The sequence below is a fragment of the Amycolatopsis roodepoortensis genome, from assembly GCF_014873915.1.
GTDB lineage: Bacteria > Actinomycetota > Actinomycetes > Mycobacteriales > Pseudonocardiaceae > Amycolatopsis > Amycolatopsis roodepoortensis.
The window spans coordinates 339,552-396,149 of the sequence record NZ_JADBEJ010000001.1 but is presented as its reverse complement, the minus strand read 5'-3'; the positions used below and the strand labels follow the sequence as shown (position 1 = coordinate 396,149).

General features: G+C 69.6%; 52 protein-coding genes and 1 pseudogene (2 of these 53 running past the window's edge). 17 read left to right on the top strand and 36 right to left on the bottom strand.

Annotated elements, in window-relative coordinates:
* Both H4W30_RS01940 and ileS read right to left on the bottom strand, forming a co-directional pair.
* Positions 1-596: the 5' end (the start) of a penicillin-binding transpeptidase domain-containing protein gene (locus tag H4W30_RS01940; protein WP_192741190.1), read on the bottom strand. 1,006 nt of this gene lie to the left of the window's left edge; the window shows 596 of its 1,602 coding nt (coding positions 1-596); the start codon lies at positions 594-596; its stop codon lies beyond the left edge, outside the window.
* Between the two features lie 199 nt (positions 597-795).
* Positions 796-3,957, bottom strand: coding sequence for an isoleucine--tRNA ligase (gene ileS, locus H4W30_RS01935; protein ID WP_192741189.1), 3,162 nt, complete (start codon positions 3,955-3,957; stop codon positions 796-798).
* 345 nt (positions 3,958-4,302) lie between these two features.
* Here ileS and H4W30_RS01930 point away from each other — a divergent pair, with 345 nt between their 5' ends.
* A complete protein-coding gene (locus H4W30_RS01930) occupies positions 4,303-5,940 on the top strand; it encodes a hypothetical protein (RefSeq protein WP_192741188.1) in 1,638 nt (545 codons plus the stop codon).
* 326 nt (positions 5,941-6,266) lie between these two features.
* Here the strand turns inward: H4W30_RS01930 and H4W30_RS01925 are convergent, their stop codons facing one another.
* Positions 6,267-7,523: an HNH endonuclease signature motif containing protein gene (locus tag H4W30_RS01925; RefSeq protein ID WP_192741187.1), complete on the bottom strand. Its 1,257-nt coding sequence runs from the start codon at positions 7,521-7,523 to the stop codon at positions 6,267-6,269.
* Between the two features lie 283 nt (positions 7,524-7,806).
* On the opposite strand from H4W30_RS01925, the gene H4W30_RS01920 reads away from it, so the two are divergent.
* Positions 7,807-9,615, top strand: coding sequence for an FUSC family protein (locus tag H4W30_RS01920; RefSeq protein WP_192741186.1), 1,809 nt, complete (start codon positions 7,807-7,809; stop codon positions 9,613-9,615).
* Here H4W30_RS01920 and H4W30_RS01915 read toward each other — a convergent pair.
* The 11 genes and pseudogenes from H4W30_RS01915 to H4W30_RS01865 all read right to left on the bottom strand — a co-directional run bounded on the left by H4W30_RS01915 (position 9,612) and on the right by H4W30_RS01865 (position 18,723).
* On the bottom strand, positions 9,612-10,169 hold the full coding sequence (locus H4W30_RS01915; RefSeq protein WP_192741185.1) for a hypothetical protein: 558 nt from the start codon (positions 10,167-10,169) through the stop codon (positions 9,612-9,614). The two genes, H4W30_RS01920 and H4W30_RS01915, sit on opposite strands and share 4 nt — an antisense overlap.
* 88 nt (positions 10,170-10,257) lie before the next feature.
* The gene (gene wag31, locus H4W30_RS01910) at positions 10,258-11,118 is read right to left on the bottom strand and encodes a DivIVA-like cell division protein Wag31 (RefSeq protein ID WP_192741184.1); all 861 of its coding nucleotides are present in this window, start codon (positions 11,116-11,118) and stop codon (positions 10,258-10,260) included.
* A gap of 54 nt (positions 11,119-11,172) precedes the next feature.
* Entirely contained in the window at positions 11,173-11,448 is a 276-nt protein-coding gene (locus H4W30_RS01905) for a YggT family protein (RefSeq protein WP_005155180.1), read from the bottom strand.
* 114 nt (positions 11,449-11,562) lie between these two features.
* Entirely contained in the window at positions 11,563-12,177 is a 615-nt protein-coding gene (locus H4W30_RS01900) for a cell division protein SepF (protein ID WP_192741183.1), read from the bottom strand.
* An 82-nt stretch (positions 12,178-12,259) separates the two neighbouring features.
* On the bottom strand, positions 12,260-12,991 hold the full coding sequence (locus H4W30_RS01895) for a YggS family pyridoxal phosphate-dependent enzyme (protein ID WP_192741182.1): 732 nt from the start codon (positions 12,989-12,991) through the stop codon (positions 12,260-12,262).
* Positions 12,988-13,695: a peptidoglycan editing factor PgeF gene (pgeF, locus tag H4W30_RS01890; protein ID WP_192741181.1), complete on the bottom strand. Its 708-nt coding sequence runs from the start codon at positions 13,693-13,695 to the stop codon at positions 12,988-12,990. The genes H4W30_RS01895 and pgeF overlap by 4 nt, the downstream gene beginning before the upstream one ends.
* A gap of 76 nt (positions 13,696-13,771) precedes the next feature.
* The gene (ftsZ, locus tag H4W30_RS01885) at positions 13,772-15,094 is read right to left on the bottom strand and encodes a cell division protein FtsZ (RefSeq protein ID WP_126733686.1); all 1,323 of its coding nucleotides are present in this window, start codon (positions 15,092-15,094) and stop codon (positions 13,772-13,774) included.
* A gap of 250 nt (positions 15,095-15,344) precedes the next feature.
* The gene (locus H4W30_RS01880) at positions 15,345-16,115 is read right to left on the bottom strand and encodes an anti-sigma factor (RefSeq protein WP_192741180.1); all 771 of its coding nucleotides are present in this window, start codon (positions 16,113-16,115) and stop codon (positions 15,345-15,347) included.
* Positions 16,112-16,720: an ECF RNA polymerase sigma factor SigK gene (sigK, locus tag H4W30_RS01875; RefSeq protein ID WP_125689216.1), complete on the bottom strand. Its 609-nt coding sequence runs from the start codon at positions 16,718-16,720 to the stop codon at positions 16,112-16,114. Before sigK ends, H4W30_RS01880 begins: the two co-directional genes overlap by 4 nt.
* Complete coding sequence (locus H4W30_RS01870) at positions 16,713-17,441, bottom strand: DUF1365 domain-containing protein (RefSeq protein WP_192742383.1); 729 nt, start codon at positions 17,439-17,441, stop codon at positions 16,713-16,715. The genes sigK and H4W30_RS01870 overlap by 8 nt, the downstream gene beginning before the upstream one ends.
* 5 nt (positions 17,442-17,446) lie before the next feature.
* Positions 17,447-18,723, bottom strand: a pseudogene (locus H4W30_RS01865) (NAD(P)/FAD-dependent oxidoreductase).
* Between the two features lie 87 nt (positions 18,724-18,810).
* Here H4W30_RS01865 and H4W30_RS01860 point away from each other — a divergent pair.
* Positions 18,811-20,082, top strand: coding sequence for an SAM-dependent methyltransferase (locus tag H4W30_RS01860; RefSeq protein WP_192741179.1), 1,272 nt, complete (start codon positions 18,811-18,813; stop codon positions 20,080-20,082).
* Complete coding sequence (locus H4W30_RS01855) at positions 20,082-20,867, top strand: DUF1295 domain-containing protein (RefSeq protein ID WP_192741178.1); 786 nt, start codon at positions 20,082-20,084, stop codon at positions 20,865-20,867. The genes H4W30_RS01860 and H4W30_RS01855 overlap by 1 nt, the downstream gene beginning before the upstream one ends.
* Here H4W30_RS01855 and H4W30_RS01850 read toward each other — a convergent pair.
* Positions 20,854-21,363, bottom strand: a complete 510-nt coding sequence (locus tag H4W30_RS01850; RefSeq protein WP_126733692.1) for a DinB family protein — start codon at positions 21,361-21,363, stop codon at positions 20,854-20,856. The genes H4W30_RS01855 and H4W30_RS01850 overlap by 14 nt on opposite strands.
* A 226-nt stretch (positions 21,364-21,589) precedes the next feature.
* On the opposite strand from H4W30_RS01850, the gene H4W30_RS01845 reads away from it, so the two are divergent.
* Entirely contained in the window at positions 21,590-22,897 is a 1,308-nt protein-coding gene (locus tag H4W30_RS01845; RefSeq protein ID WP_192741177.1) for a wax ester/triacylglycerol synthase family O-acyltransferase, read from the top strand.
* Positions 22,898-22,968: 71 nt separating this feature from the next.
* On the opposite strand, the gene H4W30_RS01840 is transcribed toward H4W30_RS01845, so the two are convergent.
* From H4W30_RS01840 to gltB, 5 genes are all read right to left on the bottom strand, one after another.
* Positions 22,969-24,360 (bottom strand): class II 3-deoxy-7-phosphoheptulonate synthase, encoded by a 1,392-nt coding sequence (locus H4W30_RS01840; protein WP_034319228.1) that lies wholly within the window; start codon positions 24,358-24,360, stop codon positions 22,969-22,971.
* Between the two features lie 78 nt (positions 24,361-24,438).
* The gene (locus H4W30_RS01835; protein ID WP_192741176.1) at positions 24,439-25,371 is read right to left on the bottom strand and encodes a trypsin-like serine peptidase; all 933 of its coding nucleotides are present in this window, start codon (positions 25,369-25,371) and stop codon (positions 24,439-24,441) included.
* A gap of 128 nt (positions 25,372-25,499) precedes the next feature.
* A complete protein-coding gene (locus H4W30_RS01830) occupies positions 25,500-26,891 on the bottom strand; it encodes an alpha/beta hydrolase (RefSeq protein WP_192741175.1) in 1,392 nt (463 codons plus the stop codon).
* 398 nt (positions 26,892-27,289) lie between these two features.
* Positions 27,290-28,798 carry a glutamate synthase subunit beta gene (locus H4W30_RS01825; RefSeq protein WP_192741174.1) on the bottom strand — a complete coding sequence of 503 codons (1,509 nt, stop codon included), beginning with the start codon at positions 28,796-28,798 and terminating at the stop codon, positions 27,290-27,292.
* Complete coding sequence (gene gltB, locus H4W30_RS01820) at positions 28,791-33,359, bottom strand: glutamate synthase large subunit (protein WP_192741173.1); 4,569 nt, start codon at positions 33,357-33,359, stop codon at positions 28,791-28,793. The genes H4W30_RS01825 and gltB overlap by 8 nt, the downstream gene beginning before the upstream one ends.
* 327 nt (positions 33,360-33,686) lie before the next feature.
* Between gltB and H4W30_RS01815 the strand changes: the two genes are divergently transcribed.
* A complete protein-coding gene (locus H4W30_RS01815) occupies positions 33,687-34,472 on the top strand; it encodes an SDR family oxidoreductase (protein ID WP_192741172.1) in 786 nt (261 codons plus the stop codon).
* A gap of 10 nt (positions 34,473-34,482) precedes the next feature.
* Entirely contained in the window at positions 34,483-35,547 is a 1,065-nt protein-coding gene (locus H4W30_RS01810) for an NAD(P)H-dependent amine dehydrogenase family protein (protein ID WP_192741171.1), read from the top strand.
* A 65-nt stretch (positions 35,548-35,612) separates the two neighbouring features.
* Here the strand turns inward: H4W30_RS01810 and lgt are convergent, their stop codons facing one another.
* The 3 genes from lgt to H4W30_RS01795 are packed head-to-tail and all read right to left on the bottom strand — an operon-like array spanning position 35,613 to position 38,985.
* Complete coding sequence (gene lgt, locus H4W30_RS01805) at positions 35,613-36,647, bottom strand: prolipoprotein diacylglyceryl transferase (RefSeq protein WP_192741170.1); 1,035 nt, start codon at positions 36,645-36,647, stop codon at positions 35,613-35,615.
* Positions 36,648-36,676: 29 nt separating this feature from the next.
* The gene (locus H4W30_RS01800) at positions 36,677-37,846 is read right to left on the bottom strand and encodes a M20 metallopeptidase family protein (RefSeq protein WP_192741169.1); all 1,170 of its coding nucleotides are present in this window, start codon (positions 37,844-37,846) and stop codon (positions 36,677-36,679) included.
* Complete coding sequence (locus H4W30_RS01795) at positions 37,843-38,985, bottom strand: amidohydrolase family protein (protein ID WP_192741168.1); 1,143 nt, start codon at positions 38,983-38,985, stop codon at positions 37,843-37,845. Before H4W30_RS01795 ends, H4W30_RS01800 begins: the two co-directional genes overlap by 4 nt.
* Positions 38,986-39,081: 96 nt before the next feature.
* On the opposite strand from H4W30_RS01795, the gene H4W30_RS01790 reads away from it, so the two are divergent.
* Positions 39,082-40,455, top strand: a complete 1,374-nt coding sequence (locus H4W30_RS01790; protein WP_192741167.1) for a type I glutamate--ammonia ligase — start codon at positions 39,082-39,084, stop codon at positions 40,453-40,455.
* Between the two features lie 69 nt (positions 40,456-40,524).
* On the opposite strand, the gene trpA is transcribed toward H4W30_RS01790, so the two are convergent.
* The 5 genes from trpA to H4W30_RS01765 all read right to left on the bottom strand — a co-directional run bounded on the left by trpA (position 40,525) and on the right by H4W30_RS01765 (position 45,653).
* Entirely contained in the window at positions 40,525-41,316 is a 792-nt protein-coding gene (gene trpA / locus H4W30_RS01785; RefSeq protein ID WP_192741166.1) for a tryptophan synthase subunit alpha, read from the bottom strand.
* Positions 41,313-42,542 carry a tryptophan synthase subunit beta gene (trpB, locus tag H4W30_RS01780; protein ID WP_192741165.1) on the bottom strand — a complete coding sequence of 410 codons (1,230 nt, stop codon included), beginning with the start codon at positions 42,540-42,542 and terminating at the stop codon, positions 41,313-41,315. The genes trpA and trpB overlap by 4 nt, the downstream gene beginning before the upstream one ends.
* Positions 42,539-43,348 carry an indole-3-glycerol phosphate synthase TrpC gene (trpC, locus tag H4W30_RS01775; protein ID WP_192741164.1) on the bottom strand — a complete coding sequence of 270 codons (810 nt, stop codon included), beginning with the start codon at positions 43,346-43,348 and terminating at the stop codon, positions 42,539-42,541. The genes trpB and trpC overlap by 4 nt, the downstream gene beginning before the upstream one ends.
* A 192-nt stretch (positions 43,349-43,540) precedes the next feature.
* Entirely contained in the window at positions 43,541-44,098 is a 558-nt protein-coding gene (locus H4W30_RS01770) for a Trp biosynthesis-associated membrane protein (protein WP_318780506.1), read from the bottom strand.
* Positions 44,091-45,653, bottom strand: a complete 1,563-nt coding sequence (locus H4W30_RS01765) for an anthranilate synthase component I (protein ID WP_192741163.1) — start codon at positions 45,651-45,653, stop codon at positions 44,091-44,093. Before H4W30_RS01765 ends, H4W30_RS01770 begins: the two co-directional genes overlap by 8 nt.
* A gap of 95 nt (positions 45,654-45,748) precedes the next feature.
* On the opposite strand from H4W30_RS01765, the gene H4W30_RS01760 reads away from it, so the two are divergent.
* Positions 45,749-46,354 (top strand): TetR/AcrR family transcriptional regulator, encoded by a 606-nt coding sequence (locus H4W30_RS01760; protein WP_192741162.1) that lies wholly within the window; start codon positions 45,749-45,751, stop codon positions 46,352-46,354.
* Between the two features lie 323 nt (positions 46,355-46,677).
* Here the strand turns inward: H4W30_RS01760 and H4W30_RS01755 are convergent, their stop codons facing one another.
* From H4W30_RS01755 to hisF, 5 genes are all read right to left on the bottom strand, one after another.
* A complete protein-coding gene (locus H4W30_RS01755; RefSeq protein WP_192741161.1) occupies positions 46,678-47,193 on the bottom strand; it encodes a hypothetical protein in 516 nt (171 codons plus the stop codon).
* 201 nt (positions 47,194-47,394) lie between these two features.
* Positions 47,395-47,757 carry a DUF1304 domain-containing protein gene (locus H4W30_RS01750; protein WP_192741160.1) on the bottom strand — a complete coding sequence of 121 codons (363 nt, stop codon included), beginning with the start codon at positions 47,755-47,757 and terminating at the stop codon, positions 47,395-47,397.
* On the bottom strand, positions 47,754-48,116 hold the full coding sequence (gene hisI / locus H4W30_RS01745; RefSeq protein WP_192741159.1) for a phosphoribosyl-AMP cyclohydrolase: 363 nt from the start codon (positions 48,114-48,116) through the stop codon (positions 47,754-47,756). The genes H4W30_RS01750 and hisI overlap by 4 nt, the downstream gene beginning before the upstream one ends.
* Positions 48,106-48,495 (bottom strand): hypothetical protein, encoded by a 390-nt coding sequence (locus tag H4W30_RS01740; RefSeq protein ID WP_192741158.1) that lies wholly within the window; start codon positions 48,493-48,495, stop codon positions 48,106-48,108. The genes hisI and H4W30_RS01740 overlap by 11 nt, the downstream gene beginning before the upstream one ends.
* Complete coding sequence (gene hisF, locus H4W30_RS01735) at positions 48,492-49,265, bottom strand: imidazole glycerol phosphate synthase subunit HisF (RefSeq protein WP_192741157.1); 774 nt, start codon at positions 49,263-49,265, stop codon at positions 48,492-48,494. The genes H4W30_RS01740 and hisF overlap by 4 nt, the downstream gene beginning before the upstream one ends.
* 39 nt (positions 49,266-49,304) lie before the next feature.
* Between hisF and H4W30_RS01730 the strand changes: the two genes are divergently transcribed.
* Genes H4W30_RS01730 through H4W30_RS01695 form a run of 8 tightly spaced genes read left to right on the top strand, consistent with a single transcriptional unit; the run spans position 49,305 to position 54,871 of the window.
* Positions 49,305-49,949, top strand: a complete 645-nt coding sequence (locus H4W30_RS01730) for a TetR/AcrR family transcriptional regulator (protein WP_225948719.1) — start codon at positions 49,305-49,307, stop codon at positions 49,947-49,949.
* A 9-nt stretch (positions 49,950-49,958) separates the two neighbouring features.
* Entirely contained in the window at positions 49,959-50,468 is a 510-nt protein-coding gene (locus H4W30_RS01725; protein ID WP_192741156.1) for an RNA polymerase sigma factor, read from the top strand.
* Positions 50,465-51,463, top strand: coding sequence for a hypothetical protein (locus H4W30_RS01720; RefSeq protein WP_192741155.1), 999 nt, complete (start codon positions 50,465-50,467; stop codon positions 51,461-51,463). The genes H4W30_RS01725 and H4W30_RS01720 overlap by 4 nt, the downstream gene beginning before the upstream one ends.
* 28 nt (positions 51,464-51,491) lie before the next feature.
* Entirely contained in the window at positions 51,492-52,415 is a 924-nt protein-coding gene (locus tag H4W30_RS01715; RefSeq protein WP_192741154.1) for an NADP-dependent oxidoreductase, read from the top strand.
* A complete protein-coding gene (locus H4W30_RS01710) occupies positions 52,412-52,972 on the top strand; it encodes a putative glycolipid-binding domain-containing protein (RefSeq protein WP_192741153.1) in 561 nt (186 codons plus the stop codon). The genes H4W30_RS01715 and H4W30_RS01710 overlap by 4 nt, the downstream gene beginning before the upstream one ends.
* Before the next feature lie 49 nt (positions 52,973-53,021).
* Positions 53,022-53,744, top strand: coding sequence for an ABC transporter ATP-binding protein (locus tag H4W30_RS01705; protein ID WP_192741152.1), 723 nt, complete (start codon positions 53,022-53,024; stop codon positions 53,742-53,744).
* Positions 53,741-54,475: an ABC transporter permease gene (locus tag H4W30_RS01700; RefSeq protein ID WP_126733718.1), complete on the top strand. Its 735-nt coding sequence runs from the start codon at positions 53,741-53,743 to the stop codon at positions 54,473-54,475. The genes H4W30_RS01705 and H4W30_RS01700 overlap by 4 nt, the downstream gene beginning before the upstream one ends.
* Positions 54,476-54,484: 9 nt before the next feature.
* Positions 54,485-54,871, top strand: a complete 387-nt coding sequence (locus tag H4W30_RS01695; protein WP_126733719.1) for a PPOX class F420-dependent oxidoreductase — start codon at positions 54,485-54,487, stop codon at positions 54,869-54,871.
* Between the two features lie 185 nt (positions 54,872-55,056).
* Here the strand turns inward: H4W30_RS01695 and H4W30_RS01690 are convergent, their stop codons facing one another.
* The 3 genes from H4W30_RS01690 to hisH all read right to left on the bottom strand — a co-directional run.
* Positions 55,057-55,404 (bottom strand): DUF1330 domain-containing protein, encoded by a 348-nt coding sequence (locus H4W30_RS01690; RefSeq protein WP_192741151.1) that lies wholly within the window; start codon positions 55,402-55,404, stop codon positions 55,057-55,059.
* Positions 55,405-55,484: 80 nt separating this feature from the next.
* Positions 55,485-56,222, bottom strand: coding sequence for a bifunctional 1-(5-phosphoribosyl)-5-((5-phosphoribosylamino)methylideneamino)imidazole-4-carboxamide isomerase/phosphoribosylanthranilate isomerase PriA (priA, locus tag H4W30_RS01685; RefSeq protein WP_192741150.1), 738 nt, complete (start codon positions 56,220-56,222; stop codon positions 55,485-55,487).
* A 9-nt stretch (positions 56,223-56,231) separates the two neighbouring features.
* Positions 56,232-56,598 carry the 3' portion of an imidazole glycerol phosphate synthase subunit HisH gene (hisH, locus tag H4W30_RS01680; RefSeq protein WP_192742381.1) on the bottom strand. It continues 257 nt past the right edge of the window, so the window shows 367 of its 624 coding nt (coding positions 258-624); its start codon lies off the right edge, out of view — the gene reads right to left on this strand; the stop codon is at positions 56,232-56,234.

The following is a 56,598-nucleotide window of genomic DNA, read 5'->3' as shown; positions in this document are numbered from 1 at the left end:
GACAACGCCCCCTGCAGGATCGGCGCGGCACCTGCCGCATCACCGCCGACGAGAGCCTTGCCGTCGCGATCGGTCACGATCGGTTTGGCCGAAACCGGAGCGACAGCGAGCCGCTGCCCGGCTTCGAGTTTCGGGTGGATCGCCGACATCGCCCAGCGGACGACCCACTTCCCGGCGTTGCGCACCAGGTCCAGCTTGCCTTCGTACTTCCAGACGCTACCGCCGCCGAAAGTCCACGCGGCGTGGAAGGTGGCCGACGTCGAGGGCGCGTCACCCGGCGTCGTCGGGACCTCGCCGAGGGACGTCTTGACCGAGGCCCCGTTGAGGGCGTTTCGCGTCCCGGTGAGTGCGCTCGTGGCCGCCGCCGGATCGTCGACCGGGGCGGTGGTCAGGTCTCCCGTGTCGAACAGCCGCAGGAACCGGGTGGCGACCTGGGCGGGACTGTCCTGCGCGTTCGCGGTGGACTCCCCCGGCCCGCCTCCGGAGGCCGCGGGCGCCCGGTCCTCCTTGACCAGCAGCACCACCGCTGCCACCACGATGGCGACGACGGCCAGTGCGGCACCGATCAGGATGCCTCTTTTCCGGGCAGGACTCATGGATTCGCTCTCCCCCATACGGCGCGCCCCTCGCGCGCCCCCGGGCGTCAGCCTGCCGATTTCCCCCGCGCAAGGCGCGCTTCGGACGGGAAAGCGGCTGATCCGAATCCGTTTCGTGATCCCGATGATCGGGAACACCAGGAAAGGCCCCTTCATCGCGAAATTGCGATGAAGGGGCCTTTCCTGGCACTTGCGAGGGTCAGGCCTTGGCGACCGCCACGGTCACCTTGGTGCCCTCCCCGACCGTCCCGGCCGAGCCGTCGGCGACCTCGCCGTAGGCCACCGAAGTCGCCAACGTCTCCGAAGCGACGAACTCCTCGTGCGTCTTCGCGGCCGTGACCACGTCTTCCGGCGCGTCGACCGTCAGCGCGATCCGGTCGGCGACGTCGAGCCCGGCGTCACGGCGGGCCTGCTGCACGACCCGGACCAGGTCGCGGGCCAGGCCCTCGGCCGCCAGCTCGTCGGTCACCTCGGTGTCGAGCAGCACCAGCCCGGCGCCGCCGGGCAGCTCCGCGGCCGCGCCGCCGCCCTTCGCGACGAGACGCCGGTCGTACTCGCCCTCGACGAGTTCGATCCCGGCCGCCACGACGGCGCCGCTCTCGGACGTCGTCCACTCACCGGCCTTGACGGCCTTGATCACCGTCTGGACGTCCTTCCCGAGCCGCGGACCGGCGGCGCGGGCGTTCACCGCGACCTCGAAACCGCCGTGCGCGGCGACGTCCGTGGTCAGCTCGACGGATTTGACGTTGACCTCGTCGCGCAGGATGTCGGTGAACTCGCGCAGCGACTCCGCCTCGTGCGCGGCGACGACCAGCTTGGCCAGCGGCAACCGCACCCGCAGCTTGTTCGACTTCCGCAGCGAGAGCGCCGAAGACGCCACCTGGCGCACCCGGTCCATCGCCGTCACCAGCGCCGCGTCGGCGGGCAGGTCGAGCGCGTTCGGCCAGTCGGTCAGGTGCACCGAACGGCCGCCGGTCAGCCCGCGCCACACGACCTCGGTGGTCAGCGGCAGCAGCGGCGCCACCACCCGCGACGTCACCTCCAGCACGGTGTGCAGGGTGTCGATCGCGTCCTGCTCGCCCGCCCAGAACCGGTCGCGCGACCGGCGCACGTACCAGTTCGTCAGCACCTCGAGGAAGTCACGGACGGTCGAACAAGCGCCGGCGACGTCGTAGGTGTCGAGCGCGTGCTCGACGTCGGTCACCAGTTCGTGCGTCTTCGCCAGCACGTACCGGTCGAGGACGTGCTTCGAATCCGTGCGCCACTGGCCTTCCACGCCCTCGGCGTTCGCGTAGAGCGCGAGGAAGTAGTACGAGTTCCACAACGGCAGCACGGCCTGGCGGACGGCGTCGCGGATGCCCTTGTCGGTGACGACCAGGTTCCCGCCGCGCAGGATCGGGCTCGCCATCAGGTACCAGCGCATCGCGTCGGAGCCGTCGCGGTCGAAGACCTCGTTGACGTCCGGGTAGTTGCGCAGCGACTTGGACATCTTCTGGCCGTCCGAGCCGAGCACGATCCCATGCGAGATGCAGGTGCGGAACGCCGGCCGGTCGAACAGCGCCGTCGCCAGGACGTGCAGCACGTAGAACCAGCCGCGGGTCTGCCCGATGTACTCGACGATGAAGTCACCCGGGTAGTGGTGCTCGAACCACTCGGTGTTCTCGAACGGGTAGTGCACCTGCGCGTACGGCATCGAACCCGAGTCGAACCAGACGTCCAGGACGTCCTCGATCCGGCGCATGGTGGACTTCCCGGTCGGGTCGTCCGGGTTGGGCCGGGTCAGCTCGTCGATGAACGGCCGGTGCAGGTTCTCCAGCCGCACGCCGAAGTCGCGCTCGATCTCGTCGAGCGAGCCGTACACGTCCGTGCGCGGGTACGCCGGGTCGTCCGACTGCCACACCGGGATCGGCGTGCCGAAGTACCGGTTGCGGGAGACCGACCAATCGCGGGCGTTCTCCAGCCACTTGCCGAACTGACCGTCCTTGACGTTCTCCGGGTACCAGGTGATCTGCTGGTTCAGCTCGACCATCCGGTCCTTGAACTCGGTCACCGCGACGAACCACGACGAGACGGCGCGGTAGATCAGCGGGTTGCGGCAGCGCCAGCAGTGCGGGTACGGGTGCTCGTAGGTCTCGTGGCGCAGCAGGACCGCGCCCTGACGGCCGGCGGAACCGGTGCCGTTCTTGAGATCCTTGATGATGTTCGGGTTGGCGTCGAAGACCTGCTGGCCCTCGTAATCCGAGACCGTCGCGTCGAACTTGCCCTGCGCGTCCACCGGCGTGACCGGGACGATGCCCGCCGCGTCGGTGACGACCTTGTCCTCTTCACCGTAGGCGGGCGCGATGTGGACGACACCGGTGCCGTCCTCGGTCGTGACGTAGTCCGCGGACAGCACGCGGTGCGCGTTCTCGTGCCCGGCGAAGTACGGGAACGGTGGGGCGTAACGGGTTCCGAGCAGCTCGGTGCCGGTGTAGTGCCCGACGACGGTCGGCTCCTCACCGAGCTCGCGGGCGTACGCGGCGACGCGCGCTTCGGCGAGCAGGAACCGCTTGCCGTCACTTTCCACCACGACGTACCGCACGTCCGGGTGCACCGCGGTCGCGAGGTTGGACGGCAGCGTCCACGGGGTCGTGGTCCAGATCAGCAGGTAGGTGCCGTCGAGCTCGTTGTCGTTGCCCTCCAAGCGGAAACCGACCGTGACGGCCGGGTCCTGACGGCTGGCGTAGACGTCGTCGTCCATGCGCAGCTCGTGGTTGGACAGCGGGGTCTCGTCGCGCCAGCAGTAGGGCAGGACGCGGTAGCCCTCGTAGACCAGGCCCTTGTCCCACAGCTGCTTGAACGCCCAGATGACCGACTCCATGTAGGACAGGTCGAGCGTCTTGTAGTCGTTGTCGAAGTCGACCCAGCGGGCCTGGCGGGTGACGTAGTCCTGCCATTCGCCGGTGTAGCGCAGCACGGACTCGCGGCACGCCTCGTTGAAGACGTCGATGCCCATCGCGTCGATCTCGGACTTCTCGGTGATCCCGAGCTGGCGCATGGCCTCGAGCTCGGCGGGAAGGCCGTGGGTGTCCCAGCCGAAGCGGCGCTCGACGCGTTTGCCCTTCATGGTCTGGTAACGCGGCACCAGGTCCTTCACGTACCCGGTGAGCAGGTGACCGTAGTGCGGGAGACCGTTGGCGAACGGCGGGCCGTCGTAGAAGACGTACTCGTTCGAACCGTTGACGCCGGGGTCGCGGGCGTCGATCGAAGCCTGGAAGGTCCGATCGGATTCCCAGTACGCGAGGACGCGCTTCTCCGACTCGGGGAACGAAGGCTGGGACGGGACGCCGGTCTCGCCGTCCACCTGTGCCTTGGGATACATCTTCGGTGCTCCTCGCGTTTCGTCTCTCTCGTACGGGCTTTCACCCACACGGGGACGAGACGGCCGTTTCCGGCGCGTTCCGCGGTACCACCCCGCTTGCCCGGCCGGTGGTGTTCCGGCTGGGCCGCTCATTCGACGGCTGTGACGGGCCGTACCCGTCCGGTTCTACTGGGGGCTCATCTGCGAGGACAGAGGCCCTGTTCTTCCGGAGGCTCCCCGGTGATGGCCGGATCGGTGCCAGTTCATTCAAGGGTAGCGCGCGGGGGCAACCGGGTTGTCCGGGGTGGGTGGAAACTCGGAGGCGGCGGGCGGCGGCCGTGATTAGGCTCCCGCCCGAGGAGGGTGATGGACACCGAAGAACAGCTGTGGCGCCAGATCCGCGTCACCGACCGGATGTGGGAGGGCCCGGGACAGATCGCCGCGCTCGAGAAGGTGACTCGTCGCGTGGACGCGCTCGGCTTGATCGCACATCGGCACGAGGCGCGCGTCCGGCTCGCCACCGCGTACCTGCTCGGCGGCGAGCCCGCGAAGGCGCTCGAGCCCCTCTCCCGGTGTCTGGACTCCGGCGATCCCGAGCTCAGGCCGGTGTTCGACTACCTGGCCGAGGCGTTCGTCGAAGACCCGCGCGTTCCGCTCGCGGACACCCTCGCCGTGCTCGACGAAGGTGAACGGCTCTTCTGGCCGATGCCCGACAACCGCCTGATCATCGCGTCGCATCTCGGCGCCGAGGCGGACGTCCGGTACGAGGCCCCCGCGGAAAGCTCGCGGTGCGACCGGTGCGACATCGGCTTGAGGATCGACCACCTGCTCCGGGTCGGCCGCGTCGACGACGCCGTCGAGCTCTTCGTCTCCGACGACGACCGCTGCTCCCGGCAGCCGCACGCGATGCTCGCGGCACTGATGCTCCCGTTCGCCCGAGCCGGCCGGCTCGACGACGCGGTGGAAGCCTTCCGGGCGTCTTATTCGGCTTTCTGGACCAAGCCGGCCGAGCTCGGCTCGCTGGCCCGGCACATCGAGTTCTGCGCGCGGACAGGAAATCACGCCGCGGCCCGGAAACTGGTCGACCGGCATGGCGGGTGGCGATCGACGCCCTTCGGGACGATGGAGTTCCACGCCGCGGCGGCCTTGGTGACGGAATCCCACGCGTCCCTGGCGCTGGAGATCGCCGCCCGGTTCGACGCCCGCAACGGCAACTCCGTGCAGAGCGAGCGGATCCGGGCATTGCTCGCGGCGGATCCGGCACCGATCGCAGTGGACCTGGGATCCGCGTTGCTCCCCGGCACCAAGCAGATCGGGTCGCGGCTCGTGATCTATCCGAAGACCGTCGAGGAACTGGCTTCCCTAGCCGAACGCAGCGAAGACGATCCGGAGTTCGCGGCCATCATGTGGGAACGGTTCGACGAGCTCCTGCCGAACCCCGAAGGTGAACTGCTCGCGCGCCGTCTCGCCGGCTCCGGCGAACCTGCCGGAGCCACCGACCGCGATCCCGGGGCACGCGCGTTCCGACTCGCCGCGCTGTCTCTGGAAGAGGACCCCTTGCGAGCCTTGACGTTCGCGCGCGAGGCCATCGACCTCTTCCTGGCGAGGTTCGACTACACGAACGCCGCCCGCGCACGGCTGATGGCGGTGTGGATCCTGGCGTTCACAGGCGATCCGAAGGCCGCCCTCGACTTGATCGACAAGCCCGACCCCGTCGGCGGAATCCCCGAGGTGCAGGCCGAGGTGCTGTACACCCACGGAAAGCTCTCGCAGGCGCTCGGCGATCTCGACGAGGCGGCATTCCGGCTCCTCATGGCTGCCGAAAGCTTCGAGTCCGCCGAGAACACCGACGCGCTCGGCTGGGCCCGCGCCGATCTCGCGGAGCTCTTCCTGACGATGGACCGTTTCGAAGACGCCGCCGACGCCGCCGAAGAGGCCGTCCGGCTGGCGCCCACGGCGCGGGCCCTGGCATTGCGGGATCGGGCTTACCTTTTGCGCGCCTGATGGTGTGGGCGATGATCGCGCCGTTGCTTCCGGCGGAAACGGGGCAGCGGGACGGCATTGGCTACGCGATTTGTGCATGCGCGCATGGGTGCGCCGTGGCGTGAACTGCCTGAGCGGCTGCGCCGCGTATGAGCGGTCGCGGAAGTGGACCGCGGACGGGCGTGGGACCGGGTCCTGGAACACGTGATCGTCAGGACGACTCGCCAGGGCTTGGAGGACCACTTCGAGTTCGCGATCCGCGTCGATTCGACGAGTGTCCGAGGCATCGGCACGCTGCGGGCGCACCGGAGCGCAGCCGTGTAGGTCGTTATACAGTCACCAACGGCCTATGTCCTGAGGTGCATGGTGTTCCGCCTCGGCGTGCCGGTGGGGTCGAGGTAGGCGGGCGGTGTGAAGTCGGGGAGCCCGTCTTGGGCGATCTGGACTTTCCATTCGCTGCGGTGGATCAACCGGTGGTGCTTGGTGCAGAGCAGCACGAGGTTGTCGATCTTCGTTTCGCCGTGGTGGCGCCAGAAAACGATGTGATGGGCCGTACAGCGCGGCACCGGCATGTCACAGCCCGGGAACGCGCAACCGCCGTCGCGGAGGGTCAACGCGTACTTCTGCGCCAGGGACACGGTGCGTTTCGACCGGCCGATGTCCAGCGGTTCGCCCGCGGTGCCGAGGACGCCGGGGCGGACGCGGGCGTCACAGGCGAGGATGCGGGCGTCGGTGGCGCTGATCGGCCCGACCAGATCCAAATGTGCTTCACCGAGATCGTTGATCAGATCCTCGTAGGACATGGTGACCAGAATGTGGGTGGCTTCGCCTGCCTGGCCCGGAAGGTTGCGGCTGGTGGTCTTCAACCGCACATAGTCGGTAAAAGCGTCTCCGTAGCGTTCGTCCTGGCTGCGGGAGTCGCGGACCCCGTCGATGGCTTTGTGGGGCTTGGCCATCGGATCCAGATCGGACTTCAACCGCGCATAGGTTTCCAGATCGAGGGTGCCTTTCAACCCGAGGGTGCCGTCCCGGTGCTTGACGAACCGCAACTCCGGCCGGGTGTCCTTCGGGTCCTCGTTACGGGGTTCTTTCCCGTCCGGATCCAGCTTGTCCAGCAGGCGGCGTCCGGCGCGGGCGATCTGCCGCGGCCCCGCCCGACGCGCCAACGTCACCAGGATCGCCTCCCCAGCCCGCACATCCTCCTCTGGAACAGTGGACGGGATCCGCGCCAGGGTCCGGATGATCGCATCGATCTGCGAACCCCCGATCGCGCCTTCCGCCGCGGCCTGGGCGGTCAAGGGTGCCAGCGGGGGTTCGGGGTCTCCGCCGATCGCGGGGCCGGGATGCAGCGCCAGGACACGGTCGGCGCGGGCGTCGGCTTCCTTGTCGGCCACCAGGAAGTCCTCGAAAATCAACGCCGACAACGTCGAATGACCACTACACCCACGCACCCCGCGAGAATTGATTTCCGCGAGAATCGCGTTCTGCTCCGCATCCATCTGGCGCTTCAGGACTTCCAGTTCCTGTTTGCGGGCATGCAGCGTCGCGGTGTCGACGCGCCACCACTCGGTGGACGTCTCCTGGGGTGCATCGTTGCTGGCCACGACACCGACACTACTCCGAATCGAACACCTGCGCTAGCCCAAACAGACCAACGCAGAAAAGTGTTCCGAAAGGACCGGTGACGACAGCTGCGAAGGAGTCTTAAAGCCGCGAAGCAGCTTTAAGGATGCGAAGCACAATGAGCACTTAATGGCTCTGATCGAATTGACTCAGCACAGATCCTCCCGCCGTGAGTAACGTGAACAGTCGCCCACCACCCAGGGCCCGAGTTGCCGTCCCAACCACCGCCTCTAGGTTGACGGGTATGCCGATCTGCGAGGCCCGATGAAAGGGCCCGGCCTCCTCATAGCCCTCCTGGTCGTCCTCGGCGGCGTCAGCGGGCTCGGATTCCTCCTGGGACTGGGCAGCGCGGCCGTCCTGGCGGCCCTCACCGCGCTCTTCTGCCTCATGGCGGCGGCGGGTGGACCGCTTTGGGCGGATCTGCGGTTGCTGGCGTGGTTCGCGCCCGCGCTGATCCTCGCGGTCGGGGTGCCGCGGTTGCTGGGCGCGGTGTCGCAGTGGGCGGCGATCGCGCTGCTGGTGGCGATCGTGGTCGTCGCCGGGTTGTTGCCCGTGCTCGGGACCCGGTTCGTCACGGTCGGGCTGGGGCTCGGGATGGCGTCGCTGTTCGGGTATGGCTTCCAACTGACGGGGACGGCGTCGGCGGGGCAGATCCTGGGCGCGCCCGCGCTCGCGGTCGGCGTCGTGATCCTGTTGCGGGCGTTGATGGGCGCGAAGGATCCGGCCAAGCCGACCCGTGACGCGCTGGCCGACGCGCTGGCGACCGGTGCGCCCGAAACGCAGGAGCGCGCGGCGAGGCTTTGGCTCGCGGACCGGCCTCGTCGCTGGACCGGCCGGGTCCTCGGCGGCATGTTCCGCTACCGCGCGGCCACCGGGCTGCTGGAGATCCGCGGGAAACGGCTCGACAGCGAGGAAATCGGCGAAACGCTAGACGCTGCCAGGGAGGAAGCCGTCAGGCTCGCCGACGCTGTCCGGAGTCTGGCGGCACCGGGAGACATCGAACCGGTGCGCCGCAAGGAACTCACCGCGCTTCCCGGTGCCACGGCGAGGCTCGTCACCGCGCTCTGGGAGGCTCTCGAAACCATCCGGGCCGCGGCGATCGAACGCGATGAGTCGCGTGTGGACGTTCCGAAAGGACTCCGCGGAGAACTGCGCCGGATCGAGCTGAGCGGCGCGTTTTCCTGGCGGTCGGCACAGTTCCGGCACGCGCTCCGCTGCGGGCTCGGCGTCGGGCTGGCGCTGGTGGTCGCGAGTTTCCGGCCGGGCGACCCGCTCACCGTCTCGTTCCTGCTCGCCACTTTCGCCATCATGCAACCGGAATGGCGGGACAGCCTCGGCAAGGCCTGGCAGCGGATCGCCGGTTCACTCGGCGGCGCCGTCGTGCTCACTCTCGTTCTTTGGCTTCTGCCGCAAGGGGTTCTGCTGCCGATCGGGCTCGTCGCACTGCTCGGCGGGTTCTCGGTCATGCGGACGCGTCCGGCGATCTTCAACGGCTGCATGGTCCTGATGTCGGTCGGCATGAACGCGACCACCAGGCATCTCGACCCGCGTTACGTACTCGTCGAGTACCTGCTCCTGATGGTCCTCGCCGGCGCCATCGCCCTGCTGTTCGGTTTCGCCGCGATCCCCGGCGTGCCGAAACCCGGCCCGGCGGAACGGTTCGAGAGCGCCGTCGCCGCCACCCGCGCGCTGCTCGGCTCGGTGGCCCGGAAACTGCGCGGCGAGGACGTCGATCCGCGGACGCTCGGCCGTGAGTTCCGTGAAGCCGCCGTCGCGCACCACGGCCTGCTCGCCGCAGAGCCGGGCACGAAGGAACCGGCGCCAGGCCAGCGGGACGCGCTGGAGAACGCGGCCGAAGCCTTGCGCGGTCTGTCCGTCACGGCGTCGTCGCTCCTGCTGCGCCCCGGCTCGGCCGGAGTGGCGGACGCCGTCGACGAGGCGGCCCGCACGCTCGGGACCGACGAGGCAGCGGAGATCCCGGTGCCCCGCGACGCGGACGAGGAGCAGCGCCTGGTGCTCGACACGATCGCCGCCGACGTCGTGGCGGTCGGCGAGGCGGCCCAGAAGCTCTAGGCGTTCTCGCGGTGCTGTCCGGCGATCTCGGCGTCGGGCTTGCACAGCGCGCACGGCGTGAACCCGAGCTGCCGTGCCTCACCGATGCCGAGCGGGATCGTGTCCCGCGTTTCGAGCCACGCGCAAGAGGTCACGTGATAGCGCGGGTACTCGTCGACGACGACGACTTCGACCTCGAGTTCGGAGACGACCGCCACATCCTCGGGATCGCTCTTCTCCTCGCCGGGGTCGCCGCTCTGCTGAGGCTCAGGGGTGTCCTCCGCGTCGCCCAGTTCACCGGCGGCGGGCATCAGGACGGTCTGCTCGGCGTCCTCGGGTTTCTGTTCCTCATCCTCGGCGGGTTCGTCCTCGTCGGACTCGTCGGACGAGGACGTGTCCTCTTCAGCAGGAGCCGCGCGCTTCTTGCGGCGGCGCAGCAGGTCGAAGAGGAGCAGCAACCCCGCGACGACGGAGACACCGATGGAGATCCAAGCCCACAGGGAGTTCGCGGTGATGAGCGCCGCGACGAGCAGCCCCAGAGCCGCCAGTACCAGTACCAGGACGATGTAGAGCACGGTGAATTACAACACGAGGGCCAAGCGAAACGGCCCCGACCCTCCGGAGAGTGCCGAGGCCGTTCCACTGTGTAGAAACGAAACCTGATCAGCCCGCTTCGGCCCGCGGGCCGAACGAGTAACCCTGTCCGCTACCGGAGGACGAAGACTGCCCCGAGCTCGACGAGGACGCCGACGCGGGAGCGGCCGAACCACGGTCGTCGAGCTCACGCAGCTGGGACTCGAGGAACCCGCGCAGCCTCGTGCGGTACTCCCGCTCGATCGTGCGCAGCTCCTCGATCTTCTTGCCCAGCGAGCCCTTCTCCGCGTTCATGTTGTTCATGGTCTCGGTGTACTTGCGCTGAGCCTCGCGCTCCATGGTCGTCGCCTTGTCGCGCGCCTGGCGCTCCAAGGTTTCGGCACGGGTTCGCGCGTCGTTCAGCATGGTCTCGGCACGCGTGCGTGCCTCGTTCACCATCGAGTCCGACTTGGACCGCGCGTCCGACAGCAGCTGCTCGGACTTGGTCCGGGCTTCGGCGAGCATGCCGTCCGACTCGGTCTTGGCCTCGGCGGTGAGCCGGTCGGCCATTTCCTGCGCCAGCCCGAGCACCTTCGCGGCCTGGACGTTGGGCTCCCCGTTGTCCGGCACCATCGAGTGGGCCTGGGTCTGCTCCATCGCCGACTGCGGCGGCGGCACCGGCGCCAGGCGGCGCGACGGCTCGTCGCGTACCTGCGGCGGCGGGCCGACGGCGCCGGCCTTGGCGTTCTCGAGCTCACCACGGGTGGTCTCGAGCTCGTTGTCGAGCTGTTCGACCTGCTGCCGCAGCTCGTTGTTGTCCTCGATCAACCGGGCAAGCTCGGTCTCCACCAGGTCGAGGAACGCGTCCACCTCGTCCTCGTTGTAGCCCCTTTTGCCAATGGGCGGCTTGCTGAACGCGACGTTATGCACGTCAGCGGGGGTCAACGACATCAGATCACCTCACGCACTCCATGGCCTGCAGGTCCACCGGGGCTTCCCCGAAAATCACCCTGGCGTTGCCAGCTGCATCGCGAAGAACACAACCAACAGCAGCACCATAATCGATAAGTCCAGTCCGACGCCGCCGATTCGTACGGTCGGGATGATTCGTCTGAACAGACGAACCGGTGGGTCGGTCACTGTGTAGATGGTCTCGAGCGTTACCGCAACCCCTCCGGCAGGACGCCACTCGCGAGCGAAAGCACGCACGAGCTCGACGACGATCCGTGCCGTCAGCAGGAGCCAGAAGGCGAACAGCACGTACCAGACGACCAGCAACACAGCATTCACGTAACCACTCTGCCATGCCTCGCGTCAAAAGACGCAGTCGACGGGCCGCGGATGGCGATGAGTCGACAAAATCACATCCGGCTGCGCTCAGCGGTCACCGGGTGATCAGCCGCGCAGGAACAATCCGCCTTCGGCAATCCGTCGGCGGTCTTCCGCGGTGACATCCACATCGGGCGGTGAGAGAAGGAACACCTTGTTGGTGACCTTGTCCATCGATCCGCGCAACGCGAAAGCGAGCCCCGCGGCGAAGTCCACGAGACGCTTCGCGTCCGCGTTCTCCATCTCCGTGAGGTTCATGATCACCGGGATGCCCTCCCGGTAGTGCTCCCCGATCGCGCGCGCTTCCGCGTAGCTCGTCGGGTGCAGCGTCGTGATCCGGCTCAACGGGTCACGCACCGCCGGACGCACCGGCTCGGTGACCGGCCGCAGCCGCGCGACCGGCTCCGGCTGGCGGTCGATCGCCAGCGCTCCGTGGACGGCAGGCTCCGGGCTGGCCACGGAGCGTGACCGAGGCCGCGGCGCAGGCTCGTCATACGTGTCATCGACGTCCCGGTAACGTCCACCCCGTGACCGGGCCGGCGGCTCGTCGTCGTAGTCGTACTCGTCGTCGGCGTATTCCTTCGAGGCGTAACCTCGCCGGTAGTCGTCCTCGACGTCGTAGCCGTCTTCGTCCGCGGGCACCATCCCGAAGTAGGCCTTCAGCTTCTGCAGCGCGCTCATGCCTCTCCCTAGCCTTAGCCGCGTCCCGCACCGTACTCCCCCGCCCTCGCCGCCACTCCCCGTAACGACGAGACGGTATTCCCTAGGGCGAGGCTAAACCGCGCCCACCGAGCAACGCGGTTCCGACACGCACACAGGTCGAGCCGTGCGTGATCGCCTGCTCGAGATCATTGCTCATTCCGGCGGAGATCTCACGGGCTTTTGGGTGTTCTTCCCGTAGACGCTCCGACGCACGAGCGAGTTTCCCGAACGCCTCCGCGGGATCAGTACCCAGCGGCGCCACCGCCATAAGCCCTCGGAGGCGAATATCACCCACATGGGCTATCCGCTCCGCCAAATGGCTCACTTCGCTCAACCGAATGCCCCCGCGCTTCGGATCGTCATCGAGACTTACTTGAATGAGGACGTCCAGCGGGTGCTCGCGTTGCCCGGAATCCAGCGCCGACTTGGTCGCCTTCGCGAGCGCGTCGGCGAGGCGTTCGGAGTCGACGGACTGGACCTCGTCCGCCCAGCGCACGACCGATTTGGCCTTGTTCCGCTGCAGGCTGCCGACCATATGCCAGCGGATCGGGGCGTCCGGCCGGAGACCGGCGACCTCTTCGGCCTTCGCGCCCGCCTCCTGATCGCGGTTCTCGGCCAGGTCCAGCGCACCGAGGTCGGCTAGCAGCGCGGCGTCGAGCGCCGGGAAGGTCTTGGTGACCGCGAGCAGCTTGACCTCGTCGCGGGCCCGGCCGGCGGCCTCGCACGCGGCGGCGATCCGCTTTTCCACTTCGGCGAGGGACGCGGCGAGTTCCGCCTTCCGTGCGTCACTCACGACGCGTCCAGCCACGTGATACCCGCGATCCGGCCCGTGGTGCCGTCGCGGCGGAAGCTGAAGAGGGTCTTGTCTTCGTTGGTACAGCGCGGATCGACGCCGATCTTGCCGACGCCGAGGTCGGCCAGCTGCCGCCAGAGCCCGGCGCGCAGGTCGAGGCCCGGCGTCCCCTTGCGGGTTTTGCAGGCGCTGCCCGGCACGTGCTTCTCGACGTCGGCGGCCATGTCGGCGGGGACTTCGTAGCAGTCGCCGCAGATCGCGGGGCCGAGCAGCGCTTCGGTGCGGGCCGGTTCGGCGCCGACCGAACGCATCGCCTCGACGGCGGCGGGGACGACGCCGACCCTGGCACCGACGCGGCCCGCGTGGACGGCGGCGACGACACCGGCTTCGGCGTCGGCCAGCAGAAGCGGCACGCAGTCGGCGACGAGCACTACGAGCGCGAGCCCGGGCTCGGCGGTCACGAGCGCGTCGGTCGCTTCGGCGGCGGAGGTCTCCGAACCGTCGACGATGGTGGCCGTCCGGCCGTGGACCTGCTCCATCCACGCCAGCCTGTCCTCGGCGAGGCCGAGTTCGGTGGCGAGACGTTTGCGGTTGGCGTAGACGTCGCCCGCGTCGTCGCCGACGTGATCACCGAGGTTGAAGGTGTCGTAAGGCGGCCGGGAAGCCCCGCCCGCCCTTGTCGTGACAACCCGCCGTACCCGCACGCGTTTCCTCCTAGACCTGAGTGAAGGCCCCCTCGACTGTAGTCAAGGAGGCCTTCACGGAACGTACTGGCGAGTGCTACCGCCGCATGAACGGGGGAACGTCGACCTCGTCGTCCGAGGGGTCGTCGTGCACCGGGGTGGCGCGGCCGGGCAGGCTGCCGTGGTTCGAGTTCGACCCGATCGGCGAGTAGCCGCGCGAGCCGCCGCCGGGCTGCGGGAGCCCGCCGGTCATGGAGCCGTTGCCCTCGTTGCGGGCGGACGGCATCGGCGTGTGCGTGCGCGGCGGCGCGACCGGGTAGCCGTTCGAACCGGTCGACGGCACGGGCGTGGCACCCGAAGGCGGGCTCTGCACCGGGGTCGCCCCGCCACCGTTGACCTGACCGGCCTGCGCGGACGCGGTCGAGTTCGACCGGGAGCCGAACGCCGGCGGGTCGAGCTTCTTGTGGGTCGGGGTGCCGGCGTCGAAACCGGCCGCGATCACGGTGACCCGGACCTCGTCGCCGAGCGAGTCGTCGATGATCGTCCCGAAGATGATGTTGGCGTCGGGGTGCGCGGACTCCTGGACCAGCGACGCGGCCTCGTTGATCTCGAACAGGCCGAGGTCCGAGCCGCCCGCGATCGACAGCAGCGCGCCGTGCGCCCCGTCCATCGACGCTTCCAGCAGCGGCGAGTTGATCGCCTTCTCCGCGGCCTGGATCGCCCGTCCCTCGCCGCGCGCCGAGCCGATGCCCATCAACGCGGAGCCCGCGCCGGACATGACGCTCTTGACGTCGGCGAAGTCCAGGTTGATCAGACCCGGCGTGGTGATCAGGTCGGTGATGCCCTGGACACCCGAAAGCAGGACCTCGTCCGCCGAGCGGAAGGCGTCCATCAGCGAGACACCGATGTCGCCCAGCTGCAGCAGCCGGTCGTTCGGGATGACGATGAGGGTGTCGCATTCGTTGCGCAGCTGCTGGATGCCCTCTTCGGCCTGCTTGCTGCGGCGCTTGCCCTCGAAGGTGAAGGGGCGGGTGACGACGCCGATGGTCAGCGCGCCGAGCTTGCGGGCGATCTGGGCGACGACCGGCGCGCCACCGGTGCCGGTGCCACCGCCCTCGCCCGCGGTCACGAACACCATGTCGGCGCCCTTGATGACCTCTTCGATCTCTTCGCGGTGGTCCTCGGCGGCCTTCTGCCCCACCTCGGGGGCGGCGCCGGCACCGAGGCCGCGGGTCAGTTCCCGGCCGATGTCGAGCTTGACGTCGGCGTCGGACATGAGCAGTGCCTGAGCGTCGGTGTTCACCGCGATGAACTCGACACCCTTGAGGCCGACCTCGATCATGCGGTTCACGGCGTTCACTCCGCCGCCGCCGATACCGACGACCTTGATCACCGCAAGGTAGTTGTGCGGGGGCGTCATCGGAGCCGCCTTCCTGATCGTGTGTGCTCGTGCTGCCCGCCGGTCGCTGAGCCTGTGCCGAACCCTCGAGCTGAAGTTCAGATTGAGAGTTATGTCAACTGCCGACGTTGAAGCAGGACGGTATGCACCAGGCTGGCTCGAATCCAGTAGCCACGCCGTGTGTCGCAAAGGTGTTTTGCCACAACATGTTCGCGGGCGCAAGAGCGAGACCCGGTCGCGGCGGCGAACGGCGGCCTGGTAAGAGCGAAGATCAGGTGGGCATCGACATGACCATGACGACGTCCTTCGACGGCGTCCCGGTCGGTGATCCGCCCTCCTGTTCGACGCTGAGCGCGAACTTCTCGGCGCCGCCGATTCCTTCGGCGACCAGCAGCGCACCGTCCTGACCACCGGGAATGAGCCCGGCGGGTTTGGGCGCGGTGCCCGGGTACATGAGCCAGGCCTGGTAGATCCGGCCTGGTTCGTTCTTCGGCAGCCGCGCCGCCATGAACACCAGCCGGTCCTTCGCGCGCGACATCATCACGGTCCCTCCGCCGCCCGCCGAGGTCTCGGCGTGCCCGGTGCGGAGGTCGGCGGCCGACAGGACGTCGGCGACCGGGGCGTACCGCTCCGCGTACTGCGACGCCTGCTCCCGGACGGCGGTCAGCCGCGAGTGGCTGTCGTAGGCGATCCCGCCGAACACGGCGGTGCCCGCCAGCCCGACGACCGCCGCCGCGACCGCGGCGATCGCCCAGCGCGGGGCGCGGCGCCGGTCCTTGACGCGCTCCCCGGCGCCGAACCGCGTCATCGGCGGCTGCTGCCTGGTCGCCATCGCCTCGGCGAGCACGCGGCGTTTGAGTTCCGGCGGCGGGTCCTCGGCCAGCGCGGCGCCGAGCCGGGTCGCGGTCATCTGCAGTTCGAGGACCTCTTGCGCGCACGACGCGCATTCGGCGAGGTGCCGCTGGAACTGGGCACGTTCCACATCGGACAGCGCGTCGACGGCGTAGGCGCCGGTGAGCGTGTGCATCTCGGGCATGGTCATGCCGTCACCCCCAAACAGTCCCGGAGCCTGATCAGGCCGTCCCGGAGCCGCGTCTTGATGGTCCCGTGCGGGGTCTGCAGCACTTCCGAGACCTCGCGATAGGTGTAGCCCTGGTAGTAGGCGAGCAGCACGGATTCCCGTTGCAGCTCGGTCAAGGTCGTAAGACAGCGGCGCACCTGCGAACGTTCCCAGCGGGCCGCGACGGCCTCGGCCACCTCGTCGAACGGCCGGGCGCGGGCGGCCTCGAAGGTCGCCTTGACCTCGCGATCCGAACTGGCGCGCGCCGAGCGGACGCGGTCGACGGCGCGGCGGTGCGCGAGCGTCATGGCCCAGTTCAGCGCGCTCCCCCGCTCCGGGGAGTAGCGCGTGGCCGTGCGCCACAGCTCCACCATGACCTCCTGGGTGACCTCTTCGGACTGCGCGGCGTCACGGAGGATCCGCCGCACGAGGCCGAGGACCGGGCCGGCGAGCCGGTCGTACAAGGCGTCGAAGGCGCGCTCGTCGCCCTTCGCGACCCGGACGAGCAGATCCTCGGCCGTCGGTCCGGCCGGTTCACCGTCGCCGGGAACGGGCGCCATCCGGCGCGGGCGTGCCGATTCATCCATCAAGCGTGCCTCCGGCCGTCCGCGGCGTCCGCTGGGTGATCGGCGCCTTCTTCAACCACAGTTTGACGCCATGCCGCCGGATCAGCGCGGAGACCCGATACGGCATGAGCGGGCGGGTGATCAGCATGTGCGCCAGCCACCCGGCGGTGGCGGGCCGCCGCACCCCGCGCAGTGACGCGGTCAGCGGCGTCCGCCCGTCGTGACGGAGGGCGATCTTGACCGAGAGCAGCGACCCGGGCCTCGGCACCTCCATGCGGTACTCGCCGTCCATCGACTGGAACGGCGAGACGTAGAACTCCTTGTCCGCGAAGGCGTTCCCGTCGGCGTCGGGCCGAAGGAGGTACGCGTGCCTGCCGCCGTAGGTGTTGTGGACCTCGGCGACGACGCATTCGAGCTCCCCGCCGGGCCGGTGGCACCAGTACAGGGTGATCGGGTTGAAGTTGTGGCCGAGCATCCGCGCCCCGGCCAGCATCAGCACCCGGCCGCCGCGGAGGTCGACGTCGCGCGCCGCGAGCCAGCGGTCCAATTTGGACCTGATACTGGAGGTGTCCCCGGGCGCGAAGTGGTCTCGCGGATCGAAGCGGGCGAAGGGGCGCAACCACCACGGCAGCTTCGGCGGCACATCGAGGTCGACGAACCACAGGTAGATCCGGTGGGCGAACGAGATCGGCGGATCGGCGCGCCGGACGTGCGCCACCGTGGAGTCGTAGAGCACGGCCATGACGGTCACCAGCGCACCCCGAAGTTCTCGGCGGCGCGCACGCCGGACGCGCAGCCGTCCTCGTGGAACCCCCAGCCGTGGTACGCGCCGGCGAAGGCGACCGTGTCGTCGTTCAGCTCGCCCAGCCGACGCTGGGCAGCCACGGATGCCGGGGTGTAGACGGGGTGCTCGTAGGTCATCCTGGCCAGCACCGAACCGGCGTCGGGCACGGCGCCCGGTTGAGCGTGACGACGTAGCCGGTCGGTTCGTCGAGCCGCATCAGGCGGTTCATGTCGTAGGACACCTGGACCGCGCCGTGGCCGGCACCGCAGAACGGGGTGGCGTAGTTCCAGCCCGCCCGCGCCGATTCCGCCGTCGGGAGCACGCCGGTGTCGGTGTGCAGCCACGCCTCGTTGCTGGAGTACCGGAACGAGCCGAGGAGCTCGCGCTCGGCCTCGGTCGGCGAAGCGAGCAGCTTCAGCGCCTGGTCCGCGTGCGTGGCCAGGACGACCTTGTCGAGCCGATGCCGCGTGTCGGCGTCGTCGCGGACCTCGACCCCCCTGGCGGTGCGCTTCACCGAGCGGACCGGCGTCGACAGGTGCACGGCCGTCAGCTGCTTGGCGGCGAGTTGGACGTACTCGCGCGAGCCTCCCACGACGGTGCGCCACCTCGGTGACCCGCCGACCGACAGCATCCCGTGGTTGCGCAGGAACTCGAACAGGTACCGCGCGGGATACTTCAGCGTGTCGGTGCGGTCGGCGGACCAGACGGTCGAGACGACCGGGAGCATGAAATGGTCGACGAAGTACTTCGTGTACCCGCCGATCGCGAGGAACGCGCCGAGGGTGACGTCTCCGGCCTCGGGCGCGTCGAGGACGCGCTTCGCGTGCCGGTGGAAGCGTTTGACGTCGGCGAGCATCCGCAGATACCTGCCGCGTGCGACGTTGCGCGGCTGGGCGAACAGGCCGGTCAGTCCCTTGGCACCGGCGTATTGGAGCCCGCAGCCGTCGCAGCGGATGCTCATCGACATCTCGGTGTCGCGGGTGGCGACGCCCAGTTCGGCGAACAGGCGGAGCAGGTTCGGGTAGGTACGCTCGTTGTGCACGATGAACCCGGAGTCGACGCCGACGGTGCCGCCGTGCGCGCTCGGGACGTCGTGGGTGTGCGCGTGCCCGCCCAGCCTGTCGTCGGCTTCGAACAGCAGTACCTCGTAACGCCGTTGCAGCAGGTACGCGGCCGTGAGACCGGCCACGCCGCTACCGATGACGCCGATGCGTCGACCTTTGGTGTGCACATGAGGCATTCGGAGCCGGATCGGGCGAGGATTGGATCTCGTGAACCGGCGCGGCATCCGACCCATCCCTTTCCGGTCCGGGAGCGAATGACGACTATGCCGAACAGTCCCGCGTCCCGCCTAGCCCCGTTCGCCGAGCGGCTCCTCGGCGGCTCCCTTCCGGTCGGCCTGCGTACCTGGGATGGCGTACGCGCCGGTCCGCCGGATGCCCCGACCGTGGTCCTCCGCAACCGGCGCGCGCTGCGCCGCCTCCTCTACTCCCCCGGCGAATTGGGTCTGGCCAGGGCGTACGTGTCAGGTGATCTCGACGTCGAAGGTGACCTCGCCGACGGATTCCGCCGGATCTGGGCGCTGACCCGTTCGGGTGCCGCGCGTGGCGCGAAGCTCGGCCCGCGCGAATGGGCCGGGGCGCTGCGGCTCGCGGTGGGCCTCGGCGTCGTCGGGCCGCCGCCCAAACCACCGGCCGAGGAGGCCCGGCTGTCCGGGAAGCTGCACACCCTGCGCCGGGACAAGTCGGCCATCGCGCACCACTACGACCTCGGCAACGCCTTCTACCAGCTGTTGCTCGACGAATCGATGGCCTACTCGACCGGGTACTGGACCTCCGACGAGGACGGGTACGGCGTCGAACAGGCCCAGTGGGACAAACTCGAGCTTATTTGCCGGAAGCTCGGCCTGCGGCCCGGGATGCGGCTGCTCGACGTCGGCTGCGGCTGGGGCTCGCTGCTGGTGCACGCGGCGAAGCACCACGGCGTCCAGGCCGTCGGGATCACGCTGTCGGCGGAGCAACGGCAACACGTCCGCGCCCGCCTCGCCCAGCACGACCTGGAGGAACGGGTCGAGGTCCGGCGGCAGGACTATCGCGAGCTCGCCGACGAGCCCTTCGACGCCGTCGCGTCCATCGAGATGGGTGAGCACGTCGGCGAGAAGAACTACCCCGAGTACACGCGGACGCTGTACCGGATGCTCAAGCCCACCGGACGGCTGGTCCTGCAGCAGATGTCCCGCGGCGCGGTGGCCCCCGGCGGCGGCGCGTTCATCGAGCGCTACATCGCCCCCGACATGACGATGCGGCCGCTGAGCCGCACGCTCGGGCACCTGGAGACCGCCGGGTTCGAGATCCGCGACGTCCACGCGCTGCGCGAGCACTACGTGCGGACGGTCCGGGCCTGGGAGAAGACGCTCGCAAGCAACTGGGACGACGTCGTCGCGCTGATTGGTGAATCCGGCGCACGGGTCTGGCGGCTGTACCTGGTCGGCGGGGCGCTCGCGTTCGAGGAGAACCGGATGGGCGTGGACCAGATCCTCGCGGTCCGTACCTCCGGCGAGGGGCTGAGCGCGCTGCCCGCCACCCGGGAGTGGACCTGATGCCCCTCGGCGGGACCCTCGCGATCACGGCGGGCGCGACGCTGCTGGCCTTCGTCGTCACCTTCGGTATCGCGCGGCGGCGGAAGCGGTACGACACCGTCGACACGCTGTGGGGTCCGGGCTTCGCGCTCGTCGCGCTGGTCGCGGCGCCGCTCGGGGACGGTTCGGTCGCGCTGCGCGTGGTCACCGCGCTGCTCACCGCGGTGTGGGGCGTGCGTCTCGGCGTCCACCTCCACCTGCGCAACCACAAGCTGCCCGAAGATCCGCGCTACGTGCGGATGGCGGAGAACGCCGGGGAGAACCCGGCGCTCAGGCTCTTCGTCCGCGTGTACCTGGTCCAGGCCGTAGTGCTCTGGTTCGTCTCGCTACCGGTCCAGTTCGCGATGTACGGCGGCACCTTCGGGGTGATGGCGTGGCTCGGCGTCGCGGTGTGGCTGGTGGGCTTCGGGTTCGAGACGATCGGCGACGAGCAGCTGCGGCGTTTCAAAGCCGACCCGGTCAACAAGGGGAAGGTGCTCGACAGCGGGCTGTGGCGCTACACCCGGCATCCGAACTACTTCGGTGACGCGTGCGTGTGGTGGGGCCTGTATCTGCTGGCGTGTTCGAGCTGGGTGGGGGCGGCGACGATCCTGTCGCCGATCGCGATGACGTACACACTGGCCAAGGGGACCGGAAAACCTTTGCTGGAGAAGGGTTTGCGGCGTTCCCGGCCGGGATACGCGGCGTACGTCGAGCGGACCAGCGGGTTCTTCCCGCTGCCCCCGCGCCGCGTCACTCCCCGGTGAGACCGTCGGTCAGCTCGCGCAGCAGGTCGAGGTGGCCGGCGTGCCTGCCGGTCTCCTCGATCATGTGCGCGACCACGAACCGGACGTTGACCTTGCGATCGCCGCGGAAGGGGACCTCGTCGTCGAGCCCCATCGCGGCGACGATCTTGCGGCTCCGCTCGCACTCGGCCTCGTAGGCGGCGATCAGCTGCTCGATCGGGGTCTGCATGGCGACCCGGAACTCGGCGTCCGGGTCGGCCTCCAGCGCCTCCTTCCAGACGTCCTCCTGACCGTTGAGCACCACGTTGAACCAGTACTGCTCGACGAGGGTCAGATGCCCGAGCAGACCGGCGACGGTGGTCAGTTCGCTGGGGACGAGGGGCCGCCGGGCCTGCTCGTCGGTGAGGCCGGAACACTTCCACACGACCGTGGCGCGGAGGAAGTCGAGGAAGCCGTTCAGCTGCGTGCGCTCGTCGCCGGTGAGGGGCGGTTCGGGACGCTTCGGTTCGTCGGTCATGGTGGTGCAGTCTGCCGGTTTCCCCGGATGATCCGCCAACGAGTTCCCCCCGGGACGCACTTGTCCACCATCTGTCGCAGAGCCGTGGTCCATGTCCGAACGCGATCCCATCGTTCGAGTGAAACCGGCGGTAGTTAGCGCCGAGGAAACATGACGACCACCCGCCCGTCATGTCAGGCTGGTGCAGTTGTGCCCATCGCCGCCGGAGTACCGAGAAAGGTCACTGATGTCAGGCCTGCAGCTGAGCGCACTCGATGTCGCTTTCCTTTGCCTGGAAAGCGAAACGACGCCCATGCACATGGGGGCGGTGGTCACCTTCCGCCCGCACGGGCAGGTGCACGCGCGCGAGCTGACCACGCTGCTCGCCGAACGGGCGGCCAGGCTCCCCAAGCTTCGTCAGCGCGCCCGCACCGCGCTGTTCCCGCCCGGCGCCGCCACCTGGGCCGAGGACCCGGATTTCGTTGCCAGTGAACATATTTCACATCACCACCTGAGCTCCCTGTATGAACCGGACCCGCTCTCCGCCTACGCCTCGCGCTGGATGGGACGGCCGCTCGACACCGGAAAACCCTTGTGGGACTTGCATCTCGTCACCGGCCTGCCGGACGGCGAGTTCGCGCTGCTGCTGAAACTGCACCACGCCCTCACCGATGGGGCGGGCGCGTACGCGGTCGCCGTCGGCCTGCTCGACGAACTCCCCCGCGCGCCGAGGCGTCGGCACAGCGGGACGGGTCCGCCCGCGCCTCGCTCCCCTGTGGACGCTGTCAAGGAGGCCGTCGGCTCGACGCTGGCCCAGGCAGGCATCGCGTCTTCGGTCGTCCGCGCGACCCGTTCGCCGCTGTCGCCGATCAGCGCGCCGCCGTCGACCGAGCGACGGCTCGGCCTCGTCCGGCTGGACACCACCGAGATCCGGCGGATCCGCCGGGCCCACGGCGGGACCGCGAACGACGTCGTACTGGCGATCCTCAGCGGCGCGCTGCGCGACTGGATGATCAACCGCGGTCAGCGGGCCGACGACCGGACGCTGCGGGCGCTCATCCCGGTCAGCGTGCGCGGGCGGTCCGCCGAGCAGCTCGGCGGGAACAAGCTGTCCGGTTATCTCTGCGAGCTGCCGGTCGGTCTCGACGATCCGGTGGAGCGGCTGCTGGCTGTCCAGCGCGAAATGAGCCGGAACAAGGCGGCGGGCCCGGCCCGGGGCGCTGGCGCGTTCCCGCTGCTCGCCGACCGGATGCCGCCGATGCTGCACCGGCTCGGCTCGAAGGCCGCCGGGCTGGCCGCGCCGCTGCTGTTCGACCTCGTGATCACCACGGTGCCGGTGCCGCCCAACCGGCTCACCCTCGACGGGGCGAAGGTCTCCGGCGTGTACCCGTTCGTGCCGCTGGCGCCGCGGCAGGCGGTCGGGATCGCGGTGGCGACCTATCGCGACTCGGTCCACATCGGACTTCAGGCGAACGGAGCGGCGGTCTCGGACGTGGGTTCGCTGCGGGACGGCGTGCTCAAGTCGGCTTCGCGCCTGCTGGACACTGCTCACTGAAGCGCGTGAAGGCCCCCTTCCCTCGGCTGAGCCGAGGGAAGGGGGCCTTCACGCGCTTGTCGTGGGACTGGTCAGCCGCGCAGCATCTCCGCGACCAGGAACGCCAGCTCCAGCGACTGCTGCGTGTTCAGGCGCGGGTCGCATGCGGTCTCGTACCGGCCCGAAAGGTCCAGGTCCGAGATCTCCTGCGCGCCACCGAGGCATTCGGTGACGTCCTCGCCGGTCAGCTCGACGTGGATGCCGCCCGGGTACGTGCCGAGCTTGCGGTGCACCTCGAAGAAGCCCTGCACCTCGTCGACGATCCGGTCGAAGTGCCGCGTCTTGTAGCCCGTCGAAGACTCGTGCGTGTTGCCGTGCATCGGGTCGCACTGCCAGATGACCTTGTGCCCGGACGCCTCGACCTTCTCGACGATCGCGGGCAGCACCTCGCGGACCTTGCCGTTGCCCATCCGGGCTATCAGCGTCAGACGGCCGGGCTCGTTGCGCGGATCGAGGCGGCGGACGTACTCGACGGCCTGCTCGGGCGTGGTCGTCGGGCCGATCTTGAGTCCGATCGGGTTGGCCAGCAGTTCGGCGAAGGCGATGTGCGCGCCGTCGAGCTGCCTGGTCCGCTCGCCCACCCACAGGAAGTGCGAGGACAGGTTGTACAGCTTGGGGTTCGCCGCGTCCGCGCGGTCCATCCGCAGCATGGAGCGCTCGTAATCCAGCAGCAGCGCTTCGTGGCTGGCGAAGATCTCGGTGGACTGGAGCGAGGTGTCGGTGACACCGCAGGCCGACATGAACCGCAGGCCGCGGTCGATCTCCGAGGCCAGCGCCTCGTACCGCTCACTGGCCGGCGAGGACTTCACGAAGTCCTTGTTCCAGTCGTGCACCTGGTGCAGGTCCGCCATGCCGGCACCGGTGAGCGCGCGGACGAGGTTCATCGCGGCGCCCGCGTTCGCGTAGGCGCGGATCATCCGGCCGGGGTCGGGCACGCGGAGTTCGGGCTTGGCGACGAGCGAGTTGATGATGTCGCCGCGGTACACCGGCAGGCCGAGCGCGTCGGTGGACGCCGAACGCGGCTTCGCGTACTGGCCGGCGATCCGGCCGACCTTCACCACCGGCAGGCTCGCGCCGTAGGTGAGGACGACGGCCATCTGCAGCAGGGTGCGCAGGTTGGCGCGGATGTGCGGCTCGGTGTTCGACTCGAACGTCTCCGCGCAGTCACCGCCCTGGAGCAGGAACGCCTCGCCGCGGGCGACCATGGCGAGCCGGTCGGAGAGGCGGTCGATCTCGGCGGGGACGGTGATCGGCGGCACACTCTCCAGCACGCCGCGGACACGCTTCGTCAGCTCGGCGTCCGGCCACTCGGGCTGCTGCGCGGCGGGCCGGGAAAGCGCGTCGTCGAGCCGGTCACGCAGCTCGGGAGGCAGAGGAGGCAGTTCGGGGAGCGTGTCGACGGGAACGTCCACTGTCCAGTTCACCGGACCAGGATATGCCGCGCCGAAAGCCGCCCGCCCACCGGGACGAAAGTCCCAGAAAGTGGACGGGCGGCGGGCTGATCAGGCGGCCTGCGCCTTGTTGTAGAGGTTCTGCGCGTCCGTGCCGAAGTACGGACCGAACATGTACCCGGGCAGGAAGGTGTAGCCGAAGCTGTTCACCGAAGCCTGGACGCCCGCGCCGGTCGCCTCGCTGAAGTTGAGGAACCACGGGCCGCCGCTCGAACCACCGGTCATGTTGCAGCTCATCCCGTGGTCCTTGGTGAGCAGGAAGTCGGTGAACGTGCTCCCGCTGCAGTAGATCAGCTTCGAGCCGTCGTACGGCGCCGCCGCCGGATACCCGAACGTGTACATCGACTGGTTGCGCGCCTGGTTGAACGCGATCCCCTGCGCGCCGACGACGTCGGTCAGCTTCTGCCCGTTGAGCGGGCTGACCACGGCCGCGCCGATGTCGTAGTTCATGTCCTCGCTCGCTTCCCACTGCGGAGTGGTCAGCGTGCTCTTCGCGGCCCAGGTGCCGTAGGGCGTGTTGCCGTTGTTGTAGCCGGGCGCGAAGGTCCAGTTGGTGTGCCAGGCGCCCTGGTACTTCACGCAGTGCCCGGCGGTGATCACGACACTGCCGTTCGTGCTGGTGACCGCGTCACCGGAGCACGACGCGTTCCGCCCGCCCATGGTGAAGAACACCCGGCCCGCGGTCTGGACGACCTTGCCCGCCCCGGTCCACGCGCCGCCACCGTTGGGGATGCTCTGGATGATCGTGCTCTTGCCCTTCGCGACGTCCTTCGGGGTGAAGGCGGGCGCCTGGACCAGCCGTTCGATCGGCACCGCCGACCGCATCCGCTCCGGGGTCCAGTAGGCCGCGACCGCTTGCGCGTCGGTCGCTGCCTGATGCTGAACCGGTCCGGCGTGCGCGGGACCCGCGACGGCGGTCAGCCCCGTCACCGCCAGCCCGACGAGCGCCGCCAGGATCCCCGTCCGGGAAGCCGTCCTCTTCATGGCGTACCACCTTTCGCCACCGGTGAATTGCCGTATGACTTGCACGACATTTCGAAAGTATTTGTCCTGCTACCGGGCGTACAAGCGGCCGTTCGGCCGCATCCGGGGTGGCGTATGGGCCGTTCGGTCTAGCGGCAGTGCGCGTCGGCCGCCGGGAGGGCGCCGTCCCGCAGGTACCGGAGCACGAAGTCGTTCCCGCAGGCGTTCCCCATGGTGAAGACGCCGTGCCCGCCCGCGTCCACGGTGACGAACTTCGCCCGCGCGCCCAGCGCCGACCGCATCTCGCGGGCGCCGACGAGCGGCGTCGCCGGATCGCGCAGGTTCTGCACCAGCAGGATGTTCGACGGGCCGCGGTCGTGGATCCGCACCGGAGGCTCGCGGCGTTCGACCGGCCAGAACGCGCAAGGCGTGATGTTGGCGGCCGCGGGGCCGAACAGCGGATGCGTCACGCGAGCCCGTTCGACCGCCTTTTGGTAGTAGCGCACGCTTTCCGGCCAGTCGGAGTCGTTGCAGAGCACCTGGAGCTGAAGCGCGGCGTGGTTGTCGCCGTCGATCGGCCCGCGCTGTGCCTTCGCGGACGGAGCGGCCCATTCCTCGGCCAGGCCGGGGAAGTTCGCGTCGTCGTACAGCGCTCCCCAGGTGGCCGTCCGGATTTCCGGACGCTGTTCGGCCAGCGCCACGAACTTCGCCGTCACCTCGGCCTGCGTCCGCCCCAGGTGGTAGACGTCGTCCCGCGCCGCCGCCCAGGCCGTGAAGTCGCCGAAACGGTCATCGAAACCGTCCGCGAAACGCTGATGCGCCCGGACGTCCAGCCCGTCGGGACCGACAAGGCTGTCCAGCACGATCCGGTCCGTGCGTGCGGGGAACATCGACGAATACGCCGCTCCCAGATAGCTCCCATACGAGACGCCGTAATACGAGATCTTCCGCTCCCCCAGCGCATCGCGGATCCGATCCATATCGCGCGCGGTATTGGCGGTGGTCATATGCGGCAGGAGATCCGCCGTCTTCGAGTCGGCGCACTGCTTCGCCACCACCCGGGACTTCGCCGCCTTCTCGGCGACGTCGCGCGGGCCCTCCGCATACGGGCCGACGAGAATGAACTTCTGCTCCTCGGTGAGGTCACAGGTCACCGGCGTGCTGTAGGTGGTCCCGCGCGGGTCGAAACCGATGACGTCGTAACTGTCGAGCAGGCCGGACTGTCCCTGTCGCTGCGCGAGCTGGGCGGGCATCGCCAGACCGGGGCTCCCCGGGCCACCGGGATTCATCAGCAGCACGCCGCGACGCTTCGGCGAGGTGCTCGCTTTACGGGAGACGGTGAGTTCGATAGTCCGCCCGCCGGGGTCGGCATAGTCCAGCGGCACCCAGAGTTTCGCGCATTCGAGGCCCTCGGTAGGCGAGGGCGTCACGCCGTAGTCCGGGCACGGCGACGTCCAGCGCAGCGCCGGAGCCGCTTCGGCGGTCGCCGGGATGGCCATGGTCAGTGGCAGGAAAGCCAGTAACGCCAACGTTTTTCTCATGCGGAGAGCGTGGCGTGACCGGCCGCCCTACCGCGTCGGACCGGAGCCTGACCCGGGACCTCCACCTTCGGGGGGAGCAGGACCTGACGTTGGTCTTAGGCCTCGTGAGCGGTTCGTTCGCGTGACCAGACGGACGACACACGTGCTTGGACGGACGACACGTGTGTTCAGATGGACGACTCGCGGCAGGCCCCGGCCGCCAGTCGTGTCGTCCATTCAGTCACGCGTGTCGTCCATCCGATCACGCGTGTCGTCCCTCTGATCACGCGAACCCGCACTACCGGAAGTCCGTGCGGGCTTCCACCGGCCCGCCCATGTCGCGAAAGCCACTTTCGGGACATCAGGTGTCCCGAAAGTGGCTTTCGCGACGCTCTGCCGGTCGCGTCGCCCCCGGAGTGTCAGACCACCGCGAGCGGCAGCGCCGTCGGGTGCACCGGAGCGGGCAGGTCCGAAGCACCGGTCAGGTAGGCGTCCACCGCGCTCGCCACCGAGCGTCCCTCGGCGATCGCCCACACGACCAGCGAGGCACCGCGGTGCGCGTCGCCGCAGACGAACACGCCCGGCGACTCGGTCTGCCAGTCCGCGCCGCACGAGAGCGTGCCGCGTTTGGTCAGCGAAAGCCCGAGACCGTCCAGCAGCGGCATGTGCTCGACACCCTCGAACCCGATCGCGAGCAGCACGAGGTCGGCGGGCAGTTCCTCGACCTCGTCGTTGATCGGGGTCACCATGCGCTTGCCCGTCTCGGGATCCTTGACCACGCGGACCTGCCGGAGTTCGACGGCACGCACGTTGCCTTCGTCGTCACCGATGAACCGGGTGACCGCGACGGCGAACTTGCGCTCGCCCGCCTCTTCGTGCGCGGGGTAGGTGCGCAGGATGTACGGCCAGGTCGGCCACGGCGACCGCTCGTCGTCCCTTGTGGACGGTGGCGTCGGGTACTGGTCCAGCTGGGTCACCGAAAGCGCGCCCTGGCGGGTCGCGGTGCCGTAGGAGTCGGCCCCGGTGTCACCGCCGCCGATGATGACGACGTGCTTGCCCGCCGCGTCCACCGCCGACGGGCCGTCACCCTCGACGTATTTGTTGGCCGGCACCAGATGTTCCATCGCCAGGTGGATCCCGGCCAGCTCACGGCCGGGCGTGGTCGTGTCGTCGCGGCCGCGCAGCGCGCCCACGGCGAGGACCACCGCGTCGTAACCGGCCCGCAGTTCTTCGACGGTCAGGTCGACGCCGACCTCGCAGCCGGTGACGAACTTCGTGCCCTCCTTGCGGAGTTGCGCGAGCCGCCGGTCGAGGACCTTCTTCTCCATCTTGAACTCGGGGATGCCGTACCGCAGCAGGCCGCCGAGCCGGTCGTCCCGCTCGTAGACGGTCACTTCGTGGCCGGCGCGGGTCAGCTGCTGCGCGGCCGCGAGCCCGGCGGGGCCGGAGCCGACGACCGCGACCCGCTGCCCCGACGACACGGCCGAGACCTGCGGCTGCACGTAGCCCGCTTCCCACGACTGGTCCGCGATGGTCTGCTCGACCCGCTTGATCGCCACCGGGCCACCGGACAGCGGCGAGACCGACAGGACACACCCCGCCTCGCACGGCGCGGGGCACAGCTTCCCGGTGAACTCGGGGAAGTTGTTGGTGGCGTGGAGCCGGTCGCTCGCCGCGGCCCAGTCGCCGCGGCGCACGAGGTCGTTCCACTCCGGGATCAGGTTGCCCAGCGGGCAGCCGGAACCACTGGAATGACAGAACGGGATGCCGCAATCCATGCACCGCGAAGCCTGCTTGCGCACCTGTTCGTTGCGCTCGGCCGGCTCCACGTCGGCGTACACCTCGCCCCACGTGGCGAGACGCTCCTCTTTGGACTTCTTCTTCGGCTCTTCGCGTTCGTACTTCAGGAAACCCGTCGGATCAGCCACGAGCGGCCTCCATGATCGCTTCGTCGACGTCGCGGCCCGCGGCACGCGCCGCCTTCGCCGCGTCAAGGACACGCTGGTAGTCGCGGGGCATCACCTTGGTGAACGCCGCCGAGCGACGCGGCCAGTCGCCGAGCAGCGACGCGGCCACGGCCGAACGTGTGAGGTCGTAGTGCTTCTGCACGGTCTTCTTGAGCCAGGCGAGATCCTCGGACGACGGCGTCTGGAGGTTCACCATCTCCTCGTTGACCTTGCCGCGGTCCAGGTCGAGCACGTACGCCTCGCCGCCGGACATCCCCGCCGCGAGGTTGCGCCCGGTCGGGCCGAGCACCACGGCCTGCCCACCGGTCATGTACTCGAAGGCGTGGTCGCCGACGCCCTCGGCGACGACCACGGCGCCGGAGTTGCGCACGCAGAACCGTTCGCCGACCTGGCCGCGCAGGAACATCTCGCCGCCGGTGGCGCCGTAAGCGAGCGTGTTCCCGGCGATGGTCTGGCCCTCCGCCGCGAACTTCGCGTCCGGATGCGGGCGCACGATGATCCGCCCGCCCGACAGGCCCTTGCCGACGTAGTCGTTCGCGTCGCCGACCATGTCGAGCGTGATGCCGCGCGGCAGGAACGCACCGAGCGACTGCCCGGCGGAACCGGTCAGCAGCACGTGGATCGTGTCCTCGGGCAGGCCCTCGCCGCCGTAACGGCGGGTGATCTCGGAGCCGAGCAGCGTGCCGACGGTCCGGTTCACGTTCCGCACCGGCAGTTCCAGCCGCACCGGATGCGCGTCCTCCAGCGCCGCCTCGGCGAGCTGGATCAGCGTCCGGTCGAGCGCGTGCTCCAAGCCGTGGTCCTGCGTGCGCGTGCGCCGCTTCGCCCCGCCGTACGGGGTTTCGGACGGCATCTCGAAGATCGGCGCGAGGTCGAGACCGGAGGCCTTCCAGTGCTCGACCGCCTCGTCGATGTTCAGCATCTCGGCGTGCCCGATGGCCTCGTCCAAAGTACGGAAACCGAGCGCCGCCAACGTTTCCCGGACCTCTTCGGCGACGAACCGGAAGTAGTTCACGACGTGGTCGGCCTGGCCGGTGTACCGCTTGCGCAGATCCGGGCTCTGGGTCGCGACGCCGACCGGGCAGGTGTCGAGGTGACAGACGCGCATCATGACGCAGCCCTCGACGATCAGCGGCGCCGTCGCGAAGCCGTACTCCTCCGCACCGAGCAGCGCGGCGATGACGACGTCCTTGCCGGTCTTCATCGCGCCGTCGACCTGCACGGTGATCCGGTCGCGCAAACCGTTGAGCAGCAACGTCTGCTGCGTCTCGGCGAGCCCGATCTCCCACGGGGTGCCCGCGTGCTTGAGCGAGTTCATCGGGGAGGCTCCGGTGCCGCCGTCGTGGCCGGAGATCAGCACGACGTCGGCGTGCGCCTTGGACACGCCGGCCGCGACCGTGCCGACGCCGAGCGAGGACACCAGCTTCACGTGGATGCGGGCGTTCTCGTTGGCGTTCTTGAGGTCGTGGATCAGCTGCGCCAGATCCTCGATCGAGTAGATGTCGTGGTGCGGCGGCGGCGAGATCAGCCCGACGCCCGGCGTCGAATGCCGCGTTCGCGCGATCCATGGGTAGACCTTGTTCGGCGGCAGCTGCCCGCCCTCGCCCGGCTTCGCACCCTGCGCCATCTTGATCTGGATGTCGTCGGCGTTGACCAGGTACTCGCTCGTGACGCCGAACCGGCCGCTCGCGACCTGCTTGATCGCGCTGCGGCGCGCCGGGTCGTAGAGCCGCTCGGGGTCTTCCCCGCCCTCACCGGTGTTCGACCGGCCGCCGATGCGGTTCATCGCGATGGCGAGTGTTTCGTGCGCCTCGGCCGAAATCGAGCCGTAGGACATCGCGCCGGTGTTGAAACGCTTGAAGATCGCCTCGACGGGCTCGACCTCGTCCAGCGGGACGGGCTCGCGCGCGCCCTCGCGGAAGGAGAACAGCCCGCGCAGCGCGCCACCCTGGCGGTACAGGCGGTGCACCTCGTCGGAGTACTTCTTGTACACCTCTTCGCGGCCGGTCTTCGTCGCGTGCTGCAACAGGAAGACGGTCTCCGGGGTGAACAGGTGCAGTTCGCCCTCGCGGCGGTACGCGTACTCGCCGCCGGTCTCGAGTCCACGGTGGACACGATCGGTCGGGTTGTCCGGGTACGCCCGGCGGTGGCGCGTGGCGACCTCTTCGGCGAGCACGGTCAGCCCGACGCCACCGAGCTTGGACGACGTCCCGGTGAAGTACTCGTCGAGCAGATCCTGGCTCAACCCGAAGGATTCGAAGACCTGCGCGGCGGTGTACGCGCCGACGGTCGAGATGCCCATCTTCGACATGATCTTCAGAACGCCCTTCACGAGCGCCTTGACGTAGTTGCGGATCGCGGTGGCGGGCTCGATCCCGGTGATGCCGCCGGTCGAGATCATGTCCTCGATGGTCTCGAAGGCCAGGTACGGGTTCACCGCCGCGGCGCCGTAGCCGAGCAGCAGCGCGATGTGGTGGACCTCGCGGGCGTCACCGGTCTCGACGACCAGCGCGACGCGCAGCCTTTCCTTGGTGCGCACCAGATGGTGGTGCACCGCGGACACGAGCAGCAGCGACGGGATCGGCGCCATCCGGTGGTCGGAGTCGCGATCGGACAGGACGAGCGTGCGCGCGCCCGCCTCGATCGCCTCGGAGGCCTCGCGCCGGACCCGCTCGATCGCGGACGCCAGCGCGTCGGCACCACCGTCCACTTCGTACAGTCCGGAAAGGACGCTGCAGGCGAAGCCGGGAAGGTCGCCGTCGTCGTTGATGTGGATCAGCTTGGCGAGCTCGTCGTTGTCGATCACCGGATACGGCAGCTGCACGTGGCGGCAGGAGGCCGGGCCGGGGGCGAGCAGGTTGCGCTCGGGCCCCATGATCCGGCTCATCGAGGTGACGAGCTCTTCGCGGATCGCGTCCAGCGGCGGGTTGGTGACCTGCGCGAAGTTCTGCTTGAAGTAGTCGTAGAGCAGCCGGGAACGCTGCGACAGCACCGCGGGCGGGGTGTCGGAACCCATCGAGCCGATCGGCTCGGCGGCCTTGAGCGCCATCGGCGCGAGGAGGATCTTCAGCTCTTCTTCGGTGTAGCCGAAGGAAAGCTGGCGCCGCAGCACGGAATCGTGGCTCTGCACGATGTGGTCGCGGTCCGGGAGGTCGGCGATCTGCAGGAGACCGGCGTGCAGCCAGCCCTCGTACGGGAGTTCCTTGGCCAGCTCCGATTTGACCTCTTCGTCGTCGACGATCCGGCCCGCTTCGGTGTCCACCAGGAACATGCGGCCGGGTTTGAGGCGGCCCTTGGCCACGACGTCCCCGGGGGCGACGTCGAGCACGCCCGCCTCACTGGCCAGGACGACCCGGTCGTCCGCGGTCCGCCACCAGCGGGCGGGGCGCAGGCCGTTGCGGTCCAGGACGGCGCCGACGAGTGTGCCGTCGGTGAAGGTGACGCAGGCCGGGCCGTCCCACGGCTCCATGAGGCTGGCGTGGAACTGGTAGAACGCACGACGCTGGGCGTTCATCCCGGTGTGGTTCTCCCACGCTTCGGGGATCATCATCAGCACCGCGTGCGGCAGCGACCGGCCGCCGAGGTGCAGCAGCTCCAGCACCTCGTCGAAGGAGGCGGAGTCCGACGCGTCGGCCGAGCAGATCGGGTACAGGCGGGTCAGGTCGCCGGGGATGAGATCCGATTCGAGCAGCGCCTCACGGGCGCGCATGCGGTTGCGGTTGCCCCGGATGGTGTTGATCTCGCCGTTGTGCGCGACGAACCGGAACGGATGCGCCAGCGGCCACGACGGGAAGGTGTTGGTGGAGAACCGGGAGTGCACGAGCGCGATGGCGCTGGTGAGCCGGGTGTCGGTCAGGTCGGCGAAGAAGAGCGGGAGCTGCTCGGGGGTCAGCATTCCCTTGTAGACGATGGTCCGCGAGGACAGCGACGGGAAATAGGTGCCGCAGCCCGCGGTCACGCTCTCGTTCTCGACGCGCTTGCGGAGGCAGAAGGCCAGGCGGTCCAGTTCGAGCCCGGAGGGACATCGCCCGTCGGCCTCGGCGCCCGCGACGAACAGCATCGCGAAATGCGGCATCACCGAACGCGCCGTCGGGCCGATGTCGGCGCGGTCGGCGTCGACCGGGACCTCACGCCAGCCGAGGACGTCGAGGCCCTCTTCGCCGGCGATCCGCTCGATCAGGGCGATGGCCTTGTCCCGCTCCTCGAGGTCCGAGGGCAGGAAACCGATCCCGGTCGCGTAGGTCTGGTGACCGTCGGCGTCCGCCTCGGGCAGCGTGAAGTCCACTTCGGCCCGCAGCAGCTCGTCCGGGAGCTGCAGCAGGATGCCCGCGCCGTCACCGCTGGTCGGCTCGGCGCCGGCGGCACCGCGGTGGTCGAGGTTCGTCAGCGCGGACAGGCCGTCGGTGACGATTCCGTGCGAACGCCGCCCGCGGACGTCGGCCACCATGGCCACACCGCAGGAGTCCTGTTCGGATTCGGGATCGTAGAGACCCTGTTTGCCTGGAATGGCGGAGAAGATCATGAAGGGACCTCCTTCGTCGTCTGTGCTCAGCGGCCGGGCGGGGCCGGCCGGGGGAATGCGCACGGGACGACGATGGCCCGTTCGTTAGCGCGACTTTAACACCTGTGAAACACGTCGGCATCAGTTCGGCGGGCGCGAAAGCCCGCCGATGGGTAACGATCTGGACGCCCGGAACGACACAGTTCCTGATGAGGTCGCAGTAGTTCGTTCCGCTAAGTATATGTCCCGTTCCGGGATGTCACGAGACGCGGTGAGGCGACCCTAGTCACTCCGGGCCCCTCGCGCGAGCCCAGGACACCGTAAATAGAACGTGTTACAGTTTCGCGCATGATCCTGGACCGTTTCCGGCTCACCGACCAGGTCGCCGTGGTCACCGGCGCCGGACGCGGGATCGGCGCGGCGACGGCCGTGGCGCTCGCCGAGGCCGGTGCCGACGTGGTGATCTCGTCCCGCACCGAAGCCCAGCTCGACGAGGTGGCCGCCCTGGTCGCCGCCACCGGCAGACGCGCCCACGTGGTGCCCGCCGATCTGAGCGACCCGGCCGCCGCCGGCGAGCTGGCGCGGATCGCGACGGCGGAGTTCGGGCGGCTGGACCTGGTGGTCAACAACGTCGGCGGCACCTATCCCCGGCCGCTGCTGGAAACCACCACCGGATTCCTCGAAGAAGCCTTTCGTTTCAACGTCTCCACCGCGCACGCGCTGACCGTCGCGGCGGCCCCGTCGTTGCTGGAGACGGGCGGATCTGTCGTCAACATCTCGTCGGTCATGGGCCGCGTGACCGGCCGGGGCTTCGCCGCGTACGGGACGGCGAAGGCCGCTCTGGCGCACTACACCCGGCTCGCGGCGGCCGATCTCGCGCCGAAGGTGCGGGTGAACGCGATCTCGGTCGGCTCGGTGGCGACGTCCGCGCTCGAAGTGGTGGTGGGCAACGACGAACTGCGCGGCCGGATGGAGGCCGCCACTCCCCTGCGCCGGATCGGCGAGGCCGAGGACATCGCGGCGACCGTCGTGTTCCTGGCGTCGCGTGCCGGCCGGTACGTCACCGGCAAGATCATCGAAGTCGACGGTGGACTGCAGGCCCCGAACCTGGAACTGGGCCTGCCCGACCTGTAGGAGGCAACACGTGCGCGTGGTCCAGTGGAGTACCGGGAACGTCGGCCGCCACGCGCTGGCCGGGATCGACGCCCGCCCCGATCTCGAACTCGCCGGGGTCTGGGTTTCGAGCGAGGCCAAGGCGGGCGTGGACGCCGGGGAACTGGCCGGGCTCGGACGCCCGCTCGGGGTCGCCGCGACGACCGACGCGGACGCGCTCATCGCGCTGAAGCCGGACTGCGTGCTCTACACGGCGATGGCCGACGACCGGCTGCCCGACGCCGTCGAAGACCTGAAACGCTTCCTGCGCGCGGGGATCAACGTGGTGTCCAGCAGCCCGGTGTTCCTCCAGTACCCCGAAGGTGTCGTCCCGCCGGAGATGACCGAGCCGATCCGGGAGGCCGCCCGCGAAGGCGGTGCTTCGCTGTGGGTCAACGGTGTCGACCCCGGGTTCGCCAACGACTGGCTGCCGCTGGTGCTCACCGGCGTGTGCGAACGGATCGACGAGGTGCGCTGCCTGGAGATCCTCGACTATTCGACGTACGACAACGGCAAGGTGCTGTTCGACATCATGGGCTTCGGCCGGGAGATGGACGATCTGCCGCTGTTGCTGCAGCCCGGCGTGCTGTCGCTGGCCTGGGGCAGCGTCGTGCGGCAGCTCGCGGCCGGGCTGGACGTCGAACTCGACGGCGTCGAGGAGGTCTACGAACGGCTCCCGGCTCCCGAAACGTTCGAGATCGCTTCGGGAACGATCAAAGAAGGCACGGCGGCGGCACTGCGGTTCGAGGTGCGCGGCATGCGCGGCGGGCGGGCGGTGTGCGTGCTGGAGCACATCACGCGGCTGCGCGGCGACCTCGGGCCGGACTGGCCGCAGCCGAGCGGGCAGGGCTGCTACCGCGTCCAGGTGACCGGTGAGCCGAACTACGTGCTGGACCTGCGGCTGGTCGGCACCGACGGCGACCACAACACGGCCGGGCTGAAGGCGACCGCGATGCGGCTGGTGAACGCGATCCCGGCGGTGGTGACGGCTCCGCCCGGGCTGCTGACCGCGCTGGATCTGCCCCTGGTGACCGGACGAGGCCTGGTCTCGCCCTGATGTACGTGAAGGCCCCCTTCATTGCGCCTAGCGCAATGAAGGGGGCCTTCACGTACTTGGAACGGCTACTTCTCCGCCTCGGGCTTCGGGTCCTCGGTTGCCTTGTCCGCGGCCGAGTCCCGGACGGTGTCCGGAGCCGCCGCCACGTCCACGTGCGTCGCCTCGGCGGAGGTATCGGCGGGCTCGGCGGAGTCCTCCCGCGGCACGTCCTTGCTCCACAAGGTCTCCGGCGCTTCCCGCGGCCCACGCTTGGCGGCGAGGACGAAGTACACGATCGCCGCGGCGAACAGCAGGATCGAGGTCCACACGTTGACCCGCAGGCCGAGGATGTGGTTCGCGGTGTCGGTCCGCATCATCTCGATCCAGAACCGGCCCGCGGTGTACCCGGCGACGTACAGCGCGAACACGCGGCCGTGGCCGAGGCGGAACTTCTTGTCCGCCCAGATGATCAGCAGCGCGACACCGAGGTTCCAGAGCAGCTCGTAGAGGAACGTCGGGTGCACCGGGCTGTCCGGCAGCGGGACGTGCCCGAGCGCGACGCCGTTCAGGAAGTCGTCCGGGTTGGCCGGGTTGTAGCGCTGGTAGATCTCCAGGCCCCACGGCAGGTCGGTGTGCGCGCCGTAGAGCTCCTGGTTGAAGTAGTTGCCGATCCGTCCGATCGCCTGCGCGATCACGATCCCCGGCGCGAGCGCGTCGGCCATCGCGGGCAGCGGGATCCCCCGGCGGCGGCAGGCGATCAGCGCGCCGACGGCGCCGAGCGCGATGGCGCCCCAGATCCCGAGGCCGCCGTCCCAGATCTTCAGCGCGTTGAGCGGGTTCTTGCCCTCGCCGAAGTACAGCTGGTTGTCGGTGATGACGTGGTACAACCGCCCGCCGACCAGGCCGAACGGCACCGCGAAGACCGCGACGTCGATGACCGTGCCCTTAGTGCCGCCGCGGTTCGCCCAGCGCCGCTCGCCCAGCCAGATCGCCACGATGATGCCGGCGATGATGCAGAGCGCGTAGGCCCGGATCGGGACCGGCCCGATATGCCAGACACCCTGGTCGGGACTGGGGATGGTCGCGAGGAACGCTGCCGAGGCGGTATTCACGTCGGCCACCGTAGCGCTTCGCCGGCTTCTTGGGGGCGTCAGCCCTCGACGGCGGCCAAATAGCCCGCGATCAGCGCCGACGCGACGTGCCCGATGGCCGCGTCGGGCGGCAGGAACACTTCGTCGTGCAGGCTGGGCGCGCCCGCCGTGTCGCCGAGGCCGACGAACATCATCAGCCCGCGGGTCATCCCGCAGTAGTGCGCGAAGTCGTCGGCGCCGAACGACCGGAAGTCGGTGTCCACGCCCACCCCGGACCGGACGAGCCGCCGGTGCGCGCGCTGGGTGAGCCCGGCGTCGTTGTGCAGCACCGGCTCGCACGGGCTGATCTCCAGTTCCGCCCGGCAGCCGTGCGCCTTCGCGGTGCCGTGGACGACCTCGGCGAGCCCCTCCAGGGCGAGGTCGCGGTCGTCGGCGCGCATCAGCCGCAGCGAGCCCGACAGGCGGGCCTCGTTCGGGACGACGTTCGCCGTGGTCCCGGCTTCGATCCGCCCGACCGAGCAGACCGCGCCGAACACCGGGTCGACCCGGCGGCTCGCGAGCTGCTGCAGGCTCACCACGATCTGGCTGAGCGCGAGGATCGGGTCCCGCAGCAGATGCGGGTAGCCGGCGTGCCCGCCCTGGCCGCGGACGACGACGTCGAATTCGTCGGTGGAGGCGTTGACCGGTCCCGGCACCGCCGACACCACGCCCGCCGCGAGCCTGGGCTGGACGTGCGCGCCGATGACCGACTCGACGCCGTACTCGGTGAGCACGCCCGACTCGACGATGTCCAGCGCGCCGGACGGCGAGGTCTCCTCACGCGGCTGCAGGACCGCGAGCAGCGGCCGGGGCACGCCGACCACGGCGGCCGCGCGGCACGTGGCGACGAGCGCGGCCATGTGCACGTCGTGCCCGCAAGCGTGCATCAGCGACGTTTCCGAGGCCCACGGGATCCCGGTGCGTTCGGTGACCGGCAGCGCGTCCAGTTCGGCGCGCAACGCCACGGCCGGTCCCGCCGCGGTGCCGGGGAGCAGCACGGCACGCCCGGTCTTGGCGACCGGGACCCCTTCGTCGATGCCCAGCGCCTCGACGAGAACCCGCGCGGTGTCCTCCTCGTCCCCCGACGCGCGCGGATCGGCGTGCACCCGGTGCCGCAGTTCGATCGCGGACGGCAGCTCCGCCTCGACGGCGGCCTCCCACCGGTCCTGCAGTTCGTCCAGTTCCGTCATGTCCCCTCCAGCCCGTACACCCGTTCGGCGTTGCGGTGTCCCACCAGCGCCGCTATCCGATGCGCGTCCACTTCGGACAGTACGTCCGAAGTGAGTCCCGCGTACAGGAAGTCGGACAGTCCTTGCCGGAACAGCGCGGTGCCGAGGTGGTACAGCTCGGCGAGCCCGAACGCGTCCGTGGAGAACAGCAGCTTCCCGAACGGCACCAGCTCCATTGTCTCCGCGATGATCGCGGGCGCACGATGACCGGCGTTGTGCGTCGCGAGTCCCACGTCGACGAACACGTGCTCGAACACCTGCGCCAGATACGCGGCGTTCCGATGGAAGGGATAGTTGTGCAGCAGCATGATCGGCACCCCGTGTGACCGGGTGGCCCGCAGCAGCCCGGTGAGCAGCAGCGGATCGCAGCGATGCAGATCGACATCGGAGTCGCCGAATCCCACGTGGAACTGGATGGGCAGGGCCAGGTCGATCCCGGTCCAGATCAGGAACCGGTGCAGCACCTCGTCCGCGAGCCGGACCGGTTCGCCCGCCTCGATCCGCGCGAGCCAGCGGCCCGCCGCTTCGGTGACTTCGGTGTCCGTCGGCCGCTCCCCCGCCAGGTCGAGGCCGACCCGGTAGGCGGCGATGGACTTGAACCCGACCGCGGTCGTCGCGCGTCTCGCCAGCTCCGCCGCGAACGCCGTCGCGAATCCGGCCGCGGTGGTGGATCCGATCACCGCTTCGGCGACCTGTTCGAGCCGGACGATGTCCCGCGCGCGGGCACCGGAGAGGGCCGCGAACTGCCCGGTCGTGGTCAGCGTGTCCGGCAGGAAACCGCCGTCGAGCAGGAATTCGGTCGTGCCGGTGGCGCGCAGGAACCGCGCGTTGACCTCGGTGGCGCCCAGTTCGGCGCGGCGGGCCAGATAGACCTCGGCGGGGACGTGCGGCGGCAGGTCGAGCACCGGGGCGCAGCGGGCCCGGACCGCGAGCCCGATCAGCGAGTCGAACAGGGTCGTGCCCAGTGACGAGACGGTGTCGGCCTCGGTGAGCAGCTGTTCGAACTCGATCCGGCCAAGATCACCGGTGACGACGCCGTGGCAGTGGTGGTCCACCAGCCTCGTCCGGGCGACGAACGGCAGGATCGGGGTGGCCGGCATGGGCGCGTCCCTTCTCGTGGTCGACGAGTGCGGCCTCACCCTATGACCGGATCCGGGCGTGGCAAGGGCCTCCGATCGGGGCCAGGATGAGGAACCATGGTGAACCGGGAAGCACTGACCGCCCGCGCGACCGCCCTCACCGGGGAGCTCCGGGCCCGTGGTGTCGAGCTCGTCGCGCTGACCTTCGTGGACAACGCCGGGATCGCGCGGGTCAAGGCGGTGCCGCTGCGGAAGCTGCCGTCGGCGGCCGCGTGGGGTGTCGGCGCTTCGAAATCCTTCGATTTCTTCGGCTCGGACGACGTCATCACCGGCGGCGAGCATTCCCTAGGCCCGGTCGGTGACCTACGGCTCCATCCGGACCTCGACGCGCTGACCGTGCTCGCCGGGCAACCCGGCTGGGCCTGGGCACCGGTGACGAAACTCGACCAGGAGGGCGAGCCGCATCCGCAGGATCCGCGCGCCCTGCTGGCGACGGCGGTGGACCGGCTCGCCGCCCGGGGACTGCGGGCACGGATGAGCTTCGAGATCGAATGGGTGATCACCGGCGCCGACGCACCGGACGATCCGACCTCGGCCACCGCGGGCCCGGCGTACGGCTACGCGAGGCTTTCCGAGCACGCGGACTATCTCCGCGCCCTGGTGTCCACTTTGGACCAACAGGGGGTCGGAGTCGAGCAGATCCATCCCGAGTACGCCGACGGTCAGTTCGAGCTGTCGGTCGCCGCGGCCGATCCGGTACGCGCGGCCGACGTCGCCGTCCTGACGAAGGAGACGATCCGCGCGCTCAGCCACCGGCACGGGCTGAAGGCGTCCTTCACCCCGAAGTTCGCGCCCGCCGGCGTCGGCAACGGCGGACACGTGCACCTGAGCGTCTTGGACGGCGCTCGGAACCTTTTCTCCGGCGGGGAAAGGGTTTTCGGGCTGACACCTGCCGCCGAGTCGTTCAGCGCGGGCATCCTGCGGCGGCTGCCCGCGCTGCTCGCGATCGGCGCTCCGTCTGTCGTCAGCTATCTGCGGCTGGAGCCGCACCACTGGGCGGGCGTGTACGGCGCGTGGGGACTGGAGAACCGGGAGACGCCGCTGCGGCTGGTGCGCGGCGTCGCCGGGAACCGTGACTCGGCGGCGAACCTCGAGGTCAAATGCTTCGACCTGACCGCGAATCCGTATCTGTTGGCGGCCGCCCTGCTGTTCGCCGGGATGGCCGGAGCCGACGAGGGAGCGACCCTTCCGGTGCCACTCGACGTCGATCCCGGGACCTTGACCGAGGAGGAACGCACCGCCCGCGGGATCGAGCGGCTGCCCCAGCGGCTGGAAGAGGCCGTCGCCGCGTTCGAGGCGGACAAGGGCCTGGCGGCCGCGTTCGGCGCTCCGCTGGCGGCGACGATCGTGGACGTGCGGCGGGCGGAGATCGAGCGGTTCGCGCACGCGACCCCGGAGGAGATCACCGCGGCGCAGCGCTGGCGGCACTGAGCCTGTAGCGCGTGAAGGCCCCCTTCCCTCGGCTGAGCCGAGGGAAGGGGGCCTTCACGCGCGATCAGATCAAGCGGGGGCGACGGTCTTCCGCACACCCGCGGCCAGTTCGGCCGAAAGCTCGCGCACCGCGTCCAGTCCGCTCGCGGCGGCGGTCACCAGCGCGGAGCCGACGATGACGCCGTCCGCGAATCCGGCGACCTGCGCCGCCTGCTCGCCGGAGCGGACGCCGAGACCGACGCCGATCGGCAGGTCCGTATGCGCGCGGGTCCGCGCGACCAGGTCCTCGGCGTGCACGCCGACCTGGTCACGGGCGCCGGTCACGCCCATCACCGCGGTGGCGTACACGAATCCCGAGGCCGCCTCGACGGTCTTCGCGATCCGCTCCTCCGAGGAGGACGGCGCGACCAGGAAGATCCGGTCCAGACCATGCTGCTCGGAGGCGGCCATCCACTCGTCGGCCTCGTCCGGGATCAGGTCCGGGGTGATCAGGCCGAGCCCGCCCGCGGCGGCGAGGTCCCGCGCGAAGCGGTCGACGCCGTAGCGGTGCACCGGGTTCCAGTACGTCATCACGACGGCCTTGCCGCCGCGCGACGACACCGACTCGACGACCTCGAACAGGTGCTTGAGCTTGAAACCACTCGAGAGCGCGCTCACCGACGCGGCCTGGATGGTCGGGCCGTCCATGACCGGGTCCGAGTAGGGCACGCCCACCTCGACCAGGTCGGCGCCGCCATCGACCACCGCGGCCAGCAGGTCCTTCGACCCGTCGACCGTCGGGAAACCCGCCGGGAGATACCCGATCAGGGCTCCACGGCCCTCCGCGCGCGTCGCCGCGAAGAGCTCCGTCAACCCGCTCATGCGTTCTCCACCAGGCCGAAGTACTTCGCGGCCGTGTCCATGTCCTTGTCGCCACGACCGGACAGGTTCACGATGATCAGCCCCTCGGGGCCGAGTTCGCGGCCCAGCACCAGCGCGCCGGCCAGGGCGTGCGCCGACTCGATCGCCGGGATGATGCCCTCGGTGCGCGAAAGCAGCTTGAACGCGTCCATCGCCTCGGCGTCGGTCACCGGCCGGTACTCGGCGCGGCCGCTGTCCTTGAGCCACGAGTGCTCCGGGCCGACGCCCGGGTAGTCGAGACCCGCGGAGATCGAGTGCGACTCGACGGTCTGGCCGTCCTCGTCCTGCAGCAGGTACGTCATCGCGCCGTGCAGGTTGCCCGGGGTGCCCTTGGTCAGCGTGGCGCCGTGGCGGTTGCCCTCGATGCCCTCACCGCCCGGCTCGAGACCGACGAGCCGGACGTCCGGGTCGTCGATGAAGCCGTGGAAGATGCCGATCGCGTTCGACCCGCCGCCGACGCAGGCCGCGACGGCGTCCGGCAGGCGTCCGGCCTGCTCCAGGATCTGGACGCGGGCCTCCTCGCCGATGATCTTGTGGAAGTTCCGCACCATCATCGGGAACGGGTACGGGCCCGCCGCCGTGCCGAACAGGTAGTGCGTCGTGTCGGCGTTGGTGACCCAGTCGCGCAGGGCCTCGTTGATGGCGTCTTTGAGCGTGCGCGAACCGGTCTTCACCGGGACGACCTCGGCGCCGAGCAGCTTCATGCGGGCCACGTTCAGCGCCTGCCGCTCGGTGTCGACCTCGCCCATGTACACGATGCATTCCAGGTCCAGCAGCGCGCAGGCGGTGGCGGTGGCCACGCCGTGCTGACCGGCGCCGGTCTCGGCGATGACCCGCTTCTTGCCCATCCGCTTGGTGAGCAACGCCTGGCCCAGCACGTTGTTGATCTTGTGCGAACCGGTGTGGTTCAGATCCTCGCGCTTGAGGAAGATCCGGGCGCCGCCGGCGTGCTCACCGAAGCGCTTGGCCTCGGTGAGCAGCGACGGGCGACCCGCGTAGTCGCGCAGCAGACGCCGGAACTCGTTGACGAAGTCCGGGTCGTTCCGCGCCTTGTCGTACTCGGCCGCGACCTCGTCGACGACGCCGATCAGCGCCTCGGGCATGAACCGGCCGCCGTACGGGCCGTAGTAGCCCCGATCGTCCGGATCGTGCTTGCCGTGGGGTTCTTCGTGGTACTCCGTGGTCATCGAGAAGGCCTCGGGCAGGCAGGGTGCGATCCCGCGGTGACGAGCTTGACCAGCGCGCCCTTCGGGTCGCCCGAAGCGACGAGCCCTTCGCCAACGAGGACGGCGTCGGCGCCGTGACCCGCGTAGGACATCAGGTCGCCGGGGCCGCGCACACCGGACTCGGCGATCTTGAAGACGTCCATCGGCAGGCCGGGGGCCAGCCGCGAGAAGACGTCCCGGTCGACCTCGAGGGTGTGCAGGTTGCGGGCGTTGACGCCGATCACCTTCGCGCCGGCTTCGAGGGCCTTGTCGGCCTCTTCGGCGTTGTGGATCTCGACCAGCGCGGTCATCCCGAGGGATTCGACCCGGTCCAGCAACGCGATCAGGGCGTTCTGCTCCAGGGCGGCCACGATCAGCAGGACCATGTCCGCGCCGTGCAGCCGCGCCTCGTGGACCTGGTACGGGCTGACGATGAAGTCCTTGCGCAGCACCGGGATGTCGACCGCCGCGCGGACCGCGTCGAGGTCGGCGAGCGAACCGCCGAACCGGCGCTGCTCGGTCAGCACGCTGATCACCCTGGCGCCGCCGTCGGCGTAGTCCTTCGCCAGCGCGGCCGGGTCCGGGATCTCGGCGAGATCGCCCTTGGACGGGCTGCGCCGCTTCACCTCGGCGATGACGCCGATACCGGACTCGCGCAGGGCCGCGAGCACGTCACGTGGGGGCGCGGCCTGGGTCGCGCGCTTCTTCAGTTCGTCGAACGGCAGAACCGCCTCGCGCTCGGCGAGATCGGCACGGACGCCGGCGACGATGTCTTCGAGCACGCTCACCGGAGTCCCTCACCGGCCGTCGTACTCACTGATTCCTTCGCAAGGTCGCTCACAAAAACCTTCCCCTTCCCGCCGAAACGATGCTAACCCCCGCACGGATACGGCCTGGTTCCGGGTATGTCCGTTACTCCGAATGCCAACCGTGTCATCTTTCGCGGCGTAGATCTCGGAAACGCGCGTTTTCCGCGGCCATCACCGGGTCGCGGTGGGATCTTCGCCTTCGGACAGTGCCTCCCAAAGCTCGGTCTCCGGATCCTTGGCGGCCTTCTTCTTCGCCCCCGGCGCCGAGTACTTCGCGCCGAGGCGAGGCATCCGGCCCGCGCCCTTGATGGCTGCCAACCCGCCCGCCGCCACGAGAATTCCCCCGAGGATCGCGAGGCCGCGGGCTCCCAGCATCTGAGTCACGGGCAGGCCGTCGGCGAAGCCACTGAACGAGCCGCCGACCACGCCGATCCACACCGCGGCCACCCCGGCCACGGCGAGTACCACGCCGAGCACCCGGCGTGGCCAGCCGCCGGTGGCGATCAGCCCCGCCGTGCCGGCGAGCGCCAGCAACGCGAGCGGAATCAGCGCGACCGCACGTTGTGAACCGGTTTCCGTGTAGAGCACCGTGCCGCGCACGCCACCGTCGCGGAACTCCGCGAACCAGACGAGCTGCGAAGAACCCCACAGCGCGACCGCGCCCAGCAGCAGGCCCACCACGGCGATCCACAGTGGACGCTTGGCCTTCTTCGCCGGGGCGTCAGACACGAGTGCTGTCACCCGCCGGGTCGAGCTCGTCCGCGGCGATCATCGTCTGCGCCGCCGCGACGGCCGACAGCACGGTGCGGGCCTTGTTGAGCGACTCGTTGTCCTCGTAGTCGGCCACCGAATCCGCGACGACTCCCCCGCCGGCCTGGACGTACGCGGTGCCGTCCTTCATCAGCGCGGTGCGGATCGCGATCGCGGTGTCGGCGTCCCCGGCGAAGTCGAGATACCCGACGACACCGCCGTAGAGCGCCCTGCGGGTCGGCTCCAGTTCCTCGATCAGCTGCATCGCGCGGACCTTCGGCGCGCCCGACAGCGTCCCCGCCGGGAAACAGGCGGCGACGGCGTCGAAAGCCGTCTTGTCGTCGAGGAGTTCGCCGGTGACCGTGGAGACGATGTGCATGACGTGGCTGTAACGCTCGACGTCGAAGAAGTCGACGACGCGCACCGTGCCGGGTTTGCAGACCTTTCCGAGGTCGTTGCGGCCGAGGTCGACGAGCATCAGGTGCTCGGCGCGTTCCTTCTCGTCCGCCAGCAGGTCCTTGGCCAGCTGCGCGTCCTCCTCCGGGTCGGCGCCGCGCCAGCGGGTGCCCGCGATCGGATGCGTGGTCGCGCGGCCGTCCCGCACGGTGACCAGCGACTCCGGGCTGGACCCGACGATGTCGAACCCGTCCAGGCGCAGCAGGTACATGTACGGGCTCGGATTGGACGTGCGCAGCACGCGGTAGACGTCCAGCGCGTCGGCCTGCGTCTCGATCTCGAAGCGTTGCGACGGCACGATTTGGAACGCTTCGCCCGCCTTGATCGCCTCGACCGCCTTCTCGACGGCCGCGTGGAAGTCCGGCTTGGAGCGGCGGCGGGTGAACTCGGGCGCCGGCCGGTCGAAGACGGCGGCCGTGGCCGGGGCCGCGACGTGCAGCTGCTTGGTCATCGCGTTCAGGCGCGCGACGGCGTCGTCGTACGCGGCGTCGACGCGCTCGGCCGAGTCGTCCCAGTTGACCGCGTTGGCGATCAGCGTGACGGTGCCCTCGTGGTGGTCGAAGGCGGCGAGGTCGGTCGCCAGGAGCATGGTGAGCTCGGGGATGTCGAGGTCCCGCTCGGCGAGTTCGGGGAGCCGTTCGAGCCAGCGGACGGCGTCGTAGCCGATGTAGCCGACCATGCCGCCGGTGAGCGGCGGCATCCCGGGCAGCTGTTCGGTGTGGAGCGCGGCGACGGTCTCCCGCAGCACGGTGAGCGGGTCGCCCTCGGTCGGCAGGCCGACCGGCGGGGTGCCGGTCCAGACCGCCTCGCCGTCACGCACGGTCAGCGCGGCGGGGCTGTCGACGCCGATGAACGACCATCGGCTCCACGACGCGCCGTTCTCCGCCGATTCGAAGAGGAACGTCCCCGGCCGGTCGGCGGCGAGCTTGCGGTAGACCCCGATGGGGGTCTCGCCGTCGGCGAGCACGCGGCGGACAACGGGGATGACGCGACGGCCCTCGGCGAGCGCGCGGAACTCGTCGCGCGAAGGGCTGACCGAGCCGAGCCCCGACGGGCTGGCGTTAGCGGCGCTGACCATGCCGCTCATTGTGCTGCAACGCCCGGGCGGGCGGGGACGCGGGGATGAATTCAAAGAATGTTGAATTTCGGGCCGGGTCCGTTCATGATGACGCCATGGCTGTTGACGACACTACCGCGCGACGCCGGGGACGGCGGCCCGGCGGACAGGACACCCGCACCGCGCTGATCGAAGCGGCGCGCGCGGTGTTCGGTGAGAGCGGCTTCGACGGCGCGACCGTCCGCACGATCGCGACCCGCGCCGGGGTCGACGCGGCGATGGTCAATCACTGGTTCGGCAGCAAGGAGGGGCTGTTCGCCCAAGCGATCCTGAAGCTCCCCTTCGACCCGCACGAACTGCTCGCGGAACTTCAGGACGGGCCCGACGAGGAGTTCGGCCGTCGGATCGTGCGCACCTTCCTCACCCGATGGGACGGCGCGGGCGGCGACGTGTTCCAGGCGCTCGTCCGCAGCGTCGCCGGGCACGAACAGGCCGCGGCCGTACTGCGCGGGTTCTTCCAGAACTTCTTCACGAAGGTCATCGGCGGACTGGGCTCGGACCGCGTCGAACTGCGGACCACGCTCTGCGCCTCCCAGCTCGTCGGGATGGGGCTGGTGCGATACGTCGCGAAGTTCGAACCCATGGCGTCGAGCGAGATCGAGCCGCTGGTGACCGCGATCGCGCCGACGGTGCAGCGCTACCTGACCGGGAACATCGACTGAGCGGCTCCGGCGTGTGCGCCCTCCGATCACGCGAGTTCGCTCTCTGATCACGCGAGTTACGCCTTCAATCACGTGAGTTACGCCTTCAATCACGTGAGTTCGCCGTCTGGACACGCGAATCGCGCCCAAGGCCTCCTTGCCCACCCTGACGGTAGTGAAGGAGGCCTTCACTACCCACCGAGCGGAGGGTGACGCCGCGCGTGAGGAGAAACGCAACTCGCGTGATCGGAGGCGGAACTCGCGTGATTGGAGGCGGAACTCGCGTGATTGGAGGCGTAACTCGCGGGCCGGGTGACCTCCGGGCCTGATCAGGTGTCGTCCGATCAGGCCGTGTCCGGTTCGATCTCCTTGACGGGAACCGCGTAGAGCGTGTCCTTCGAAAACCGTCCGCGCGGGAAGATCACGATCATGTCGGTTCCCTCGCCGCCGATGAAGACGGGGACTTTCTCGAGTCCCTTGAAACGAGGAGCGATCCGCAGCGACCTGCGGGTCTGAAGCAGTTTGTAGTCGCGCTCGAGATAGACGTCGATCCTGGGGTACAACCAGCCGGGCCGCACGGTCGCCGTGGCCTCGCGCAAACCGGTCTTCGCAGCGGAGCGACGGCGGCTCTTCCAGAGCCAGGCGGCGTACAGACACGCCGGAATACCGTAGAAGGCCGCCAAAGCCAGCGGGGACAGCACTTCGAACCGAGGATCTTCCGAAACCATCAGGCACACGACGAAGTAGGCCATCCAGAACACCGCCAAAGCCGTCGCCCGTTGTTCGAAAATCGACAGCTTCCCGATCAAGGGTGTGGCCACCTCTTCGTGGATCGTCGGGTCCACGAAGCTTTCGGTCACGTCATCGTCCGGAGTGGAGCGAGGCCTCCCGGCGACCCGCGGGCGTCGTCTCGGACTGTCACGCTCGGCTGATCTTCGCTTCGCTCGCCCCAGTTTCATGCGCTGAGGTTAATCGAGAGAAGTGCCTTTTCCGGCCGACGAGTCGCATCCCGCTCCAAGGCAACCGTGAGCGCTCAGCGAGCGTGCAAGTCAGCAGGCGCGTCAGCCGGCGATCAGTACCGCGATCAGCGCCAGCGTGCCGGGGACCACCTGCACGAAGAAGATCTTCTTGCTCGCCGTCGCCGTCCCGTAGAGCCCGGCCACGATCACGCAGGCGAGGCCGAAGATCTTGAACTGCCAGGCGGTGCCGCCGGTCGCGAGCAGGCCCCAGATCAACGCGGCGGCGAGGAAACCGTTGTACAGCCCCTGGTTCGCCGCCAGCGTCTTGGTCTCCTTCGCGAATTCCTCGGTGGTGCCGAAGGAGGCGCGGGCGCGCGGCGTGGTCCACAGGAACATCTCGAGCACGACGATGTACAGGTGGATCAGGGCGACGATGCCGACCAGGACGTTGGCGACGACATTCACGGATTCTCGCTCTCGTCGGCCAGCAACAGCCGGTCTTCGGTGTCGAAGCAGGTGTGCGTGCCGGTGTGACAGGCCGGGCCGGTCTGGTCGACGCGCAGGAGGACGGTATCGCCGTCACAGTCGATCCGCACCTCGCGCACGTGCTGGACATGGCCGGAGGTCTCGCCCTTGACCCACAGTTCCTCACGGCTGCGCGAGTAATAGGTGGCGCGCCGCGTCGTGAGGGTGCGCTCGAGCGCCTCGTCGTTCATCCACGCCATCATCAGCACGTCCGATGTGGAGTGTTCGACGACGACGGCGGCGATCAGCCCGTCCGCGTTGCGCTTCAAGCGATCCGAGAGGGCGGGGTCAAGCGTCATTCGTGGCTCCGAGAAGGTGCCGTTTCACCGGCATCGAGTTGAGCAGGACCGCCGTGTAGATGTACCCGGCGAACAGCAGCCCGGAGACGATCTTCACCCAGAAGAGTTCCGCCGCCAGCATGGAAAGCGCGTGCAGCAACCCGAACAGGAAGCTGACGGCGAAACCGGCGAACCGCGCCGAAGACATCTTCAGCACCAGCCCCGCCACGACCAGGCCGCCGAGGACCAGCGACGTCCCCGGCAGCAGGAACGTCCGCGCGGTGGAGTACGGCGCGAACATGAGGACCGCGGCCATCGCGATGTAGGCGAGGGCGAGCCCGAGCAGCAGCGCGCAGACGACCTTGACCTCGGTGGAGGCCTTCCATTTCGCCATGATCACCGGACCACGACTCCCCCGGCGCGGAGCGCGCTCTTGACCTCGTCGATCTTCAACTGTCCGAAGTGGAACACGCTGGCCGCGAGCACCGCGTCCGCCCCCGCCTCGACGGCGGGCAGGAAGTGCTCCAGCGCGCCGGCGCCGCCGCTGGCGATCACCGGGACCCGGACCGCCGCCCGCACCTGGGTCAGGAGTTCGAGGTCGAAGCCGTTCTTGGTGCCGTCGGCGTCCATCGAGTTGAGCAGGATCTCGCCGACGCCGAGCTCCTCGCCGCGCGCGGCCCACTCGACGGCGTCGATCCCGGTGCCGCGGCGCCCGCCGTGCGTGGTCACCTCGAAACCGGACGGAGTCGGCTCGGTCCCCTCCGGGACCCGGCGCGCGTCCACCGACAGCACGACGCACTGCGCGCCGAACCGGCGGGACGCCTCGCGCAGGAACTCCGGCCGCGCGATGGCGGCGGTGTTGATGCTCACCTTGTCCGCGCCGGTGCGCAGCAACCGGTTGACGTCGTCGTTCGTCCGCACGCCGCCACCGACGGTGAGCGGGATGAACACCTGCTCCGCGGTCCGGCGCACGACGTCGAAGGTGGTCTCACGGTCCCCGGAGGACGCCGTGACGTCGAGGAACGTGAGCTCGTCCGCGCCCTCGGCGTCGTACAGGCGGGCAAGCTCGACGGGGTCGCCGGCGTCGCGCAGGTCGGCGAAGTTGACGCCCTTCACCACACGGCCCGCGTCGACGTCGAGACACGGGATGACCCTGACTGCGACTGACATGGGGACAAGCGTAGTCAAGAGCCGTTCTAAGCTCGCGGGATGGCACAGGCGGGGCGGCGGCCGGGGCAGACCGAGACGCGGGAGGAGATCCTCGAAGCGGCTAGGCGCAGATTCGCCGAACAGGGTTACGACGGCGCGACCGTCCGCGCCATCGCGGCCGACGCCGGGGTCAACGCGGCGCTGCTGCACCATTTCTTCGGTACCAAGCAACAGCTCTTCGCCGCGTCGATGAACCTGCCGGTGGATCCGGGCGAGCTGGTCCCCCGGATCCTCGAAGGCCCCGAAGCGGAGATCGGCGAGCGCCTCGTCCGCGCGTTCCTCGGCCTCTGGGAGGCCCCGGACGGCCGCGCGCCGTTCCTGGCGATGATCCGGTCTGCGACCACCAACGAGCAGGTCGCGACCATGATGCGGCAGTTCCTGGAGCGGGCGGTGCTGGCTCGGGTCGCCGAAGCGCGCGGCGTGCCGAAGGTGCGGGTGGCCGGGATCGCCGCGCAGATGATCGGGTTCGCGCTGCTGCGCTACGTCATCGGGCTCCCGCCGCTGGTCAACGCCTCGGAGGAGGAGATCGTCGGGATGCTGGCCCCCGTCGCTCAGTACTACCTGACCCCCGGCACCGAGAAAGTTCGCCTCCCGATGCATCAGGAGGGTGGTCTCGCGCGTCACTGGAGCGAGACCACCGGCTGAGGGGGACACGTGCCTGCGACCTTCGACGAGTTCGTCGCGGATCGCCTGGACGGCCTCCTGCGCTACGCGACCGTCCTGACCGACGACCCGTACCTGGCGCAGGACATCGTCCAGGAGGTGCTGCTGCGTGCCCAGGAACGCTGGCCGAAGATCGACCATCCGCCGACGTACGTCCGCCGGATGGTGACCAACGAGTACCTCTCGTGGCGGAGGCGGCTGGCGGTCCGCCGGGTGACGCCGTCGTCGCCGGAAGCACTCGACCTGATGAGCCCGCCGGTCTCCGACCACGCCATCGAGTACGACGAACGCGACGCGATGCTGAGCCGGCTCGCGAAGCTCCCGCGCAAACAACGCGCCGCGATCGTGCTCCGCTACTACGAGAACTACTCCGACGAGGAGATCGGCGCGGTACTCCGCTGCGCGACGTCGACCGTGCGCAGCCAGATCTCGCGCGCGCTCGCGACGCTGCGGGAAACCGGGCCGTCCTCGTCCGTGCAGCCCACGGGAGCCCGCAAATGACCCGACTGAGTGACGAGCACACCGAGGACCTGATCCGCGAGAGCCTCGAACACCTGGCGACGCGGGCACCCGACGGGGCCGAGATCCGCGAAGCGCTGGCCCAACGACCGCGAAGCCGCCCGAAGATGGCTTTGGCGCTGGTCGCGGCGGCGGTCGCGATCATCGCGCTCGGCGTGCCGCTGGGCCTGCGGGCCTACACCACGGTCACGCCGGCTTCCCCGCGCGACGCGGACTGGTCGGTGCTGCCGTACAAACCGGGCTGGCTGCCCGACGGCTTCACGGAGATGAGCCGCTCCGCGAAGCCCTATCCCGCGCCTCAGACCAGGATGTGGAACGGCGGCGAGGCGGGCCAGGTCAAGCTGACCACCACTCCGCTGGACGAGCGGCGCGGGCCGTGGACGATCGCCCCCGCCCCGAACCAGATCATCGTGCACGGCCGGGTCGGCATGGTCTCGGAGGTCTACGGCGACGCGACGATGCTGACGTGGTCACCCGACGACGCGTACGTCCTGAACCTGACCCTGTACGGCGTGCGGGACCCGCGTGGCGTGGGCCAGCGGATCGCGGACGAGATGGTCAGGGACGGCCGTGCCCGGGTGTCGGGCGAACTGCGGTTCGGCAGGTTGCCCGCCGATCTGGCGCTGTCCGGGGTGAACCTGCCCATGGCGGTCGACGGTGGCCGGACCGAGCTCGAAGCCACCCGTACCGGGCAGCCCACCGCTCCGGCGGTCGTCACGGCGAGGCTCGGCGGCGAACGGCCGGAAGCGGGCGACGCCGCGCCCGTGCCGCTCAAGATCCGGGGCCTCGACGGTTTCGCCCTCCCCGCGCGGAACGGACGGCTCGAGCGGCTGGACGAAACGGTCGCCGTCCAGGTCGAAGGCGGGCGCTGGCTCACCGTGTCGGGTAAGCGGGACCGGGCGACGCTGCTCGACATCGCCGAGGGCCTGCAGATCGTCCCCGGTGACTACAGCTGGTTCGGGAAACCGCCGGAATAGTGACGGACGGGCGGCGGTTGTCGACGGCATGACAGACACCTACCGCTCCATCGCGTTCACCGAGTACGGCGACTCCGGGGTCCTGCGCGTCCTCGAACGCGAGCTTCCCTTGCCGGGTCCCGGCCAGGTGAGGGTCGCGGTCCGGGCCGCGGGCGTGAACCCGATCGACTGGAAGATCCGCTCCGGGCTGATGGCCGAGGTGTATCCCGCGAACTTCCCCGCCGTCCCGGGCGGGGACATCTCGGGCGTGATCGACGCGGTCGGCGCGGGGGTGACCGATTTCGCGACCGGTGACGAAGTCCTGGGGTCCGGCATCGGCGGGTACGCGGAGTACGTCCTCGCGGATCCCGTGAAGCTGGTCCGCAAGCCCGGGGCACTGTCCTGGGAGCTGGCCGCGGCGCTGCCGGCGGTCGTCAACACCGCCTATCGCGCTCTGAACCTCTTGGATCTGCACAAGGGCGAGACGCTGCTCATCGACGGCGCGGCGGGCGGCGTCGGCACCATCGCCGTCCAGCTCGCCGTCGCCCGCGGGCTCACCGTCGTGGGCACCGCGAGCGAAGCGAACCACGACTATCTGCGCTCGCTGGGCGCCATCCCGGTGCAGTACGGCGAAGCGCTTGCCGAGCGCGTACGCGCCGTCGCGCCGCAGGGCATCGACGCCTCCTTCGACACCTCCGGGCGCGGCTCGCTCCCCACCCTCGTCGAGCTGACCGGCGGCCCGAAGCGGGTCATCACCATCGCCGCGCCGGACGCGGCCGACCACGGCGTCCGCTTCACGTCGGGATCCCCGGCCGAACAGGTCCCCGGTTCGCTGGCCGAAGGCGCCGCGCTCGCCGCCGAAGGCAAGCTCGACCTGCCGATCGCCCGGGTGTACCCGCTCGCCGAAGCGGCCGCGGCCCAGGACGAGAGCGAAGCGGGCCACGTCCGGGGCAAGCTCGTCCTGGTCCCATGAGCCTTCCCGCGACGGCGACCTGGCTGCATCGGGACGCGAGGACCGGCGTGGAGGTCGCGTTCTTCGAAGAACACGAAGGCGGCTGGCGGATCAGCGGGGCCACGACGGCGGTCGAGGACGGCGAGTCCTGGTTCGTCGAGTACGCGATCACCGTCGACGCCGCCTGGCACACGAGGTCGGCGGAGCTCTCCGGCCGGTCGGCGAGCGGTGCCCGGCGCACGGTGCTCGAATCGGGTGGCGACGGGCGCTGGCGAGTGGACGGCGTCGCGGATCCGCGGCTCGAAGGCTGTTTCGACGTGGATCTCGAGTCGTCGTCGATGACGAACACGCTGCCGGTGCACCGGCTCGGCCTCGCTCCGGGTACGGCCGCCGAGGCGCCCGCCGTGTACGTCCGGGCGGGCGACCTCGCCGTGGAAAGGCTCGAGCAGCGCTACGAGCGGATCGGTGACTGCGATTTCGCCTACACGGCACCGGTCTTCGATTTCTCCTCCGTGCTGCGTTACGACCGGCACCTGCTGGTCCGCGACTACCCGGGCATCGCCGTCCGGCTGTCCTGAAACCCGCGCCCCTTGACTCGAGCTTCTCAACGGGCGCAGAATTAAACACATGGCTAATTCAGCGATCTCCGTGACGGGACTGAGGGTCGTCCGCGGCGGTCGCGAGGTCGTCAAGGACATCGCGTTCCGGACGCCGCGCGGCCGCGTCACCGGCCTGCTCGGGCCGAGCGGCTGCGGCAAGACGACGCTGATGCGCGCGATCGTCGGCGTGCAGATCGTCGCCGCGGGCGAGGTCACCGTGCTCGGCCATCCCGCCGGCAGCCCGCCGTTGCGGCGGCTGATCGGCTACGCCACCCAGAACCCGGCCATCTACGCCGACCTCACCATCACGGAAGCCTTGCGCTACTTCGCTTCCGTCCTTCGCGCGCCGATGTCCGATGTGGACAGAGTGATCGCCGAAGTCGGGCTCACCGACCACGCGGGCAAACTGGTCGGCTCCCTGTCGGGCGGCCAGCACAACCGCGCCAACCTCGCCGTCGCGCTGCTCGGGAAACCCGAACTGCTCGTCCTCGACGAACCGACCGTCGGCCTCGATCCCGTGCTCCGCGACGAACTCTGGGCGCTGTTCCGCGGCCTCGCCGACGGCGGGGCGACGCTGCTCGTGTCCAGCCACGTCATGGACGAGGCCGCGCGATGCGACCGGCTGCTGCTCATGCGCGAAGGCCGGATCCTCGCCGACGACACCCCGGCCGGGCTGCGCGAGCGCACCGGGACGACCGATCTGGAGCAGGCGTTCCTGCGGCTCGTCCGGGAGACGGAGATGACCTCGTGAACCCCACGCTGACGCTCGCCACGGCCCGCCGCATCCTCCTTCAGCTGCGGCACGATCCGCGCACCGTCGCGATGCTGATCGTCGTCCCGTCACTGCTGATGGTGCTGCTGCGCTTCGTCTTCAACTCCGAAGCGGTGTTCAGCCGGGTCGCCCCGGCGCTGCTCGGCGTCTTCCCGTTCCTGATCATGTTCCTGATCACCTCGATCACCACGCTGCGCGAGCGCACCACGGCGACCCTGGAACGGCTCATGACGCTGCCGATCGGCCGGATGGACCTGCTCTTCGGCTACGCGATCGCGTTCGGTTCGATCGCGATCGTGCAGGTCGGCGTCGCCGCCGGGGTCTCGCTCGCCTGGCTCGGCCTCGACATCGCGGGCTCGATCGGGATGCTGCTGCTCATCGCCGTCCTCGACGCCCTCCTGGGGATGGCGCTCGGCCTGTTCGTGAGCGCGTTCGCACGGACGGAATTCCAGGCGGTGCAGTTCATGCCGCTGTTCGTGCTGCCGCAGATCCTGCTGTGCGGACTGTTCGTACCGCGCGGCGAAATGGGCTGGCTCCTGAACTGGCTTTCGAACGTGATGCCGCTTTCGTACGCCGTCGAAGCGCTCACCCGGGTCACCACGTCGGGCACCGTGGACGCGACGCTCATCCGGAACCTGCTCGTCGTCGGGGCGTGCGCTCTGGCCGCGCTGGTGCTCGGCGCGGCGACGCTGCGTCGCCGGACGCCCTAGACTTTCCACATGGGATCGGAGTTCGAGCGGATCGCCGCCGAGAAGTACGTCGTCCTGACCACCTTCCGCAAGAACGGCACCCCGGTGCCGACGCCGGTCTGGGCGGCGGGCGACGGCGGCGAGCTGGTGCTCTGGTCCGAACGGAAGGCCGGCAAGGTCAAGCGCATCCGCAACAGCGGCCGCGTCGAGGTCCAGGCCTGCGACTTCCGCGGCGCCAAGACCCATGGTGACGTCGTCGCGGGCGAGGCGCGGCTGCTGGACCTCGACGAGACCGAGCGCGTGCGCAAGGTGATCGCGCGGAAGTACGGGATCACCGGGCGGGTCACGATGTTCTTCAGCAGGCTGCGGGGGCCGAAGGACCGGACAGTGGGGATCGCCGTCAAGCTGGCGGAGTGACCCGGGGGGCCGATGCTCATGTCGCGAAAGCCACTTTCGGGACATCAGACGTCGCGAAAGTGGCTTTCGCGACGTGCCACCGGCTGCCGACCCGCCTACCCCACTGACGTTGCGAAAGCCACTTTCGCAACGTTGAAGGTTGCGAAAGTGGCTTTCGCGGCACCCCTCGGCCGGCACCGGCTCACTCAGGCCGCCTGCAGCGCCCGCAGCCCGGCCGCCAGCGCGGCCGAGTCGTGGTCCGGCCCGCATCCCTCGACCAGGATCAGATCGCCGGGGATGTGGTCGGCCCGCAACGGCAGGATCTCCTGGTACGCGGGCGAGCCGTACCACTCCCGCGCGGCGTCCAGGCTCGGGAACTCGATGAGCACGAGCGCCCCCGGCCACTCCCCCTCGACGACGTGGACCCCGGCTCCGTGCACGAGGAACTTGCCGCCGAAGGGGTCGAGCGTGGCCTGGATCCGTTCCATGTACTCGAAGACCTCTTCGGCCAGCACGGCGGCGGGGCGAAGGTGGGCGAGTCCGTAGGCGGTCATGGTGTCCCTCCAGGTTTCGTTGTTCTGGAAGGAATCCTGACCGAGGCGGCGCGTGGCGTCGATTACCCGGGAGGTAAAGCTCAGAACTCCGCGACGGCCGCGAGCGCCTCGGGCAGGGTGAACGCGCCGGCGTAGAGCGCCTTGCCGACGATGGAGCCTTCGACACCGTCGCGGGCCAGCGCGGCCAGCGCGCGGAGATCGTCCACACTGGACACACCACCGGAGGCGATGACCGGCGCGTCGGTGCGGGCGGCGACCTCGCGGAGCAGGCCGATGTTCGGCCCCTGGAGGGTCCCGTCCTTGCTCACGTCGGTGACGACGTAGCGCTGCGCGCCGTCGCGGTCGAGCCGGTCGAGGACCTCCCAGAGGTCACCGCCGTCCTGCGTCCAGCCGCGGGCGGACAGCCGGTGCCCGGCCTCGGTGATCCGCACGTCCAGCCCGATGGCGACGCGGTCGCCGTAGGACGAGACGACCTTCGCGGTCCACTCGGGGTCCTCCAGCGCCGCGGTGCCGAGGTTGACGCGGCGGGCGCCGGTGGCCAGCGCGGCCTCCAGCGAGGCATCGTCGCGGATGCCACCGGACAGCTCCACCTGGACGTCGAGCCTGGCCACGACGTCGGCGAGCAGCTCGCGGTTGGAACCCTTGCCGAACGCGGCGTCGAGGTCCACCAGATGGATCCACTCCGCCCCGTCGCGCTGCCAGGCGAGCGCCGCCTCCAGCGGGCTGCCATAGGAGGTCTCGGTGCCGGCCTCGCCCTGGACGAGTCGCACGGCCTGGCCATCGGCCACATCAACGGCGGGAAGGAGCGTGAAAGTCACGCGCCCACTCTAAGACAGGGTGTTCAGCCAGTTGCGCAGCAGGTGCGCCCCGGCGTCCCCGGACTTCTCGGGGTGGAACTGGGTCGCCCAGAGCGGCCCGTTCTCGACGGCGGCGACGAAGTCCTGGCCGTGGTTGGCCCAGGTCACCTTGGGCTGCTGCCCGGCGAGGCCGGAGTCCAGTTCCCAGGTCCGCGCGGCATAGGAGTGCACGAAGTAGAACCGCGTGTCCGCGTCGAGCCCGGCGAACAACCGCGAGTCCTCCGGGGCGCGGACGGTGTTCCAGCCCATGTGGGGCAGGACGTCGGCCTCCAGCCGGTCGACCGTGCCCGGCCACTCCCCGGCGCCCTCGGCCTCCACGCCGTGCTCGACCCCGCGT

Coding starts and splice junctions, on each gene's coding strand:
- ftsZ (WP_126733686.1), bottom strand. CDS start 15,094: ATGACGCCCCCGCACAACTACCTTGCGGTGATCAAGGTCGTCGGTATC.
- wag31 (WP_192741184.1), bottom strand. CDS start 11,118: ATGTCGTTGACCCCCGCTGACGTGCATAACGTCGCGTTCAGCAAGCCG.
- H4W30_RS01920 (WP_192741186.1), top strand. CDS start 7,807: ATGAAAGGGCCCGGCCTCCTCATAGCCCTCCTGGTCGTCCTCGGCGGC.
- H4W30_RS01845 (WP_192741177.1), top strand. CDS start 21,590: ATGTCAGGCCTGCAGCTGAGCGCACTCGATGTCGCTTTCCTTTGCCTG.
- H4W30_RS01830 (WP_192741175.1), bottom strand. CDS start 26,891: ATGAGAAAAACGTTGGCGTTACTGGCTTTCCTGCCACTGACCATGGCC.
- gltB (WP_192741173.1), bottom strand. CDS start 33,359: ATGATCTTCTCCGCCATTCCAGGCAAACAGGGTCTCTACGATCCCGAA.
- H4W30_RS01705 (WP_192741152.1), top strand. CDS start 53,022: ATGGCTAATTCAGCGATCTCCGTGACGGGACTGAGGGTCGTCCGCGGC.
- H4W30_RS01855 (WP_192741178.1), top strand. CDS start 20,082: ATGCCCCTCGGCGGGACCCTCGCGATCACGGCGGGCGCGACGCTGCTG.
- H4W30_RS01880 (WP_192741180.1), bottom strand. CDS start 16,115: ATGACCATGCCCGAGATGCACACGCTCACCGGCGCCTACGCCGTCGAC.
- trpA (WP_192741166.1), bottom strand. CDS start 41,316: ATGAGCGGGTTGACGGAGCTCTTCGCGGCGACGCGCGCGGAGGGCCGT.
- H4W30_RS01850 (WP_126733692.1), bottom strand. CDS start 21,363: ATGACCGACGAACCGAAGCGTCCCGAACCGCCCCTCACCGGCGACGAG.
- H4W30_RS01900 (WP_192741183.1), bottom strand. CDS start 12,177: ATGAGCGCGCTGCAGAAGCTGAAGGCCTACTTCGGGATGGTGCCCGCG.
- H4W30_RS01695 (WP_126733719.1), top strand. CDS start 54,485: ATGGGATCGGAGTTCGAGCGGATCGCCGCCGAGAAGTACGTCGTCCTG.
- H4W30_RS01800 (WP_192741169.1), bottom strand. CDS start 37,846: ATGACGGAACTGGACGAACTGCAGGACCGGTGGGAGGCCGCCGTCGAG.
- H4W30_RS01765 (WP_192741163.1), bottom strand. CDS start 45,653: ATGGTCAGCGCCGCTAACGCCAGCCCGTCGGGGCTCGGCTCGGTCAGC.
- H4W30_RS01710 (WP_192741153.1), top strand. CDS start 52,412: ATGAGCCTTCCCGCGACGGCGACCTGGCTGCATCGGGACGCGAGGACC.
- H4W30_RS01730 (WP_225948719.1), top strand. CDS start 49,305: ATGGCACAGGCGGGGCGGCGGCCGGGGCAGACCGAGACGCGGGAGGAG.
- H4W30_RS01835 (WP_192741176.1), bottom strand. CDS start 25,371: ATGAAGAGGACGGCTTCCCGGACGGGGATCCTGGCGGCGCTCGTCGGG.
- sigK (WP_125689216.1), bottom strand. CDS start 16,720: ATGGATGAATCGGCACGCCCGCGCCGGATGGCGCCCGTTCCCGGCGAC.
- H4W30_RS01795 (WP_192741168.1), bottom strand. CDS start 38,985: ATGCCGGCCACCCCGATCCTGCCGTTCGTCGCCCGGACGAGGCTGGTG.
- H4W30_RS01870 (WP_192742383.1), bottom strand. CDS start 17,441: ATGGCCGTGCTCTACGACTCCACGGTGGCGCACGTCCGGCGCGCCGAT.
- hisF (WP_192741157.1), bottom strand. CDS start 49,265: ATGTCAGTCGCAGTCAGGGTCATCCCGTGTCTCGACGTCGACGCGGGC.
- H4W30_RS01720 (WP_192741155.1), top strand. CDS start 50,465: ATGACCCGACTGAGTGACGAGCACACCGAGGACCTGATCCGCGAGAGC.
- hisI (WP_192741159.1), bottom strand. CDS start 48,116: ATGACGCTTGACCCCGCCCTCTCGGATCGCTTGAAGCGCAACGCGGAC.
- H4W30_RS01790 (WP_192741167.1), top strand. CDS start 39,082: ATGGTGAACCGGGAAGCACTGACCGCCCGCGCGACCGCCCTCACCGGG.
- H4W30_RS01760 (WP_192741162.1), top strand. CDS start 45,749: ATGGCTGTTGACGACACTACCGCGCGACGCCGGGGACGGCGGCCCGGC.
- trpB (WP_192741165.1), bottom strand. CDS start 42,542: ATGACCACGGAGTACCACGAAGAACCCCACGGCAAGCACGATCCGGAC.
- H4W30_RS01690 (WP_192741151.1), bottom strand. CDS start 55,404: ATGACCGCCTACGGACTCGCCCACCTTCGCCCCGCCGCCGTGCTGGCC.
- H4W30_RS01860 (WP_192741179.1), top strand. CDS start 18,811: ATGCCGAACAGTCCCGCGTCCCGCCTAGCCCCGTTCGCCGAGCGGCTC.
- ileS (WP_192741189.1), bottom strand. CDS start 3,957: ATGTATCCCAAGGCACAGGTGGACGGCGAGACCGGCGTCCCGTCCCAG.
- H4W30_RS01815 (WP_192741172.1), top strand. CDS start 33,687: ATGATCCTGGACCGTTTCCGGCTCACCGACCAGGTCGCCGTGGTCACC.
- H4W30_RS01930 (WP_192741188.1), top strand. CDS start 4,303: ATGGACACCGAAGAACAGCTGTGGCGCCAGATCCGCGTCACCGACCGG.
- H4W30_RS01715 (WP_192741154.1), top strand. CDS start 51,492: ATGACAGACACCTACCGCTCCATCGCGTTCACCGAGTACGGCGACTCC.